The sequence below is a fragment of the Halomonas sp. Cn5-12 genome (assembly GCF_021532545.1).
In the GTDB taxonomy this organism is placed as follows: domain Bacteria; phylum Pseudomonadota; class Gammaproteobacteria; order Pseudomonadales; family Halomonadaceae; genus Vreelandella; species Vreelandella aquamarina.
Genome location: NZ_JAKGAY010000007.1, coordinates 1 through 57671 on the forward strand (window position 1 = coordinate 1; position 57671 = coordinate 57671).

General features: G+C 58.5%; 53 protein-coding genes (1 of these 53 running past the window's edge). 16 read left to right on the forward strand and 37 right to left on the reverse strand.

What is annotated here, in order from left to right; translation table 11 throughout:
- Positions 1-297: 297 nt before the first annotated feature.
- From L1249_RS05800 to L1249_RS05810, 3 genes are read right to left on the reverse strand one after another with little or no spacing between them, the layout of a single operon-like run.
- Positions 298-516, reverse strand: coding sequence for a DUF1653 domain-containing protein (locus tag L1249_RS05800; protein WP_044630520.1), 219 nt, complete (start codon positions 514-516; stop codon positions 298-300).
- The gene (gene tcdA / locus L1249_RS05805) at positions 513-1361 is read right to left on the reverse strand and encodes a tRNA cyclic N6-threonylcarbamoyladenosine(37) synthase TcdA (protein WP_044630521.1); all 849 of its coding nucleotides are present in this window, start codon (positions 1359-1361) and stop codon (positions 513-515) included. The genes L1249_RS05800 and tcdA overlap by 4 nt, the downstream gene beginning before the upstream one ends.
- A gap of 8 nt (positions 1362-1369) precedes the next feature.
- Positions 1370-2143, reverse strand: a complete 774-nt coding sequence (locus L1249_RS05810) for a pseudouridine synthase (protein WP_044630522.1) — start codon at positions 2141-2143, stop codon at positions 1370-1372.
- Between the two features lie 235 nt (positions 2144-2378).
- Between L1249_RS05810 and sodC the strand changes: the two genes are divergently transcribed.
- Both sodC and L1249_RS05820 read left to right on the forward strand, forming a co-directional pair.
- A complete protein-coding gene (sodC, locus tag L1249_RS05815; RefSeq protein ID WP_044630523.1) occupies positions 2379-2912 on the forward strand; it encodes a superoxide dismutase family protein in 534 nt (177 codons plus the stop codon).
- A gap of 200 nt (positions 2913-3112) precedes the next feature.
- Entirely contained in the window at positions 3113-4582 is a 1470-nt protein-coding gene (locus tag L1249_RS05820) for a carbon starvation CstA family protein (RefSeq protein WP_044630524.1), read from the forward strand.
- 112 nt (positions 4583-4694) lie between these two features.
- On the opposite strand, the gene bfr is transcribed toward L1249_RS05820, so the two are convergent.
- From bfr to lptF, 5 genes are all read right to left on the reverse strand, one after another.
- A complete protein-coding gene (gene bfr, locus L1249_RS05825; RefSeq protein ID WP_044630649.1) occupies positions 4695-5180 on the reverse strand; it encodes a bacterioferritin in 486 nt (161 codons plus the stop codon).
- A gap of 200 nt (positions 5181-5380) precedes the next feature.
- A complete protein-coding gene (locus L1249_RS05830; RefSeq protein ID WP_044630650.1) occupies positions 5381-5587 on the reverse strand; it encodes a bacterioferritin-associated ferredoxin in 207 nt (68 codons plus the stop codon).
- A gap of 157 nt (positions 5588-5744) precedes the next feature.
- The gene (locus L1249_RS05835; protein WP_228168624.1) at positions 5745-6218 is read right to left on the reverse strand and encodes an RDD family protein; all 474 of its coding nucleotides are present in this window, start codon (positions 6216-6218) and stop codon (positions 5745-5747) included.
- A 34-nt stretch (positions 6219-6252) separates the two neighbouring features.
- A complete protein-coding gene (gene lptG / locus L1249_RS05840; protein WP_044630652.1) occupies positions 6253-7323 on the reverse strand; it encodes an LPS export ABC transporter permease LptG in 1071 nt (356 codons plus the stop codon).
- Positions 7323-8402, reverse strand: coding sequence for an LPS export ABC transporter permease LptF (gene lptF, locus L1249_RS05845; RefSeq protein ID WP_082051496.1), 1080 nt, complete (start codon positions 8400-8402; stop codon positions 7323-7325). The genes lptG and lptF overlap by 1 nt, the downstream gene beginning before the upstream one ends.
- Before the next feature lie 134 nt (positions 8403-8536).
- Here lptF and L1249_RS05850 point away from each other — a divergent pair, with 134 nt between their 5' ends.
- From L1249_RS05850 to L1249_RS05870, 5 genes are all read left to right on the forward strand, one after another.
- Positions 8537-10057 carry a leucyl aminopeptidase gene (locus L1249_RS05850; RefSeq protein WP_044630653.1) on the forward strand — a complete coding sequence of 507 codons (1521 nt, stop codon included), beginning with the start codon at positions 8537-8539 and terminating at the stop codon, positions 10055-10057.
- 154 nt (positions 10058-10211) lie between these two features.
- Entirely contained in the window at positions 10212-11333 is a 1122-nt protein-coding gene (locus L1249_RS05855; protein WP_044630654.1) for a branched-chain amino acid aminotransferase, read from the forward strand.
- A gap of 82 nt (positions 11334-11415) precedes the next feature.
- On the forward strand, positions 11416-11847 hold the full coding sequence (locus L1249_RS05860; protein WP_044630655.1) for a DNA polymerase III subunit chi: 432 nt from the start codon (positions 11416-11418) through the stop codon (positions 11845-11847).
- 31 nt (positions 11848-11878) lie between these two features.
- Positions 11879-13081 (forward strand): MFS transporter, encoded by a 1203-nt coding sequence (locus L1249_RS05865; RefSeq protein ID WP_137092976.1) that lies wholly within the window; start codon positions 11879-11881, stop codon positions 13079-13081.
- 62 nt (positions 13082-13143) lie between these two features.
- Complete coding sequence (locus L1249_RS05870) at positions 13144-15990, forward strand: valine--tRNA ligase (protein ID WP_137092974.1); 2847 nt, start codon at positions 13144-13146, stop codon at positions 15988-15990.
- A 94-nt stretch (positions 15991-16084) separates the two neighbouring features.
- On the opposite strand, the gene L1249_RS05875 is transcribed toward L1249_RS05870, so the two are convergent.
- Both L1249_RS05875 and gloA read right to left on the reverse strand, forming a co-directional pair.
- Complete coding sequence (locus tag L1249_RS05875) at positions 16085-16504, reverse strand: META domain-containing protein (RefSeq protein ID WP_137093030.1); 420 nt, start codon at positions 16502-16504, stop codon at positions 16085-16087.
- A 67-nt stretch (positions 16505-16571) separates the two neighbouring features.
- Complete coding sequence (gloA, locus tag L1249_RS05880; protein ID WP_058579673.1) at positions 16572-17012, reverse strand: lactoylglutathione lyase; 441 nt, start codon at positions 17010-17012, stop codon at positions 16572-16574.
- Positions 17013-17226: 214 nt separating this feature from the next.
- On the opposite strand from gloA, the gene L1249_RS05885 reads away from it, so the two are divergent.
- Positions 17227-18297, forward strand: a complete 1071-nt coding sequence (locus L1249_RS05885; protein WP_044630660.1) for a metal-dependent hydrolase — start codon at positions 17227-17229, stop codon at positions 18295-18297.
- A gap of 25 nt (positions 18298-18322) precedes the next feature.
- On the opposite strand, the gene L1249_RS05890 is transcribed toward L1249_RS05885, so the two are convergent.
- The 9 genes from L1249_RS05890 to rho all read right to left on the reverse strand — a co-directional run bounded on the left by L1249_RS05890 (position 18323) and on the right by rho (position 26887).
- Positions 18323-19051: an MliC family protein gene (locus tag L1249_RS05890; RefSeq protein ID WP_044630661.1), complete on the reverse strand. Its 729-nt coding sequence runs from the start codon at positions 19049-19051 to the stop codon at positions 18323-18325.
- Positions 19052-19122: 71 nt separating this feature from the next.
- Positions 19123-20493 (reverse strand): RNA-guided endonuclease IscB, encoded by a 1371-nt coding sequence (gene iscB / locus L1249_RS05895; protein WP_228168622.1) that lies wholly within the window; start codon positions 20491-20493, stop codon positions 19123-19125.
- A 337-nt stretch (positions 20494-20830) separates the two neighbouring features.
- A complete protein-coding gene (locus L1249_RS05900) occupies positions 20831-21343 on the reverse strand; it encodes a DUF3087 family protein (RefSeq protein WP_058579676.1) in 513 nt (170 codons plus the stop codon).
- Between the two features lie 61 nt (positions 21344-21404).
- Positions 21405-22481: a 3-deoxy-7-phosphoheptulonate synthase gene (locus L1249_RS05905; RefSeq protein ID WP_058579677.1), complete on the reverse strand. Its 1077-nt coding sequence runs from the start codon at positions 22479-22481 to the stop codon at positions 21405-21407.
- A gap of 316 nt (positions 22482-22797) precedes the next feature.
- Positions 22798-22938 carry a hypothetical protein gene (locus L1249_RS05910; RefSeq protein ID WP_164834378.1) on the reverse strand — a complete coding sequence of 47 codons (141 nt, stop codon included), beginning with the start codon at positions 22936-22938 and terminating at the stop codon, positions 22798-22800.
- 128 nt (positions 22939-23066) lie between these two features.
- Positions 23067-23195, reverse strand: coding sequence for a hypothetical protein (locus L1249_RS17445; RefSeq protein WP_266100271.1), 129 nt, complete (start codon positions 23193-23195; stop codon positions 23067-23069).
- 64 nt (positions 23196-23259) lie between these two features.
- A complete protein-coding gene (locus L1249_RS05915) occupies positions 23260-24027 on the reverse strand; it encodes an NAD(P)H-flavin reductase (protein WP_054644935.1) in 768 nt (255 codons plus the stop codon).
- Positions 24028-24068: 41 nt separating this feature from the next.
- Entirely contained in the window at positions 24069-25562 is a 1494-nt protein-coding gene (ubiD, locus tag L1249_RS05920; RefSeq protein WP_228168621.1) for a 4-hydroxy-3-polyprenylbenzoate decarboxylase, read from the reverse strand.
- A 65-nt stretch (positions 25563-25627) separates the two neighbouring features.
- Positions 25628-26887 carry a transcription termination factor Rho gene (gene rho, locus L1249_RS05925; protein WP_062359984.1) on the reverse strand — a complete coding sequence of 420 codons (1260 nt, stop codon included), beginning with the start codon at positions 26885-26887 and terminating at the stop codon, positions 25628-25630.
- A 464-nt stretch (positions 26888-27351) separates the two neighbouring features.
- Between rho and ppx the strand changes: the two genes are divergently transcribed.
- Complete coding sequence (gene ppx, locus L1249_RS05930) at positions 27352-28914, forward strand: exopolyphosphatase (RefSeq protein ID WP_172415876.1); 1563 nt, start codon at positions 27352-27354, stop codon at positions 28912-28914.
- Here ppx and tilS read toward each other — a convergent pair.
- From tilS to rpsB, 18 genes are all read right to left on the reverse strand, one after another.
- Positions 28899-30188 carry a tRNA lysidine(34) synthetase TilS gene (tilS, locus tag L1249_RS05935; RefSeq protein ID WP_172415875.1) on the reverse strand — a complete coding sequence of 430 codons (1290 nt, stop codon included), beginning with the start codon at positions 30186-30188 and terminating at the stop codon, positions 28899-28901. The genes ppx and tilS overlap by 16 nt on opposite strands.
- Entirely contained in the window at positions 30169-31125 is a 957-nt protein-coding gene (gene accA / locus L1249_RS05940; RefSeq protein ID WP_074211052.1) for an acetyl-CoA carboxylase carboxyl transferase subunit alpha, read from the reverse strand. Before accA ends, tilS begins: the two co-directional genes overlap by 20 nt.
- A 146-nt stretch (positions 31126-31271) precedes the next feature.
- The gene (gene dnaE, locus L1249_RS05945) at positions 31272-34775 is read right to left on the reverse strand and encodes a DNA polymerase III subunit alpha (protein ID WP_172415874.1); all 3504 of its coding nucleotides are present in this window, start codon (positions 34773-34775) and stop codon (positions 31272-31274) included.
- A gap of 42 nt (positions 34776-34817) precedes the next feature.
- Positions 34818-35435, reverse strand: a complete 618-nt coding sequence (gene rnhB / locus L1249_RS05950; protein ID WP_044629709.1) for a ribonuclease HII — start codon at positions 35433-35435, stop codon at positions 34818-34820.
- Positions 35425-36600 carry a lipid-A-disaccharide synthase gene (gene lpxB / locus L1249_RS05955; RefSeq protein ID WP_172415873.1) on the reverse strand — a complete coding sequence of 392 codons (1176 nt, stop codon included), beginning with the start codon at positions 36598-36600 and terminating at the stop codon, positions 35425-35427. The genes rnhB and lpxB overlap by 11 nt, the downstream gene beginning before the upstream one ends.
- A gap of 28 nt (positions 36601-36628) precedes the next feature.
- A complete protein-coding gene (gene lpxA / locus L1249_RS05960) occupies positions 36629-37396 on the reverse strand; it encodes an acyl-ACP--UDP-N-acetylglucosamine O-acyltransferase (RefSeq protein WP_044629711.1) in 768 nt (255 codons plus the stop codon).
- Positions 37393-37836, reverse strand: coding sequence for a 3-hydroxyacyl-ACP dehydratase FabZ (gene fabZ / locus L1249_RS05965; RefSeq protein ID WP_044629712.1), 444 nt, complete (start codon positions 37834-37836; stop codon positions 37393-37395). The genes lpxA and fabZ overlap by 4 nt, the downstream gene beginning before the upstream one ends.
- 134 nt (positions 37837-37970) lie before the next feature.
- Positions 37971-39008 carry a UDP-3-O-(3-hydroxymyristoyl)glucosamine N-acyltransferase gene (gene lpxD, locus L1249_RS05970; RefSeq protein WP_054640801.1) on the reverse strand — a complete coding sequence of 346 codons (1038 nt, stop codon included), beginning with the start codon at positions 39006-39008 and terminating at the stop codon, positions 37971-37973.
- Positions 39009-39063: 55 nt separating this feature from the next.
- Complete coding sequence (locus tag L1249_RS05975; protein ID WP_039175240.1) at positions 39064-39564, reverse strand: OmpH family outer membrane protein; 501 nt, start codon at positions 39562-39564, stop codon at positions 39064-39066.
- Between the two features lie 19 nt (positions 39565-39583).
- Complete coding sequence (gene bamA / locus L1249_RS05980) at positions 39584-41935, reverse strand: outer membrane protein assembly factor BamA (protein ID WP_390816194.1); 2352 nt, start codon at positions 41933-41935, stop codon at positions 39584-39586.
- A gap of 100 nt (positions 41936-42035) precedes the next feature.
- Positions 42036-43394 carry an RIP metalloprotease RseP gene (gene rseP / locus L1249_RS05985; protein ID WP_172415872.1) on the reverse strand — a complete coding sequence of 453 codons (1359 nt, stop codon included), beginning with the start codon at positions 43392-43394 and terminating at the stop codon, positions 42036-42038.
- Between the two features lie 43 nt (positions 43395-43437).
- Complete coding sequence (gene ispC / locus L1249_RS05990) at positions 43438-44634, reverse strand: 1-deoxy-D-xylulose-5-phosphate reductoisomerase (protein WP_137092962.1); 1197 nt, start codon at positions 44632-44634, stop codon at positions 43438-43440.
- Positions 44631-45452, reverse strand: a complete 822-nt coding sequence (locus L1249_RS05995) for a phosphatidate cytidylyltransferase (RefSeq protein WP_137092960.1) — start codon at positions 45450-45452, stop codon at positions 44631-44633. Before L1249_RS05995 ends, ispC begins: the two co-directional genes overlap by 4 nt.
- The gene (gene uppS / locus L1249_RS06000) at positions 45445-46230 is read right to left on the reverse strand and encodes a polyprenyl diphosphate synthase (RefSeq protein ID WP_062359996.1); all 786 of its coding nucleotides are present in this window, start codon (positions 46228-46230) and stop codon (positions 45445-45447) included. Before uppS ends, L1249_RS05995 begins: the two co-directional genes overlap by 8 nt.
- A gap of 106 nt (positions 46231-46336) precedes the next feature.
- Positions 46337-46894: a ribosome recycling factor gene (gene frr / locus L1249_RS06005; protein WP_062359997.1), complete on the reverse strand. Its 558-nt coding sequence runs from the start codon at positions 46892-46894 to the stop codon at positions 46337-46339.
- A 4-nt stretch (positions 46895-46898) separates the two neighbouring features.
- A complete protein-coding gene (gene pyrH / locus L1249_RS06010) occupies positions 46899-47669 on the reverse strand; it encodes a UMP kinase (protein WP_044629721.1) in 771 nt (256 codons plus the stop codon).
- A gap of 122 nt (positions 47670-47791) precedes the next feature.
- Positions 47792-48661: a translation elongation factor Ts gene (tsf, locus tag L1249_RS06015; RefSeq protein ID WP_137092958.1), complete on the reverse strand. Its 870-nt coding sequence runs from the start codon at positions 48659-48661 to the stop codon at positions 47792-47794.
- 214 nt (positions 48662-48875) lie between these two features.
- Complete coding sequence (rpsB, locus tag L1249_RS06020; RefSeq protein WP_044629723.1) at positions 48876-49625, reverse strand: 30S ribosomal protein S2; 750 nt, start codon at positions 49623-49625, stop codon at positions 48876-48878.
- Between the two features lie 362 nt (positions 49626-49987).
- Here rpsB and map point away from each other — a divergent pair, with 362 nt between their 5' ends.
- From map to L1249_RS06055, 7 genes are all read left to right on the forward strand, one after another.
- Positions 49988-50779 (forward strand): type I methionyl aminopeptidase, encoded by a 792-nt coding sequence (gene map / locus L1249_RS06025; protein ID WP_044629725.1) that lies wholly within the window; start codon positions 49988-49990, stop codon positions 50777-50779.
- Positions 50779-53454 carry a [protein-PII] uridylyltransferase gene (locus tag L1249_RS06030; protein ID WP_137092956.1) on the forward strand — a complete coding sequence of 892 codons (2676 nt, stop codon included), beginning with the start codon at positions 50779-50781 and terminating at the stop codon, positions 53452-53454. Before map ends, L1249_RS06030 begins: the two co-directional genes overlap by 1 nt.
- A gap of 299 nt (positions 53455-53753) precedes the next feature.
- Positions 53754-54950, forward strand: coding sequence for a succinyldiaminopimelate transaminase (gene dapC, locus L1249_RS06035; RefSeq protein ID WP_137092954.1), 1197 nt, complete (start codon positions 53754-53756; stop codon positions 54948-54950).
- 36 nt (positions 54951-54986) lie between these two features.
- Positions 54987-55331, forward strand: a complete 345-nt coding sequence (locus L1249_RS06040; protein WP_213262811.1) for a Spx/MgsR family RNA polymerase-binding regulatory protein — start codon at positions 54987-54989, stop codon at positions 55329-55331.
- Between the two features lie 57 nt (positions 55332-55388).
- The gene (dapD, locus tag L1249_RS06045) at positions 55389-56414 is read left to right on the forward strand and encodes a 2,3,4,5-tetrahydropyridine-2,6-dicarboxylate N-succinyltransferase (protein WP_228168620.1); all 1026 of its coding nucleotides are present in this window, start codon (positions 55389-55391) and stop codon (positions 56412-56414) included.
- The gene (gene dapE, locus L1249_RS06050) at positions 56401-57573 is read left to right on the forward strand and encodes a succinyl-diaminopimelate desuccinylase (protein WP_228168619.1); all 1173 of its coding nucleotides are present in this window, start codon (positions 56401-56403) and stop codon (positions 57571-57573) included. Before dapD ends, dapE begins: the two co-directional genes overlap by 14 nt.
- Positions 57570-57671: the beginning of a hypothetical protein gene (locus tag L1249_RS06055; protein WP_228168618.1), read on the forward strand. The gene runs 288 nt beyond the window's last position; only the first 102 of its 390 coding nucleotides appear in the window; it begins with the start codon at positions 57570-57572; its stop codon lies beyond the right edge, outside the window. Before dapE ends, L1249_RS06055 begins: the two co-directional genes overlap by 4 nt.

Genomic DNA, 57671 nt, shown 5'->3' on the forward strand with positions numbered 1-57671 from the left:
GCAACCACTCGTCTACCGAAGGCGGCAGCAGGTAATCGGTCTGGCGATCCACAGGGATGAAGCGGCTCATGGCGATCTTCTCAGCTCGGCGATGACGGTGGTCAGTATCTCACGGTGCAACGGAAAGACCGACAGGCTGCTAGATACGTGAGTATGTATGCTTGACGCCTACGCGCCAATTATCGTTATAAAGATAGCTGATTATGGAATATAAGCAATCACCACCACAAAAATTCCGCCTCCCTGACAACAGGGGGCGGCAATCCATAAGAGTACTAGTGGCGCAATCGATACGGGCTAAAACGCCTTCTCCAACGCAAAGCGCGGCTGGGTGCTCCCCTCTTTCGTCACGCTCTCCATGAACATCGCTAGCGGGCGCACCCAGAGGCCGTAGCCGCCGTAGAGCGCGCGATAGACCACTAGCGGCTCTTCGCTTTCGCTGTGCTGGGCGGTGCCCATTACTTCGTACAGGCTGCCTTTGTAGTGGCGGTAAATACCGGGAACGGGAGTGGTCATTCGTTTTCCTCTTGGATGGCTTGAGTGGCGGCGGGCTGATTCGCTTTTTTGGCGAGGCGCTCCAGCACTTTGGAAGCGGCCACGAAGCCAAAGGTGCCGGTTAGAAACGTCGCCGCGCCAAAGCCGGAAGCGCAGTCCAGCCGTGTAGCCTCGTTGCTGCCGGGCTTTTGCAGGCACACTTCGCCGTCGGCACTGGGGTAGACCAGCTGCTCGTCGGAGTAGACGCACTCCACCGAGAAGCGCCGCTTAGGATTGCGGGAGAAGCCGTAATCCCGGCGTAATCTTGAGCGCACTTTGGAGAGCAGTGGGTCGTGCTCGGTGCGGGTCAAGTCCGCCACTTGAATGCGCGTGGGGTCGGTCTGCCCGCCCGCTGCGCCGGTGACGGTAATCGGGATTTTGCGTCGCTTGCACCAGGCGATTAGCGCCGCTTTGGCAATCACGCTATCAATGGCATCCACTACATGGTCGGCATCCTCAGGAATGCGCTCGGCCAGGTTGGTGGGCGTGACGAAGCCGGTATCCGCGATGATCTCGATCTCTGGGGCAATCAGGCGGCAGCGCTCGGCCAGCACACCTACTTTGGGCTGGCCAATCGTGCCATCCAACGCGTGGAGCTGGCGGTTAACGTTGGAGACACACACGTCGTCCAGATCGATCAGCGTAAGCTTGCCGATGCCCGAGCGGGCGAGCGCCTCGACCGTCCAGCTACCCACGCCGCCAACGCCGACTACCACCACATGGGCACGGCGAAATGCCTGCGCCGCACGCTGGCCGTAGAGGCGTCGAATACCGCCAAAGCGGAAGTCATAATCGCTAGAAGACGCCGTGGATTCATTCAATGACATGGGCTGGCTCACAGTGCTTGCAGGGCAGAAGGCGTGGCAATGGGCGGCGTTCGCACGCTATCTAGCGGTAAATGCCCCTGCCAGCCAAACTGCTCGAACAGATTTTTCATCGTCTCATCCACGGCGCAGCTAAGCTGAATGCGCTTATCCAGCAGCGGGTGATCAAACGCTAAATAGGTCGCGGCGAGCAGCAGCCGCGGGGCGGCCAGCTGCTCGGCAAAAAAGCGGTTGTGGACACTTTTGCCGTGCTTGGCGTCGCCAATGATCGGGTAGCCGCGGCGGGATAAGTGGCGGCGAATTTGGTGCCGTCGCCCGGTCAGCGGCCGTGCTTCTACCAGGGAATAGCGCGCCACCGGGTAGCGGTCTACCTGCACGGGTAGCTCGACGCTGTCCAGGCGGCGAATGTCGGTCATCGCGGGCATGGCGGGCATTTCCGCCTTGGGGCGCGTGCCGTCCTCCTCCCGTAACGGGTAATCCAACCGCTCCTGCTCCGGCGCTTTGCCGCGCACTACCGCGAGGTAGCGCTTCTCCACTTGACGTTCGCTAAAGCCCTCGCTGAGCAGGGCGGCCACCTCAGAGGAGAGACCAAACACCATCACGCCGGAGGTAGGCCGGTCCAGCCGGTGCACCGGGTAGACCCGCTTGCCGAGCTGGTCGCGCAGGCGCTGAAGCAGGAACTCAGTTTCCCCACGCGCCAGCGCTGAGCGGTGCACTAACAGGCCTGACGGCTTATGCACCGCTACAAGATGCTCATCCTGATAAAGGATGTTAAGTGGCTGCATGGAACTCCTTGATACATAGGCAGAGCATTTGGACATGAAACAGAAACATGAAACAGGGACATAAAACAGAGATGTGGAATCGCGGGCTATTGTCGCGGCTTGGCGCGCTCATGTCATCCGTTGCCAGCACGCTAGGCGGAGATTTCGTCGCCATTGGCAGAGTAGCGGTAGGCCAACTACTGTTAAAGAGCGCCCTTTGTGAGGGCTTCCACGGAAAAGGAAAGGAGCAATTATTATGCGCTATTCACTACCCCTTACCGGTATCGCGGCGGGTGTGCTGCTGGCCACCACGGTACAGGCCAATGAACCGCTTAATGTTGAAATACATAAGGTCAGCGCCGACGGTGTGGAGGAGTCCATCGGCACAGTGGCCGTTGAGCATACCGAGCATGGCGTGCTGCTCACCCCTTCGCTCACCGGTTTAGAGCCGGGGGTTTACGGCTTTCACGTCCATCAAAATGCCAGCTGTGAGCCCGCCGAGAACGACAGCGGCGAAATGACCGCCGCGCTGTCAGCTGGCGGCCACTACGACCCAGAAGAGGCGGGCACCCACCAAGGCCCCTACGGTGACGGCCACTTGGGCGACCTACCTGTACTCACCGTCAATGACGATGGCGAAGCCAATCTGCCGGTACTGGCGCCACGCCTCAGTATGGAAGATATGCCGGGCCGCAGCCTGATGATTCACGCCGGTGGCGACACCTACGCTGATGAACCCCACCTGGGCGGTGGCGGCGCCCGCATGGCTTGCGGCGTTGTCTCCTCTTAACCCTCAATTTGATGGCATTTTCACTTCGGGCAGCCAAACGGTTGCCCGTTTTTCTTTGTTAATCAGCCACTAAAGTCGCAGACCACTAAAGTCGTAAAGCACTAACCGGTACGTCTCTGTACATTCACCCCGGCTAAATAAGCGTGGCTTGCTGCCTAGCCGTTCGCTTGACACCCTCCCTGACCAGTTGAGTGCTTTCTATGATTACGTTCATTTTCTCGATAGTGCTATTAGTCGTGGGTTACTTTACCTACGGCAAGTTCGTCGAGCGCGTGTTTGTCGCCGATCGTAAGCGTCAAACACCGGCGTTCAGTATGCGCGACGACATCGACTATGTGCCGATGAATACCACGCGCAACTCGCTTATCCAGTTGCTTAACATTGCCGGTGTAGGCCCAATTTTCGGCCCTATCCTGGGTGCTCTCTATGGTCCGGTGGCGTTTGTGTGGATCGTGATTGGCTGTATTTTTGCAGGCGCGGTTCACGACTACCTAACCGGCATGATCTCCATCCGTAACCACGGCGCTCACCTGCCCCAGTTGGCGGGCAAATTCCTGGGCAAAACGATGAAGCACGTGGTGAATGGCTTTGCGATTTTGCTGCTGCTATTGGTCGGCACCGTGTTCGTTACCTCTCCGGCGGCCCTGCTCGCTAACATGACATCGCTGTCGCTGACGCTTATCATCCTGGCGATTTTTGCCTACTACCTGATTGCCACGCTGCTGCCGATTGATAAAGTGATTGGGCGTATTTACCCCTACTTCGGCGCGCTTTTGCTGTTCAGCGCCGCTGGCATCGGCATTGGCTTGGTGGTAACCGGCGCGCCTATCCCGGAGCTCTCGTTCCAGAACATGCACCCGGATAACGCACCGATCTTCCCGCTGCTGTTCCTGACCATCTCCTGCGGTGCGCTGTCCGGCTTCCACGCCACACAGACGCCAATCATTTCGCGCACTACTGAAAACGAAACCAACGGCCGCAAGATTTTCTACGGCATGATGATCGCCGAAGGCGTGATTGCCATGATTTGGGCAGCGGCGGCCATGAGCCTGTTCCAAGGTGAACAGTCGCTTTCCGATGTATTGGCAGCAGGCGGCCCTGCCGCTGTTGTGAGCGAAGTCTCTACCACCATGCTGGGCGCCGTTGGTGGCACCCTGGCCGTGCTGGGTGTCATTGTGCTGCCCATCACGTCCGGCGACACCGCCTTCCGCAGTGCGCGCATGATCATTGCCGACTATTTAAAAGTAGAGCAGAAGCCTATCGTTAAGCGCATTCTGATTGCGCTGCCGCTGTTTGTGGCGTCTTACGCGCTCACCCACATGGACTTCACGCTGCTGTGGCGCTACTTCTCCTGGGCCAACCAGACCACCGCCGTCATCGCCCTGTGGACCGCGACGATGTACCTGGTACTCTCACGCAAGCCCTACCTGATCACCTCCATTCCGGCGGTCTTCATGACCATGGCAACGTTCACCTACCTCGCCTACGCCCCCATTGGCTTCAACCTGCCGCTGCAGGTCAGCTACGTGGTTGCCGCGTGCGGTACGCTGGTGTGCATCGCGCTGTTTATGAAGCGGGTACGTCGCCTGAGCCGCGCCACCTTTAGCGTGGATGAGCCGGTGCCTGGTGCGCTGGATCAAGACGCTACGCTGGCCACTAGCAGTCGGTAAATATCAGGTCAACACTTTGCATTGAAATGCAAAACGGGCAGCCCCAAGGGGCTGCCCGTTTTGTATTAGCTAGCGCTCGGCGCTTAATCGCCTACTGCCAGCGGACGAAGTCTTATTCTTCGTCAGTGGCCAGTGCCATATGTTTTTGCAGATAGTTCTGGATACCCACTTGCTCGATCAGTTTTAGCTGCGTTTCGATGTGGTCGATATGACCCTCTTCATCGGCCAGCAGGTCACGCAGCAGATCGCGCGTCACGTAATCTTTCACGCTTTCGCAGTAGGTAATGGCTTCGATGTAGTCGTTGCGGCCGTCATGCTCGATCTTCAAATCACACTCGAGCATCTCTTTGACGTTTTCACCGATGTGCAGCTTGCCGAGGTCTTGCAGGTTGGGGATGCCTTCCAGGAACAGGATGCGCTCGATCAGCTTGTCAGCGTGCTGCATCTCTTCAATGGACTCATCGTACTCCCACTTAGCCAGCACTTTCAGGCCCCAGTCTTTGTACATCTTGGCATGCAGGAAGTACTGGTTGATAGCGACTAGCTCGTTGCCCAGTGCGATATTGAGATGCTGAATAACCTTCGGATCACCTTTCATGCCATCACCTTTTTTTAGCGTACAAGTCTTATCGGACAGTACTGAAGCGTACTGTTTTTCAAAGGTACCATTACATTAACTAAGGAGTATAGGCCATTAAAAGGCTTACTCCCAACGATGTTGGGAGCATAGACAGGAAAGAAAAAATTTCAAATAAATCAATTATTTGCTAACGATAAGCCTAACAAGAGTGATTCGCGTCATACGGCGTAAGCAAGACTCATATCAGACTCTAAGCGAGCAGCTTGAACGGCCTCACGGGTGAGCGACTTGGCAAAGCAAGCGCACTTGCCGCACTGAGTGCCGCAGCCAGTGGCTTCGCGTACTTCTCGCCAGCTGCGCGCTCCGTCGCTAACCTGTTGGCGAATCTGGTGGTCGGTTACTCCCTTGCACACACATACGTACATGGCAACACCTCATAAAAATCATGAGGTGAATGTAAATGATTCGCATACATCTTTTCAAGTAAAAAACGTTGTTCTTTAGTATCGATTCGCCTTAAGGCAACTAAAGTTTTCGCTAACCTACTGGCTGAACAAATATTTTCTCTCCAGCTGCTGAAAATTATTTTTTCGGCAGCACCACGGTTTCAGTCTTGGAGGCGATGTCTGGCCAGCTTCTACGCTGCCCATCGAACAGCACCCACCAATAGCCGATACCGAAGGCCGCCAAGGACAGCCAGGCCGTCGCGCAGCGAATCAGGCTCTGCTTTAAGGTAATCGCGTGACCATCCAGGGTTTGTACGCGCAGCCGCCAGGCTTGCATGCCGAGCGTCATCCCTCCCCGGCGCCAGGAGTAGACGAAGAACAGCGTCACGAAAAACAGCAGCATGAGCCGCAGGCTCCAGATATCGAAGGCCGTGGTACCGATCTCTTCTGCCGTTTGGCCCAGCACGAAGCGGAAAAAGGCCAAGTGAGCCACGGTGACGGCGATCCAGATGGCCATCACCAAAAAACCGTCGTACAGCATGGCGCCCAATCGGCGACCTATGCCGGCGGGCCAAACGTCATCCAACTGGGTAAAACGTCGCGTCGTCACTGCTCTATTCTCCTGATGTGCGTCTGCGCGGCCTTTAGCCATTTCGGCGCAAGAAATAGATCCCCACCGCGGCACAGGCAAGAGTCGGCACTAGCACCGCCCAGACTGGGGAAAAGCCAAAGATGGTCGACGCCGGGGCGAGCAAATCCTGCACGTACTTGAACACCAGACCGGTCACTACGCCATAAAAGACCCGCGTGCCCGCCGCCACCGAACGCAGCGGACCAAACACAAACGAGGCGGCAATCAGTACCAGTGACCCCATGGTGAGGGGCATGAGCACTTTCTGCCAGAAGTAGAGCAGCGGCTGGTCTGCCTGCAGGTTTTGGCTTTGGAGGAAGTTGGCGTACGCCCACAGCTCGCTAGGCGCTTGGCTTTCAATATCCCGCAGCAAACGCTCCAGTTGGGTCGGTGTGAGCGCCGTTTCCCAAGCCGCACTGGGCTGGTACTCCGACTCAGTGCGATTATCAAAAATGCGCGTGGTGGTCACACCTTCAAGCAGCCAGGCGCCCTCGTCCCAGTAGGCGCGATTAGCATGAGTAGCTTCGATCAAGCGGCGCTCATCAAAGCGGTAGCGGGTTAAATCCAGTACCACGTTATCCGCCCGAATGGCACCAAAGCGGTAAACGCTATCGCCTTCAAACTGCCAGCCGCTGCGGGTGGTGAGCATGGCTCCCTCACCTTGGCGCTGCTCTAAGCGCCAGGCTTCGGCGTACTGCTCGGTTCGTGGGCTGACGAACTCTGCCACCAGCAGCACGACCACAACAACCAGCAGCACGGGCTTCATCACGCCCCACACAATCCGCGCCAGCGAACGCCCGGCAGCACGCATCACCGTAAGTTCATTGCTGGAAGCCATACTGCCCAGGCCAATGAGTGCCCCAATCAGCACCGCCACTGGAGCATACTGATAAAAGCGCCAGGGCAACCGCATGCCTAAATAGAGCAGCACGTCTAGTGCGCTATAGTCGCCTTGGGTGTCGCCTAAATCACCAATGTAGGCAATGGTGATATCCAACCCCAGCAGTACAAACTGCACCACCACAATAGCTGCCAGCACGTTGCGGGCGATATAGCGATCCATTTGATCCATAGCGATCAGCATTAGCGCACTCCTTTACGTTGCGAGTGCCACAGCAGCAGCAATCCAAGCCCTAAGAACAGGCCATGCACGGGCCACACACCCACGGCAACCGCTAGAGATCCGCCGCCAATAGCATCCACCGCTGCCAGCAACAGGCTTAAATAGGCGACGTAAAGAAATACCGCAGGAAGTAGCTTGCCAAAGCGTCCTTGACGCGGATTCACCCGAGAGAGCGGCTGGGCCAATAGCGCCAAAATAAATACCATTACCGGCAAGCCTGCCCGCCACTGAAACTGCGCCTGCGCTCGTGGGTCTGGGTCGTTCCACAGCTCAGTGGTGGTCGCATACTCAAGCGAGTTTAACTCTTGCCGGTCACGGCTTAGCCCCAGCCGCAGCGTATAGCGCTCGAAGGTCAAACGCTCGGCATCCTGGCGTCCGGGCGTTACGCCGTAGCGTTCGCCGTCTTCCAAAATGAGAAAACGGCTGCCGGTATCGACGTTCGTTTCCTGATAGCCCGACCCCGCGCGCGTGATGTAACTATGCGTTTTTTCTGCCCCCGCCATGGGCTGCTCGTGCACCAGCACTTCCTGCATTTCCGTGCCGTCGCTATTGAAGTCAGTGATATAGGCTGTGCGCCCGCCGCCAAAATCTTGGAAACGCCCTGGCGCTAGCACTGAGACATCTAAACGGCTGCGCTGCTCTTCTAATGTGGCCTCAGTTTGCAACGCCCCGACAGGGGTTAGCCACAGGCTACACAGCCCTACCAATACCGCGACCACTGTTGCGGGCAGCAGGGTTACCCGTAAAAGCCGAGTGGGGCTCATACCGCAGGCCACCATGACGGTGATTTCGCTGTTCATATAGAGCTGCCCATAGGCCAACAAAATGCCTAAAAAAAACGACAGCGGCAGGATCAGCTCCATAAACCCAGGCAAATGAAAAACCATCAGGCTGCCTAGAATCGTGACGGGAAAATCGCCCTCGGCGGCATCTGAAAAGTAGCGGATAAAGCGGCTGCCCATAATCACCAGCAGCAGGATGCCCGCCACAGCGGACATCGTCAGTAACACTTCGCGAGTTAAGTACCGAAATAAAATCAACGCACTCTCCGACTAGTGGTGCAGGTTGCCATGCAATGCGCCCATGGCTTGGGTACACTAATCAAACTGGTAGCAAACACTAAATAACGGGACATTATCCCGAATCACTCGTTGCTTGTCTTGTTGGAGACGTCATGGAATTTTCCGTTCAGACCGCGAACCCAGCCAAAGCCGAAACGGCTTGCCTCGTTCTCCCTGTTTATAAAGGTAGTGATTTACTGCCCGCTGTCGCCAAATTAGACGACGCCAGCGAGCGATTAATCGGCCAGCTATTGGAACGTGGCGATTTTGATGCGGTACTGGGCAACACTCAATTGGTGCCCTTCGCGCCGGGTCTGGGGGCCGACCGCATTCTGCTGGTAGGCTTGGGTGAGCGTGACAAATGCCAAGAGGCTGCGTTTATTAAAGCCTTGGACGCTGCGATGACGGCCCTAACCAAGCTTCCCATCGATGAAGCCTGCGCTACCTTTACTGATGTGCCACTGGCAGATCGCGACGCTGCTTGGAAGGCCCGCAAAACCCTGGAAGCCGTCGAGCGCGCTATCTACCGGTTTGATCAATTCAAGTCATCCCCCGCTAAAGCGCCCAGCTTGGCGAAGCTCACGCTGATTGTTAGCGATGCAAACGACGCTCCCCTCGCCATGCAAGGGGCTGCTTTAGGCACCGCCATTGGCCAGGGCATTAATTTCACCCGCACGCTCGGCAACCTACCGGGCAATGTGTGCACGCCGCGCTACTTAGCCGAGCAGGCAGAAGCATTAGGTCGCGATTCTCAAGGCGCGCTCGACGTTGAGATTCTAGACGAAGAGGCGCTAGAGGCCCTGGGCGCTCACTCACTGCTGTCAGTAGGCCGTGGCAGCGTCGAGCCAACACGGCTCATCGTGATGAAATATCAGGGGGCAGAAACCCCAGAGGAAGCGCCCCATGTACTGGTAGGTAAAGGCATCACCTTCGATACCGGCGGTATTTCGCTGAAGCCCGGCGAAGGTATGGATGAGATGAAGTTTGATATGGGCGGCGCCGCCAGCGTCTTTGGCACCGTCAAAGCCGTGCTGGCCATCAAACCCAAGCTCAACGCCGTGTTTATCGTCGCCGCTGCCGAGAACATGCCTGATGGCGCCGCCACCAAGCCGGGCGATATTATCAAAACGCTCAAAGGGCTGACGGTGGAAGTGCTCAACACCGATGCCGAAGGCCGCCTGGTGCTGTGCGACGCGCTCACCTATGCCGAGCGCTTTACCCCGGCCAGCGTGGTCGATATCGCCACCTTAACGGGTGCGGCCATTATTGCCCTTGGCCACCACGCCACCGGCCTGCTCTCCAACGATGATGACCTAGCGCTTGATCTGTTGGATGCCGGTGAAACCGCCTGGGACCGCGCGTGGCACCTGCCGCTATGGGATGAGTACCAGGAGCAGCTGGACTCCAACTTTGCCGATTTGGCCAACATTGGCGGTCGTCCGGCGGGCACGATTACCGCCGCGTGCTTCCTGTCGCGCTTTGCCGACCACTTCCCCTGGGCGCACCTGGATATTGCCGGCACCGCTTGGCATTCGGGCAAACAAAAAGGCGCCACCGGCCGCCCGGTGGGTCTGCTGACCCAATACCTGATCGACCGTGAAGCCGACGCCCAAGTCGAAAATGGCGACGCCTAACCACACAAACAGGCCACCAATGGTTGCCTTTCGTTAACGCAACCGTTAAACCTGAAAGTATGAGCGTGTGCCGCTGCCAAGCAGGCACATGCTATCCAAACGATACGCTTAATAGATGCCCTTCGGGGCTTGGCTCTAGCGGAGAGAACACGCCGTGCCCACAGCTTCAGATGCTCAACTTGAATCACGTTTTGAAATTTTGCCGTCCAACCAGCCGGCGGCCGATGACATTCGTGACAACATCCTGCAAAACCCAGGATTTGGTAAATACTTCACCGACCACATGGCCCACGTGCGCTGGACCGTCGATGCCGATTGGCACGGTCACCAAGTACGCCCCTACGGCCCGCTGACCCTGGACCCCGCCGCCTCGGTGCTGCACTACGGCCAGGAAATTTTTGAGGGAATCAAGGCGTACCGCCATGCCGATGGCTCTATCTGGACCTTCCGCCCAGAGAAAAACGCCGAGCGTTTTCGCCGTAGCGCTCGCCGTTTAGCGCTGCCCGAGCTTTCCGATGACGACTTCATCGGCTCGCTGAAAGCACTGCTGGCCCAAGACCACGCCTGGGTACCCACCCCGGCTAGTGAAGCCGACGAGTGCAGCCTCTACCTGCGTCCGTTCATGATCGCTTCGGAAGCGTTTCTGGGCGTGCGTCCGGCTCACGAAGTCGACTACTACGTGATTGCATCCCCGGCGGCGGCCTACTTCAAAGGCGGAATCGAGCCGGTCTCTATTTGGCTCTCCTCACACTACAAGCGCGCGGCCCCTGGCGGTACCGGTTTTGCCAAGTGCGGTGGCAACTACGCCGCCTCGCTGGCCGCCCAAAAAGAAGCCGCTGCCAACGGTTGCAGCCAGGTCGCCTTCCTGGACGCTGCTGAAAACAAGTGGATCGAAGAGCTGGGTGGCATGAACCTGTTCTTCGTTTACAAGGATGGCCGCATCGTCACACCGCGCCTGACCGACACCATCTTGGAAGGCGTGACCCGCAACTCTGTCCTGACCCTGGCTAAAGACGCGGGCCTCATCCCCGAAGAGCGCGCGATCAGCATCGACGAGTGGCGCGAAGGTGCCGCCTCCGGCGAGATTACCGAGGTCTTCGCCTGCGGTACGGCCGCCGTAATTACCCCGGTTGGCGAGCTGGTCACGGAAAACGAGCGTATTCGCCTGCAGGGCGATGGCAATAACGAAGTGGCCAAGCGCATTCGCAAGACACTGCTCGACCTTCAGTATGGCCGCAGCGACGATAAATACGGCTGGCTGACCCGCTTGGTATGACCCTCTAGCGTTACTCAACACCTGGCCGCCACTCACCGTGGCGGCCAGGCTGCCAAGCGCGTTGACCCCGCTGGAGCCACCGATGGCACGCATCGATTTTTATATTCTGCCCGATACCACCCTTGAAGCGCGTTTACAGTTTGCCTGCAAGCTCGCCGAAACGATCCACCGCAAAGGGTACCGACTGCACCTGCACTGCGAAGACAAAGCGCTGGCCGAACAGGCCGACGAAGCGCTGTGGCAGTTCCGCGATGATGCTTACCTGCCCCATGCATTGGAAGATAGCGAGCTAGCCGACAGTGTGCCCATCACACTAGGCTGGCAGCAGCTACCGGTGCCCACTGAAGAGACGGCGCTGCTGAACCTACACCCCGATATTCCCGAAGGTATTGAGCACTTCGCCCGGATTGCCGAGATCATCAACCAACACCAACATGTGCTGGTCGCTAAACGCGCCTGCTGGCAGCGCTACAAGGCGCTTGGGCATGAGGTCGTGCCGCATAAATTAGGGTAGTAAAACAACCACTCAATGGATGAGACACCCCATGCTTTCTCATGCCCTGTTAGCCCGCACACCGCTGGCGGTCATCGTTATCGCCCAACTGTTTGGCACATCACTCTGGTTTAGCGTTAATGGCGTTGGCTTGGCGCTGCAAGAAGCCGTGGGGCTAAGTGAAAGCGACCTGGGGCTGCTTACCATTGCCGTGCAGGCGGGGTTTATTACCGGTACGCTGCTGATTGCCACTACCGGCCTCGCCGACCGCATACGTGCCAGCCACCTGTTTGCGATGTCCGCTGTACTCGGCGCGCTGATTAACGCAGCGTTTATTGGCGTGGCAGAAAGCGTCACGCTGGCGGCAGTGGCACGCTTTTTAGTCGGGCTTTGTCTGGCGGGCATTTATCCGCTGGGCATGAAGCTGGTGGTGAGCTGGACACCCACTCATGCAGGCTCGGCGCTTGGCTGGTTGGTCGGCATGCTCACCCTTGGCATTGCTTCGCCGCACCTGCTGCGCGGGCTTACCCTGCATCTTCCCTGGCAGTGGCCACTGCTGTTGGCCTCTGCCCTTGCTCTTCTGGCAGCGCTGATGATTTTTAAGCTAGGCGTGGGGCCACACCTGCCTGCTAAGGCCAACGGCGGGCGACCCTGGGCGGGGCTTGCCGCATTTAAAGAGAAGAACTTCCGCGCCGCCGCGCTGGGCTACTTCGGCCACTGCTGGGAGCTTTACGCCCTCTGGGCGCTGGTGCCTTTTTTGGTCGCCAGAGAGCTGGAACGCTTAGGCGCAGCCCCGGGCCTGCAGCCGTGGCTAAGCTTTGCGGTCATCGCCTTGGGGCTTCCCGGCTGCGTATGGGCCGGCTGGTGGAGCCGACGCATCGGTAGCGCGCGGGTCGCGTTTATCGCGCTGGCGGTATCTGGCACCCTGTGCCTTATCTATCCGCTGCTAGGTGGCCTCTCCCCCTGGCTGCTACTGGCGCTACTCGCGCTTTGGGGCGTGAGCGTGATTGCCGACTCGGCCCAGTTCTCTGCCCTGGCCTCCGCCAGCGCGCCGCCCGAGCGGCTGGGCGCGGCGCTGGCCATGATGAATGCGATTGGCTTTGGCCTCACGATTCCCTCCATCGCGTTAGTGACAGCCCTATGGGCAAGCCAAGGGCCTTGGGTGATTTGGTGGTTGCTGCCTGGGCCAGTGCTTGGACTGATAGCCATGCGTGGATTGCATCTGCGAACACACCTACGCACAACACAACCCTGACGAGCGCGGGGCGTTCGCGCTATACTTGCCACCATTTTTTGCAAGCCGTGAGCCGACTCCCCATGGAAAAGACCTACCAACCCGAACAGATCGAAACCCGCTGGTACGAACGCTGGGAAGCCGATAACCGCTTCGCGCCGTCTGGCCGCGGCAAGCCCTTCTCGATCATGATTCCGCCGCCCAACGTCACCGGCAGCCTGCACATGGGCCACGCGTTCCAGGACACCATCATGGATACCCTGACGCGCTGGAAGCGGATGCAGGGCAACAACACCCTGTGGCAGGTAGGCACCGACCACGCCGGTATCGCCACGCAGATGCTGGTGGAGCGCAAGATTGCAGCCGAAGAGGGCAAGACCCGCCATGACCTCGGCCGCGAGGCGTTCATCGAAAAAGTGTGGGAGTGGAAGGAAGAGTCCGGCGGCCACATTACCCGACAGCTGCGCCGCATGGGCGCCAGCGTCGACTGGAGCCGTGAGCGCTTCACCATGGACGATGGCTTCTATAAAGCGGTTCAAGAAGTTTTCGTGCGCCTGCACGAAGAGGGCCTGATCTATCGCGGCAAGCGGCTGGTGAACTGGGACCCCACCCTGCACACCGCCATTTCCGACCTGGAAGTCGAAAACAAGGAGCAGCAGGGTAGCTTCTGGCACTTCCGCTACCCGCTGGCCGACGGCGTCAAGACCGACGACGGCAAGGATTACGTAGTGGTCGCCACCACCCGCCCGGAAACCCTGTTGGGTGACACCGGCGTGGCGGTCAACCCAGAAGACCCGCGCTACGCCTCCTTGGTAGGCAAGTTCATCGAACTGCCGCTGGTAGGCCGCCGTATTCCCATCGTGGCGGACGAGCACGCCGATATGGAGAAAGGTTCGGGCTGTGTGAAGATTACCCCGGCCCACGACTTCAACGACTACGAAGTCGGCAAGCGCCAGAACCACCTGCTGATCAACGTCTTCACCAAAGATGCGACGATTCTTGAGCAGGCAGAAATTTTCGACCTGAAAGGTCAGCCGCAGCCCGATGAAGACGCTACCCTGCCGGCCAAATACGCGGGCTTGGATCGTTTCGAAGCGCGCAAGCAGATCGTCGCCGATATGGAGGCCCTCGGCCTGCTGGAGCAAGTGGAAAGCGTCAACAACACCCTGCCCTACGGCGACCGCTCCGGCGATGTCATCGAGCCGCTGCTGACTGATCAGTGGTTCGTGGCCGTGGAGAGCCTCGCCAAGCCCGCCATCGAAGCGGTAGAGAACGGCGACATTCAGTTCGTGCCGAAGAACTACGAGAACATGTACTTCGCCTGGATGCACGACCTACAGGACTGGTGTATTTCTCGCCAGCTGTGGTGGGGCCACCGCATTCCGGCTTGGTACGACGCCGACGGCAATGTTTACGTGGCTCGCAGTGAAGAGGAAGCCCGCGAGAAGCATGGTCTTGATGCTGACGTCGCCCTGACCCAGGACGAAGACGTCCTGGACACCTGGTTCAGCTCGGGCCTATGGACGTTTGGCACCCTCGGCTGGCCGGAGAAAACGCCGGAGTTGGAAACCTTCCACCCCTCCAGCGTGCTGGTGACGGGTTTCGACATCATCTTCTTCTGGGTCGCCCGGATGATCATGATGACGCTGAAATTTACCGGTGAAGTCCCCTTCAAGACCGTTTACGTCCATGGCCTGGTGCGCGATGGCCAGGGCCAGAAGATGTCCAAGTCCAAGGGCAACGTGCTGGACCCCATCGACCTGATCGACGGCATCAGCCTGGACGCGCTGCTGGAAAAGCGCACCGGTAACATGATGCAGCCCCAGAAGGCCAAGGCGATTGCCAAGGCGACCAAAGAAGAGTTCAAAGACGGCATCGAGCCCCACGGTACCGATGCACTGCGCTTTACCTTCCTTTCCCAAGCCACCACCGGGCGCGATATCAAGTTCGATATGAACCGCCTGGATGGCTACCGCAACTTCTGTAACAAGCTGTGGAACGCCTCGCGCTATGTGCTGATGAATGCCGAAGGCGAAGATTGCGGCACCAGCGGCGAAGAAGTGGAGCTGTCGCTAGCCGATCGCTGGATTATCTCCCAGCTACAGAAAACCGAAGCGCAGGTCACCAAGGCGATGGACGAGTACCGCTTCGACCACGCCTCCCAAGCGCTGTACGAGTTCGTCTGGAACGAGTACTGCGACTGGTACCTGGAGCTTTCCAAGCCTGTTTTATGGGACGAAGCGGCCAGCGCCGAAGCCAAACGCGGCACGCGCCGCACCCTGGTGCGGGTGCTGGAAACCATCCTGCGCCTGGCCCATCCGATGATGCCCTATATCTCGGAAGAGATCTGGCAGCGGGTCGCCCCTCTGGCGGGCACCTATGTGGGCGACGATGCCTCCATCATGCATCAAGCGTGGCCGGAAGCCGACGAGAGCAAGATCGACGAGCAGGCCACCCGCGACATCGAGTGGCTGAAAGGCGTGATCATCGCCGTGCGCAACATCCGCGCCGAGATGAACATTGCCCCCGGCAAGCCGCTGGACGTGCTGCTGACCAAAGGTCAGCCCGAAGACGCCGAGCGCCTGGAGCAGAACCGCCGCTTCCTGGCCAAGCTAGCGAAACTGGAAAGTGTGACGTGGCTAGCCAACCCAGAAGACGCCCCGCTTTCGGCCACGCAGCTGGTCGGCGATATGGAAGTGTTGGTGCCGATGGCAGACCTGATCGATAAAGACGCGGAGCTTGCCCGCCTCGCCAAAGAGATCGAGAAACAGGATAAGCTCATCGGCGGTATCGAGAAGAAGCTGGGCAACGAAGGCTTTATCGCCAAAGCCCCCGACGCCGTGATCGAGAAAGAGCGCGGCAAACTGGCAGAGTACCAGTCCGCCAAAAAGCTGTTGGAAGAGCAGCAGGCGAAGATTGCCGCAATGTAATCCCCCGCTCATGACAGTCTCACAACGGCACCTACTGGGTGCCGTTGTCGTATCTACAGCGCCTTTTTCACGCGACGACTAAGCCGATAGCGGCTTAGTTAGCTTCCCGCCAACCGCCGAGCACACGGCTATCCGGTCCGAAGAACACCAAACGGTCGTGGTCGATCAAGTAACGATACGCGGTATCCAGCATATCGGTGACCCGCTTGGCGTCTTCCATATTGGGGCAGGCCATTCGGGTGGAGGCCAGTTCGCTGAACTCAATGCGCTGGCTTTCGCCCAGGCTCACCTTGCCGGTGAACTGGTTGCAACCATCCGAGCCGCTAACCTTGCCGTCGCGGCCGATGCGGAAAAATGGCGTCTCGGGCATTGATAGCCGCTCATCGGTCCCTACCAACAGCAAGTTCCAACGCTGCTCGACCACTGGCCCAGAGAGCGTGCCGCCTTGCGGCACGTCGATTCGCTCTTGCTGCGGTGTGCTGCCACAAGCGCTCAGCAGCAGCGCAAGCCCCATCCCCAGGATGATATGGCGAGTTTGTCCTTTCACCTTGTTCGTACTCCTTAAGCGTTTTACCAGCGACTTACCAGCTACCCGTGTTTTCCATGGAGGCCCAAGGCTCCTGGGGTGACAACGCATCGCCTTTTTGCAGCAGCTCGACAGAGATGCCGTCGGGCGACTTCACGAACGCCATGTTGCCGTCGCGGGGCGGACGGTTGATGGTGACGCCGTTATCCTGAAGTTTCTGGCAAAGGGCGTAAATGTCGTCGACTCGGTAGGCTAGGTGTCCAAAATTACGGCCCCTCGTGTACTCTTCCGGGTCCCAGTTGTAGGTAAGCTCAAGCTCGGGGGCAGTAAGGCGCTCGGAGCGCGCTTCATCTTCAGGAGCCGCCAGGAACACCAGCGTAAAACGGCCCTTTTCGTTCTCTTTGCGGCGCACTTCTTTGAGGCCGAGCAGGTCACAATAAAAGTGAAGCGAGGCGTCTAAGTCGCTGACACGTACCATGCTGTGTAAAAACTGCATGTCATTTCCTCTTCATTGAAGAATGGTAATTATATCCCGTGCTACCGCCGAGTGCGGTGCCGAGCCGGTCATGTAGCACCATTAAAACATAGACAATAGTGCGACAGTAAAATAGAAAGTAGACACGCTGTATAATGGTGTCACGGCTGTTCATCTAGTGTGTCACTCTTCAGTGACAATCACGATTCGCTATCGGCTCGTCGAGGAGAGGTCTGTGGATTCGATTACGCAAGCGGCGCTTGGCGCAGCGGTAGGTGGTGCCGTGTTAGGTAAGCGACTGGGCCGTAAAGCCATCGTCATAGGTGCGCTACTGGGTACTCTACCCGACCTGGACGTGGTGCTGGACTACGGCGATGCGGTGGCCAATGTGACCGAGCACCGTGGCTTCAGCCATTCGCTGTTCGTATTGACGGGCCTTGCCACGTTGCTGGCCGTGCTGTGTGCCCGTTTTGCTCCAGCGCGGGATATCTCGTTGGGTCGCTGGTGGTGCTTTTTTACGTTGATATTAGTGACTCACCCGCTGCTCGACTCGCTGACCACCTACGGCACGCAGTTGCTCTGGCCGCTAGACGCACCGCCCGCCGCGTGGCCTATCGTCTTCATCATCGATCCGTTCTACACGCTACCGCTGCTTATGGCGCTGATTATCGGCAGCGTGTCGGGCAAGGTACGCAGTGCCTGCCGCACGGGGCTGGTGATCTCCTGCGCTTACCTCATGATGGCCGCAGGTGCCAAATGGAGCGTCGAGCAGCGCCTAACGCCAGCCCTAGCCGAGGCGGACTTACAAGCAGCCCCCGTACTCATCCAACCCACGCCGTTCAATATCGCACTATGGCGGGCAACGGTCATCGATGAAGACCGCTATTACGAGAGTTTGATCAGTGTATTTGATCGTGACCGAGTTCCCGCACTGGAACCACTGCGTCGTAACGTCGAACTGGAGCCAAGTGCTCTGGAGGGGCCGCTAGGGCAGCGGCTGACGTGGTTCACCGGACCGTTTTTGCGCTTTGAGACGCGCTATATTAATGGCCAAGAGACGTTGGTCGCCACCGATATTCGGCTGGGTTTTCCTGGCTTTCACCCGTTTAACTTCACCCTGGCAACCCGAGAGGAAGAGCGCTGGGTACCGGTAGCCGTTAGCGAAGAAGTAGACAGCCCAAGAGGATTACACATGGCCACGCTGGCGCGGCTTGCCGCGCGAGCGGGTGGCGATGTATTAGCTCTGTGCGCCAGCGATTACGTGGAACCGCAGTGGCGCGCAGAGCCGTTTCTGTACCGCTGCTAATGGCTGAGATGCTAGATCATGATGGCTAGGGCGCGATGCCCTGGCCACACCCTTTGTACTGTTCGCCATCAATGGTGAACGTCACGCGAGCAGGATAGGGTTCGCCACTCATATCGTCGAAACAGGCACCTGACTCAATACGTACGCGGAAAAACTGCTCGGCGTTGGCATTCTCGATCACCACCCGGCCCGCGTCGTTATCCATCACGCTGACCATATAAGGCATGGTGGTGGTGTCGCTGCCGTAGTTGGTAGTCCAGGTCATTACTGGCGCATCGTTCGCCAGTTCAATCGTCCAACCCGGCTCGTTGCCACGGGCTAACAACATCACGCCTGGGTGGCGTGATCGGGTCGCAACCTCCCGGTCAACCCCTTGCTGGCACTGCAATTGCCCACGGGGCGTTTCAATTTGCGCCTGATCGCCGCGGTTCCAGAAGCTAATATCGCCATTTTGATAGCGGGCACCGCTGGCCACCACGGCTTGAGGCAGTCGCCACGCGCCATGTAGCGACCACAGCCGTAACTCTTCACCATTGACGGCCGTGACTAAGTCTTGATTGGCTGGTTGGCAGTTCCAAGCTTGAAAGCGCTCAGCGCTACCGGGAAACAGCACCGAAGGCAACAGTGGTGCGCTGCTCTGCACGGTGGTTTTTACCGGCTGCTCAGGGGCGGGCGCACTGGTCGCGCAGCCCGCTAGCAGTAAACCGGTAGCCACCGCCGTGGCGAATCGTAGTGACGTAACATTAGCACTCATCTGATTTTGCGCGGGATACCCGGTACTTCTAGTGCCGGGAGGGATAGCGCGTCGCCCGCAGGGCGACTGTGTTACGCCACCGCCCGTCCCGCTTCTCCTGTTAGGTTGCTGAAGAGTGTGACGTAATAGCCGTAGCCATCGCTCCGTTGGATGAGGGTGCAGTATTTATGGGAAATGCCTTGCACTGCACCGTGTTCGGCTTGGATGTTGAAACTGCCGGTTTTGCGTATCGCGACACGCCCCGTATGGGTACCGGCCTTCTTACCGGTGGGTACTATCGCACGCACCATGTCGCCGGTTTGAAAGCCGTGCACCTGCTTCTGCCGCATCAGATAGCCACGCGGAAACCCGTGTTTCGTTAAGCGCGTGCGCTGGTAGCTGCCGCGCCCCATCGCCTTGATCGTCAGTGTCGGCTCTGTCCAGTCATACAGCTTACCAAAAGCTCCGACACACGCGGCGTCCAGGGCATGCGTCTTGGGGATGTTGAGGCGCTGCCGGTTGTATTTGGTGCGGCCACCGCTGCTCACGGCGACCGGTAAATCCGTGGTTTTGAGCGCGGAGAACAGCGCCCAGCGGGTCGCATTGACCGCACTGGCATCGCGCATCGGTTGCTTGAGCTGGCGCTGTACACGTTCCAGCTGTGCGTCAGCTGATAAGCCGTTAGCCTTGAGGCGCTTTTTCAGGCCTTTGTTGGTGGCGAAAAAATCGGTCAGTGTCTGGCTATCTTTCTCGGCATTACAGGGATGGCAGCTTAGGGTCAAATTGCTGACGCGATTCGAGCCGCCGCGTGAACGCGGCACCATATGCTCGATCTCCAGCGGCGTATCGGCGGTGCCACAGTAGGCACACTCACGCCCCCATTTTTCCAGTAGGTATTCGCGCACCTCGTAGCCCAGCAGGGTGCCTTGCTGGTACTCCACGCCGCTGATCTCGGGGCTTTCCAACTTCTGCGTGTCAAAGCGCACTAACTCCTGGCTGATGCCGGTGATGGGTGCCGACTTGGATAGCCGATTGACCCACGCCATCACCGTATCCACCCGATGCTGCAGCGACGGTGCCAGCCAGCCCTTAGGTTTGATGCGATTATTGAAGCGCGGGGCGCGGTAGCGCAGGTTGGCACTGCGGCGGCGACGCCGAAAGGCGGCGCGTTGCTGTAATGCCTTTTTGATCTGAAAGCCGCGATGGATCAGTTCAAACAGGCACAGCACATGCCGCTGCTGACTGTCCGGTTCGTGCATCAGCGCCAGCCCGGTCGTTTTGCTGCCAGGGTCGATGCCCAGGCGAAGCGGTTGCGCCTCGCCACCGACGCGATTCTTGAGCCGAATCGTGAACGGGTAGCGCTTATGCACCACGGCACGACCACGCGCCAGCAGCAACCGAGCGCGCTTTTCACTGCACGGCATCAGCGGTTGCTTCTTTTTGTCCAGTACGAAAACCGCCATGCGATCTTCTCCTTAAATAGCGCCCTTACGGGCCTTGTGTCGCAGGGCTTACGCCCCGTCTCCCCTCGGGAATGTCGATAACCGGCTCCTGCCTTGTGGCAGCGGTCAAGACCTTCGGCGTTTTACCCTGCGCCAGCATGATCTTGACCTTTCAGAGCCACGGACTGAGGAAGCATCCGTGGGTGAGTCTTGGCGACCTGTTATCAACGTAGCGGCTGTACCGCCCGCTTACCCTGGTCAACTAGGCTTGCTTTCACAAGCTCCCGCCTTCAGGCGGGGGTAGTTGACTGAATACGCTCCCTGTTAATCCCTCATCGGTAATACCCTTGCGCGCGACTTACTTTTGTTTGAAAGCGCTCAAGTCATGCGGGTCAAACGTGGTGACTTCTTTGGGTAGGCCCAACGCTTCACGCTTCACTTTAACCTGCATTTTTTCCGCTAAACGTTCGGCATCGTCGTCGGTGGTGCGTCCATTTAGCTCGGCAAGCTGGGCCATGCCCTGGTGGTAAAAGGTCAGGATATCCAGCGCTAGGCGATTATCCTCTTCCACCGCGCGGCGCAGCGGCTGTAGGTAGCTGCTAATACGCGACAGGTGATGCTTGAGCTGCCAAACATAGCGCACCTCAGTCATCCATGGGCGCTCTCTTAACGCAGCGAACATAGCGCTGGTGGCGAGCAGGCCCAACAATACGCCCAGAGCGTTCAGCCAGACGCTGCTGCCAAAGGTAGTGGTGAGGAGCATTGAAAACAGCAGGCCAAAAATAATCAGTTGCCCGGCCATCGCCACGCTGATAATGCGGGCTTTGCGCTGGTAAGACGCGGGGTCGTGCTGTTCAAGGGAAAAGGCCATGGCCAACCTCGTGATCAAAAGGAACTCTTATGATACGGGGCTGGCCGGGGCAGTCAACGCGCTAGGTCAGTCGTTCCGCGGCGGTTTTCAGCAAGCGCTCAGTGGTCTCCCAGCTGACGCAGGCATCAGTGACCGAGACGCCGTAGCGTAGCGCACTGGGCGTCAACGCTTGTTTGCCTTCGTACAAATGGCTCTCTAGCATCAGTGCCACCAAATTTGCGTCACCCGCTTGACGCTGGGCTAATACATCCAGCATCACTTCGCTTTGGCGGCGGTGATCTTTGCGGGCATTGGCGTGGCTGCAGTCCACCATCAAACGCGGATTCTGGCCTGCTTCGCGCAGTGTATTAACTGCGCTGCGTACATGGTGGGCTTGGTAGTTGGGCTCGCCGTGGCCGCCGCGTAGCACCACGTGGGTGTGCGGGTTGCCTGCGGTCTCCTGCATGATAGGGCGGCCCTGGAGATCCATGGCAAAACGCTGATGGGAGTGGGCGGCAGCCTGCATAGCATCAATGGCCACCTGCACATCGCCGCTGGTGGCATTTTTGAAGCCTACGGCGGCGCTGAGGTCGCTGGCCAGCTCACGGTGCAGCTGGGATTCCGTTGTGCGCGCCCCAATCGCTACCCAGCTCAGCAGGTCATCCAGGTACGGGGCTAACATGGGCTGTAACAGCTCGGTGGCCACCGGCAGGCCGCGGGAGGCGACGGCGTGCATAAGCTCACGGGAAAGGGCGATACCGCGCGGCATGTCGCCGCTGCCATCAAGATCAGGGTCGTAGGCCAGCCCCTTCCAACCGACCGTGGTGCGCGGCTTTTCAACGTACACTCGCATCACTGGCAAAATCTGTTCGCTGACCTCATCGCTAAGCGCTGCTAGCCGATCCGCATACTCCAAGGCAGCATCCGGGTCGTGGATGGAGCACGGACCCACTACGACCAGCAGACGGTTATCTTGACCACTGAGAATGCGCTGTACCGCTTGGCGCTGCTGGTCGATTTGTGCACTCAGCGTGCTATTCACCACCACACGCTGGCGTAGCTCAGCGGGTAGCGGCAGCGCCGTCGCAGACATAAGCGTGGAGGCCTGGGCAGTAGAGGAACAAGCGGTGTTGATTGGGGTGTTGATTGGGGCATTCATAGGGTTAACTCTCCGAATTCGTATGACATAACGCGTGACATCGCATCATCAACTTGCCACCCAGGTGGGCACGATCGGAGGTGGCAGCTTGCACCGAACGCGCGTCGCTAAATCGCCAGCCATAGCCATAGCCGAGATAACGGATGGCGTTGGGGCTAGCGATTGAGTGGGCGCGATAAGACATGGTACAGCTCCTTAATAATCTACCTATGAAAAAATGAGGGTTAATAAAACGAAAGAAGCCTCGGTGGGGTTACCCACCGAGGCTTCTTTGCATGCGGCAGGCAACCGGGGCGGTGTGCCTGTTGGCGCGACGCTAGGCGTCGGCCAGGGGCACACCGTGGCTAAACCAATACGCTGCATAGTTAAAGCTATAGGAAGTACCCACCTTCGCCCAGGCCTCAACCACCGTTTCCGGTTTGGTGTGAGTGCGCTGTAAAGGCTTGCCATGTGGCATGGTTACTTCCTCAATATGACGTGTGTACTACATGACGTGTGTACTACGTAATGACCTAATCCTGCCTGCCTGCGCGCTAAATGGCAACAAGCAATTACCGCGAGCGTTCAATTTCCTGGCGATGAGGATCAGCTGCCGTACGCCTGGATCCAGCCAATGGTAGCAGGCAATGCGCTCATACCTACCAATACCACGATGCCCAGAATAATCGACAGAATGCCGGAATCGTCTTTAAAATTATCGTCGTGATGGCCCATGAAAGCCTCCTAGTGATCAGTAGTCTTACGGTGTGTGCCGTACGCCAGAAAGTGACCCGCTATTTTAGTGAGGACGGGGTGCGTAGGCAAATACATCCGAGAACATACGTTCATTGCCCACGCCCAAACGCTCCAGCACGTCCACACAGGCATATACCATGCCCGGTGAGCCTGAGAGGTAAATATCGCAGTCGCTAGGCGTGACCGGTGCATTCGACAGCTCGCTTTCTAACACCAAATCAACGCGCCCCTGATGGTGGGCAATGCGCTCGCCCGACGCCAGCGGCTCGGTCAGCGGGAATTCAGTGACCGCATGAAACGCAACGTTTTCATACTGCTGCGCCCATTCGCAGGCAAGGTCTTCCGCATATAAATCGCGGTGCTCACGGTTCGCCCACCATAATGAAATGGGTCGTGTGGGCTGGTCACGAAGCGCAGCTTCGACGATGGCCTTCATTTGGGCAAAACCGGTCCCTGCGGCAATCAATAGCAGCGGGCGCTCACTTTGCGTATCCAGCACGCAATCGCCGCTGGGCAGACGCACCGTTAGCTGGTTGGCGACCTGCAACAGTTGGCGCAGCCGCTGAGAGTTATTACGCTCGGGCCAGTGCTGAATTTGCAGCTCCAGCGTGCCATCGCCACGGTCGGCGCTGGCAATCGAGAAAGGCACCCAAGTGGCCTCGTCTAGCATTAGTTCAAGGTACTGACCAGGGGCGTGCTGCATTGCTTCAGCGCGACCGGCAAGCGTGACTTTAAATACGTCAGGATTAAGATCCTCGACGGCGGTGACTTGGCAGGTTAGCGTTTTACACGTTAACGTCCTAGCGCTCATGAAAGCCTCTTTATGGAAAATCGTTCGACCCATACGGCCGATTAACCGTGGCGCGGTGTGGGTAGCGGAATATCAATGCCCAGCTCATCCCAACGCTCGTCAACGCGGGCTTTCACCGTCTCATCCATCACGATGGGAGTGCCCCACTCCCGGTCGGTTTCGCCGGGCCACTTGTTCGTTGCATCCAGCCCCATCTTGGAGCCAAGTCCGGATACCGGTGAGGCGAAGTCGAGGTAGTCGATAGGCGTGTTTTCCACCATCACCGTGTCGCGGGCAGGATCCATGCGCGTGGTAATCGCCCACATCACGTCTTCCCAGTTACGTGCATCCACGTCATCATCCAGCACGATGACGAACTTGGTGTACATAAACTGGCGCAGGAAGCTCCAAACCCCCATCATCACGCGCTTCGCGTGGCCGGGGTACTGCTTCTTCATCGTCACAACCGCCATACGATAGGAGCAGCCTTCCGGCGGTAAATAGAAGTCGACAATCTCGGGGAACTGCTTGCATAGAATGGGCACGAACACTTCGTTAAGCGCTACGCCTAAAATGGCGGGCTCATCGGGTGGACGACCGGTATAGGTAGAGTGATAAATGGCATCGCGGCGCATGGTCATCCGCGTCACGGTAAACACAGGGAAATGATCCACTTCGTTATAGTAACCGGTATGGTCACCAAACGGCCCTTCCGGTGCCATATCGTCCGGATAAATAAAGCCTTCCAGAATAATTTCGCTGGAGGCGGGGACTTCCAGGTCTGCGTGACCGGACTTCACCAGCTCGGTACGCGAACCGCGCAGCAGGCCAGCAAAGGCGTATTCTGAGAGCGAATCGGGCACCGGAGTGACCGCGCCTAATATAGTCGCCGGGTCAGCGCCTAGCGCCACGGCGACAGGAAAGGGCTCACCGGGATGGGCTTTTTGAAACTCAAGGAAGTCCAGTGCCCCGCCACGGTGGGAGAGCCAGCGCATAATCAGGCGATTCTTGGCGATTTTCTGCTGGCGATAAATCCCCAGGTTCTGGCGCTTTTTATGCGGGCCTTTGGTGATAACCAGCGGCCAAGTGACAAGCGGCGCCGCATCGCCGGGCCAGCAGTGCTGAATCGGCAGGCGGCCGAGGTCCACTTCATCGCCTTCGTAAACGACTTCCTGCACAGGAGCTCGCTTAACGCTTTTAGGCCCCATGCTGAGCACCTGCTTAAAGATCGGCAGCTTATCCCAGGCATCTTTCAGGCCTTTGGGCGGATCTGGCTCTTTCAGAAATGCCAGCAGCTTCCCTACTTCACGCAACGCTTCTACTGAATCCTGGCCCATACCCAGCGCTACCCGCTTCGGGGTGCCGAACAGGTTGCCCAGTAGCGGCATATCGTGGCCCTTTACATTTTCAAACAGCAGTGCAGGGCCACCGGCGCGCAGCGTACGGTCGCAGATTTCAGTAATTTCTAGGTAAGGATCAACTTCCGCTTTAACTCGCTTTAGCTCACCCTGGGCTTCAAGCGCCGCAATAAAATCGCGCAAGTCGTTATACTTCAAAACACTCTCCTCAACCCGGCTGTCAGACGCTGCTCTTGCAAACGCATGGCAGTAGATGCAGCGCCTTAACGACGCTTCATCGCTTCAAAGAATTCCAGATTGGTCTTGGTATCTTTCAGACGATCAATCAGGAACTCGGTCGCTGCGGTATCTTCCATCGGGTTAAGCAGCTTGCGTAGAATCCACATGCGCTGCATTTCTTCTTCAGAGGCCAGCAGGTCTTCACGACGAGTGCCGCTGCGACGAATGTTGATCGCAGGGAAGACGCGTTTTTCAGCCAGCTTGCGGTCAAGGTGCGCTTCCATGTTACCGGTGCCCTTGAACTCTTCGAAGATGACTTCGTCCATTTTCGAACCAGTATCGACCAGCGCGGTGGCAATAATCGTCAGGCTTCCGCCCTCTTCGATGTTACGCGCGGCACCAAAGAAGCGTTTCGGCTTCTCAAGCGCGTGGGCATCCACACCACCAGTAAGCACCTTGCCAGAGCTAGGCACCACGGTGTTGTAAGCACGCGCCAGACGGGTAATGGAGTCGAGCAGAATCACCACGTCTTTTTTGTGCTCAACCAAGCGCTTGGCTTTCTCGATGACCATTTCGGCCACCTGAACGTGGCGGGCGGGCGGCTCGTCGAAGGTAGAGGCGACCACTTCACCGCGTACGGTGCGGGACATCTCGGTGACTTCCTCCGGGCGCTCATCAATCAGTAGCACGATTAGATGGCACTCGGGGTTGTTCCGCGTGATCGACGTCGCGATGTTCTGCAGCATCAGCGTCTTACCCGCTTTCGGCGGAGACACCAGCAGTCCACGCTGGCCTTTACCGATCGGTGCAGTCAGATCAATGATCCGAGCCGTGAGGTCTTCAGTAGACCCGTTACCGATCTCCATGCGCAGACGCTCGGTGGGAAACAGCGGCGTCAGGTTCTCGAAGAGAATCTTGTGCTTGGCGTTTTCCGGGCGGTCAAAGTTGATCTGACTCACCTTCAACAGGGCAAAGTAACGCTCACCCTCTTTCGGCGGGCGGATTTTGCCGGAAATGGAGTCGCCTTTGCGCAGATTGAAACGACGAATCTGTGAGGGCGATACGTAGATATCGTCCGGCCCAGCGAGGTACGAGCTGTCGGCGCTACGCAGGAAGCCGAAGCCATCCTGAAGAATTTCCAGCACACCGTCGCCATAGATATCCTCGCCGCTTTTGGCGTGTTTCTTGAGGATGGCGAAAATGATGTCCTGCTTGCGCGAACGGGCTAAGTTGTCGATACCCATTTCGCGGGCGATATCGAGCAGCTCGGGAACGGTTTTTTGCTTGAGTTCAGTGAGATTCATCGGTGTGTTAGAAAATTGCTCATGAAAGCTAGGCGCTAGGCGCCGGGAATAAGACAGGAGGCTTGGCCTAAATATAGGGCTAAGCGCCGAGTGATGCGTTCAGAACCCCATCTAGGCACACGCTCGAGTGGTGAAAGCTGGGCAGTCGCTGTAACAATGCCTAAAGCATAACAATGACATCAATGACTGCTTGGCGTGAGGGTGCAAACAAACTAGTTAATCTGATTGGCACAGAAAAATGCTGTTTCAGCGGGTTATCTGACGACTTGGACATCTGGCTGATGCCATCTGGATACGTACTGCTCGGGGTGCCCGAGTCAGTGCGCTTGTTAGACGAACAAGCCAACTCGGATCAAGCCAGTAGCTCGATGGTAGTCAAGGCCCGCGACAAACGCAAGCCTTTGGCAATTGACAATAGTTAGAGGTCACCGCAACCTTGGCATAGCCAATTTGAAGGATAGCTCATGCCCAAGGACATTTCGCTCCCCATCGCCGCACCCACTGCCGAATTTGAGAGCGGTGAACCGCAGCGCCTAGCCGCCATTGACCTTGGCTCCAATAGCTTTCACCTACTGGTTGCTAACTACCAAAATGAACGTTTACAAGTAGTGGCACGACTAGGTGAAAAGGTCCAACTGGCGGCAGGACTTGACGAGAACGGTTACCTCAGTGAAGCCGCTATGCAGCGCGCCCTGGATTGCTTAGGCCGTTTTGCGCCGTTTTTAACCGATATCGAAGGCCCTAACCTTCGTATTGTGGGCACCAATGCTCTGCGTGACGCCCACAACAGCCAAACCTTTATCGAGCGCGCGGAAGCCCAGCTTGGCCACGCCATCGAGATTATTGCCGGGCGCGAAGAAGCCCGCCTAATTTATTTGGGTGCCGCCCACGCCCTGGCCGAAAGCGGCCGCCGCTTGATTGTCGATATTGGCGGCGGCTCTACCGAGTTTATTATCGGTGAAGCCTTTGAGCCCAAAGCGCTGGAAAGCCTGCGCATGGGTTGTGTCACGTTTACCAGACGCTTTTTTGCCGATGGCGAACTTACCGAAAAGCGCATGCGCCGCGCCGAGCTGGCAGCGCTTTCAGAGCTGGCCAACATCCAGCGCCCTTACCAGCGCTTAGGATGGGATGATCCGGTAGGCTCCAGCGGCACGATTAAGGCTGCTGCCAGCGTGCTGCACGCTTACGGCGACACGCCTCAAGAGGGGGTGATTACCCGCAGCGGCTTGAAAAAACTGCGCGAGCGCCTGTTGAAATGCAAACATCTGGAAAAGGTCGAGCTGGACGGCCTCAAACCCGATAGGGCTCGGGTATTTCCGGCGGGCATTGCCATTTTGAGCGCCATTTTTGAAGCCTTCGACCTTCACCAAATGCGCTTTGCCGACGGCGCACTGCGTGAAGGCGTGCTCTATGACATGGCGGGGCGCAACAGCGCCGAAGATACCCGCTCCAAAACCCTCGACATGCTCAAGCGAGTGTATGACGTAGATACCCGGCAAGCAGAAAATGTGGCGGAAACCGCCAAGCACTTGTTTGCCGTAGCGAAGCAGCCGTGGGGCTTAACCGCCGAACAGGGCCACTATTTGAGCTGGGCAAGCCATGTGCATGAAATTGGGCTAGCCATCTCCCATAGCCAGTTCCACCGCCACGGCGCGTATCTATTAGAGCATTCGGACCTAGCCGGGTTTTCTCGCCCCGAGCAGCGCTTGTTGGCGTTTTTAGTGCGTGCTCACCGGCGTAAATTCCCGCTTAAGGAGTGGCAAGCGCTGCCTGCCTCACAGCAGCCAAGCGCGGCTAAGCTTGCCCGCTTGCTACGCCTCGCCGTGCTGATTAATCATTCGCGGCCTGAAGGCGCACCCATACCGCCCCAAATTGCTGCTGACAGCAATGGCGACGCGCTCACCATTACGCTGCCCCCCAGCGATGAACCCACGCTGCTCAGCACCGATTTAGAGCAGGAACAGACGTTCATGGCCAACGCCGGGTTTTCGTTCAACCTGAATACGCCCTCCTACCCCTCGCGATGAAACGTCGCCCCTTCCGCCTGCCACAGAACGTAGGCAGGCGGTTGGAGCACGCCCAGACAGCGCTCTCCGGCCATCACAACAATCAGCCGCTCCCGCTCCCAGGGCGGAAGCGCCCGTTCTTGCAGCAAGCGTTTGAGGTCGCGTCGGCCACGCCCAGGCAATACGAGCACTTCCCCGCCCTGCCGCCAGCGCAGCATGAACGATTCTGCTAAGTAGGCGTCGCATTCCAGACGAAGCTGTAGCGGCCCAAGAGGAGTACTCACCCCTGGCTCTCCGTTCCAAGGCGCTTGCCAATCCGGCAACGCAGCCAACGGCGTCATAAGATAAAGCCTGCGCCGCCACACCCGGGCCTGGGCTCCGGGCCACTCTACTAGCACCTGGGCATCCTGGGCGGCGGTAAGCTGGCCGAGCAGGCTGGCCAGACGCGCCTGTGGAGGCGTGGGCAGCCTTAGCTGCTGACACAGCGTACGAACGAGCAGCCGCTGACGGGGTAACGGCAATGCGGCCAATGCTGACGCATCGAGACAGCCCGTTCCCAACGTAAGCACGGCCAACTCCTCGGCGGCGTAGCTGGCAAGGAGCGTGTCGGCCTCACCGGCCAAGCCAGCGCTCTTGGCCAACGAACGTACCGCACCAGGCCAGCGCTGAGTCAGCATTGGCAGCACTTCGTGGCGCAAACGGTTGCGATCAAATTCAATATCGCGATTGGTGGGGTCTTCACACCAAGTCAGTGCCATAGCGTGGGCCGTATCAGCCAGAGTTTGGCGGCTGATGCTGAGCCAAGGGCGCACAAGCGTAATGCCTTGCCACTCCCGTTGATATGGCATACCCGCCAACCCACGAATACCGCTCCCCCGCAGCGCTGCCAGTAAGAGGGTTTCCGCTTGATCATCCTGATGCTGACCAAGCCATAGCGCGTCACCCGGCTTCACATGCTGCGCAAAGGCCGCGTAGCGAGCGCGCCTAGCAGCGCCCTCTACCCCTTCGCCTCGCGATTCAATCGCCACACGCTCAACCGTTAGCGGCACGCCAAGGCGCTGACACAGCTGTCGGCAGTGGGTTTCAAAGTCGGCCGCCGCCGCCTGTAGGCCGTGATTAACATGTAGGGCGCGTAGCACTTGGCCGCTGTCTTGGCAGGCCTCCGCGGCTAGCATCAGCATCAGCGACGAATCCAAGCCACCGGAGAGCGCGACCCAAACGCAACGCCCCGGCGGGGTTTCCGCCAGGGCGTCGTGAAGCAAGCGCAAAAGCCGTTTAGGCGGCTGGGGCGCCATAGCTCATCAGGCGCTCATAGCGGCGCTCAAGCAGGGCATCAATATCCAGCGCTTGCAGGCGCTCAAGGCTGGCAGAGAGCGCGTCTTTAACCCGCGCTGCGGTGTTTATCGGGTGACGATGGGCGCCGCCCAACGGCTCTTTGATCAGCGAATCTACAAATCCCAGCTCTTTTAAGCGCTCGGCGGTGATTCCCATGGCCTGGGCCGCATCGGGGGCTTTTTCGGCACTCTTCCACAGAATGGAGGCGCAGCCTTCTGGGGAGATGACCGAGTAGGTAGAGTACTGCAGCATGTGCAGCTCATCGCACACGCCAATCGCCAGGGCTCCGCCGGAGCCGCCTTCGCCCACCACGGTGGAAATAATCGGCGTCTTCAGGCGCGACATGACGGCCAGGTTATAGGCAATCGCTTCCGACTGACCACGCTCTTCCGCGTCGATACCGGGATACGCGCCGGGAGTATCGATAAACGTCAGAATGGGCATTTTAAAGCGCTCAGCCATTTCCATTAAGCGGCACGCTTTGCGGTAGCCTTCCGGGCGCGGCATACCAAAGTTACGGCGCACCTTCTCTTTAACATCACGGCCTTTTTGATGGCCAATGACCATCACCGGCGCATCGTTTAAGCGGGCAATGCCGCCGACGAGGGCAGCGTCATCCGCAAATTTTCGGTCACCGTGCAGCTCATCGAAATCGGTAAAAATATGTTCTAAATAATCCAGCGTATAGGGGCGCTGGGGGTGCCGCGATAGCTGGGAAACCTGCCAAGGGGTCAAATCTTTGAAGATTGATTCCGTTAACTTGCGGCTCTTCTCCTCCAGCCGTGAAATCTCATCTGAGAGGTTCACCTGGCTGTCGGAGCTCACCAAACGCAGCTCCTCAATTTTTGCCTGGAGTTCGGCAACGGGCTGTTCAAAATCGAGATAGTTAGGATTCATCGGCTCTGCCTGTAAGCTGCCTATAAAAAAATAAGCCTTGTCGAAACGAGCATATTGGGCGCCATTATCGCACCCTGACCCTGCCACGCAAGGCAATGCCCGCTCAATTCCGTACGAGCGCCCTGGGGCGCTCGTACGCTAGGTGATTAACGGTAGCGTAACTGGACGCCCACCTGCCCTTGCACATCGCGCAGGGCGAGCAGCAGATCATCACTAGGCGCGACTTTCCACTCCTCGGCCAGCTCCAGCCAAGCGACAGCATCGGGGTGGCGATATTGAAGTCGCACGGGTAGGCCGGTGTTATCCCGGTAGGGTGTCAAGCTATCCCGCAAGCTTTCGACCAGCCGGCCGTTAATCTGCCCGGCGTCCAATGCCAGCTCAACGGCTTGGCCGTAGCGCACGCGGGCCGTGACCATCGGCGTCACATCTTTGCCGCGCAGCCGTAGGCCACCGGAAAAGTCGTCGCTGGAGACTTCGCCCTCCACGATGATCACTTGATCCGACTCAATTTGGCCGCGTAGCTGCTCGAAAAGTTCGCCAAACAGCGACGCTTCGATACGTCCGGTGCGGTCGTCCAAGGTGATGAATGCCATGGTATCGCCACGTTTGGACTTCATGGTGCGCATGGCGACCACCAAACCCGCTACCCGCTGCGGTTCCCGAGAGGGTTTCAAATCGCTGATACGCGTCGACACGAAGCGCTTGAGTTCGCGTTCGTACTCGTCGATGGGGTGCCCGGTCAGATAGAGCCCCAGGGTGTCCTTTTCACCAGAGAGCCGCTCACGGTCCGTCCATTCGCGCACATGACGATACTCGGCGTAAACATCGCTGGCCTCTTCTTCGGCGACGAAGGCATCACCAAACATGTCCATCATGCCCAGGTTCTGGTTGGCGTGATTTTGTGCAGCGGCCTTCAGCGCATCTTCCATCGCCGCGAACAGCACCGCCCGATTGGGCCCCAGGTTATCCAACGCGCCAGAGCGTATCAGCGCTTCCAGGGTACGTTTGTTCATCCGTTTCGGATCGATGCGGCGGCAGAAGTCGAACAGATCGTTGAACGGCCCGTCCGCGTTTCGCGCTTCCACAATCGCGCCAATCGGGCCTTCCCCGACGCCACGTATCGCGCCCAAGCCGTACACCACCCGCCCTTCGGTATCCACGGTGAACTTGTAGCCACCGACGTTGACATCCGGTGGCGTCACCGTCAGCTTCAAGTGACGACACTCTTCGATCAGCGGCACCACCTTGTCCAGGTTGTCCATCTCGGTGGACATCACCGCCGCCATGAACGGGCCTGGGTAGTGGGCCTTCAGCCATGCGGTTTGGTAAGACACCAGCGCGTAGGCCGCCGAGTGCGACTTGTTGAAACCGTAACCGGCAAACTTCTCCACCAGGTCGAAGATGTTGCCCGCTAAGTCTTTGTCGATGCCGTTGGCGGCACACCCTTCCATGAAACCGGAGCGCTGCTTGGCCATCTCTTCGGGCTTTTTCTTGCCCATGGCACGGCGCAGCATGTCGGCCTGCCCTAGGGTGTACCCCGCCATCACCTGGGCGATCTGCATGACCTGCTCTTGGTAGAGAATAATCCCGTAGGTGGGCGTCAGCACCGGTTTTAACAGGTCGTGCTGATAATCCGGGTGTGGATAAGAGACTTCCGCCCGGCCATGTTTGCGGTTGATGAAGTCATCCACCATGCCCGACTGCAGCGGGCCAGGACGGAACAGGGCCACCAGGGCGATCATGTCGTCCAGAGAGTCGGGCAGCAGCCGCTTGATCAGCTCCTTCATGCCGCGGGATTCGAGCTGGAACACCGCCGTGGTTTCTGCCCGCTTGAGCATCTCGAAGGTTTTGCCGTCGTCCAGGGGAATGGCGTCGATATTGAGCGGTCCCTGGCCTGCTGCGTCACGCACCTTGTCCACCATCTCAAGCGCCCAATCGATGATGGTGAGGGTACGCAAGCCCAGGAAGTCGAATTTGACCAGGCCGGCGTCTTCGATATCGTTCTTATCGAACTGCACCACCAAGCCCGCGCCGTCTTCATCGCATAGCAGGGGTGAAAAGTCGGTGAGTTTGGTGGGAGCGATCACCACCCCCCCTGCGTGTTTACCGGTACCCCGCGTGGTGCCCTCGAGTTTCAGGGCCATTTCCCAGATCTCTTCCGCCTCTTCGTCGTTCTCGATGAACTCTTTGAGCGCGGGCTCCTGCTCGATGGCCTTGGCCAGCGTCATGCCCACTTCGAACGGGATCAGCTTGGAGAGCTTGTCACCCAGCGAGTAGGGCTTGCCCTGGGCACGGGCCACGTCGCGCACCACCGCCTTGGCGGCCATGGTGCCGAAGGTGACGATCTGGGACACCGCGTTACGACCGTAGCGGTCGGCTACGTACTCGATGACCTTGTCACGCTTCTCCATGCAGAAATCGACGTCAAAGTCGGGCATCGAGACACGCTCAGGGTTAAGAAAGCGCTCGAACAGCAGATCGTAGCCGATGGGGTCGAGGTCGGTGATCTTCTGCGCGTAGGCCACTAGTGAACCGGCACCGGAGCCACGCCCCGGCCCCACCGGTACGTTGTTGTCCTTGGCCCACTGGATAAAGTCCATCACGATCAGGAAGTAGCCGGGGAAGCCCATCTGAATGATGACGTTGAGCTCAAACTCCAGCCGGTCGCGGTAGCGCTGATCAATCTCGCGGAACGCCTCGCTATCGCGCGGATACTGCTCGGCGGGAAACAGAAAATCGAGCCTCTCCGTTAGGCCATCGTGGGAGACCTTGCGGAAGAATTCATCCTGGGTCATGCCCTCGGGGATGCCGAACTCTGGCAGGAATATCTCTCCCAGGCGCACATCGACGCTGCAGCGCTCGGCGATCATCACGCTGTTTTCCAGCGCCTCGGGGATATCGGCAAACAGCGCCGCCATCTCGTCGGGGCTTTTGAGGTACTGCTCTTCGGTATAGCGGCGTTCGCGGCGCGGGTCGTCCAGGGCTTTACCCTCACCAATGGCGACGCGGGTTTCGTGGGCCCAGAAGTCTTCCCGTTCCAGAAAGCGCACATCGTTGGTGGCGACAACCGGCGTGCCGGTCTCGATCGCCAACTGAACGCTAGCGTGTACGCAGGCCTCTTCCAGAGGGCGGCCGGTGCGGATGAGCTCCAGGTAGAAGCGGTCGGGAAACGCCTGCTGCCACTCTTCCAGCAGCTGGCGCGCTTCCCGCTCGTGCTCGGAGAGCAAGTGGCGGCCAATCTCGCCTTCGCGCCCGCCCGACAGGGCAATCAGACCTTCGCTCTGCGCCAATACCCACTGTTTATCGAGGATCGCCCGTCCCTGGCGTTGACCGTCGGTCCAGCCTTTGGAGATCAGCTCGGTCAGGTTACGGTAGCCCACGTCGTTCATCGCCAACAGCGTGATGCGATAGGGGTGCGCTTCATCGTGGGGATTCGAGAGCCAGAGATCGCTACCGATGATCGGCTTCAGCCCGGCGCCCTGGGCGGCTTTGTAGAATTTGACCAAGCCAAACAAGTTGGCTTCATCGGTGAGCGCCAGCGCCGGCATCCTGCGCTCAGCGGTCGTGCTGACCAGCGACTTGAGTTTGACCAAGCCATCGACCAGAGAGTATTCACTGTGCAAACGAAGATGAACGAACGGAACCGTCATGAGACTCTCAGCATAAAACGCTACATAAAATAAATAGAACGGCTACAGCAGCGCTAACTGGCGCTGTACCGGCGCGAAGCTTTTGCGGTGCTCTGCCAGCGGCCCGTGGGCTTCCAGCGCTGCCAAGTGCTCTTTGGTGGGGTAGCCCTTGTGCCGCGCAAACCCGTATTCAGGATAGCGCAGATCCAGCTCGGCCATTTGCGCATCCCGCGCTACTTTGGCCAAAATAGACGCAGCGGCAATGGCCGGATGGCGGGCATCGCCCTTCACTACGGCCTGACCCGGCAACGCGTGCCCCGGCAGCCGGTTGCCATCCACCAGCAGATACTCCGCCTGGGGAGCTAACGCATCCACTGCACGACGCATGGCCAGATGCGTCGCGTGATAGATATTGAGCGAGTCGACCTCTTCAGCACTCGCCTCTGCCACTGCAAACGACAGCGCACGCTCGCGAATGAGCACATCCAATGACTCACGCCTGCGGGCAGTGAGCTTCTTGGAGTCGGTTAAGCCGTCGATAGGTGCCTTGGGGTCCAGAATCACGGCGGCGGCTACTACGCTCCCCACCAGCGGCCCGCGGCCGACCTCATCGACCCCCGCCAGAAAATCCCCCGTATACTCCACCACCAGCGGCGGAAAGTCGGCTGGTTTAGTCGCCATCCGGTTTAGCCTCCAGCGGCTCGCCTGCAACCAAGGCGGTAATCGCCTGCGCGGCGCGCTCGCTGGCCGTGCGCTGCAGCGTGGCATGCATCGAGGCAAAGCGTGCCTCTAGTGCGTGACGCGTCTCGGCATCGCTAAGTAGCTGGCTTATCTGCTCGGCAATCGCCTCCGGCGTGGCCGCGTGCTGAATCAGCTCAGGCACCACGCTCTCCTGGGCAATCAAATTGGGTAGTGAGATCCACTGGGTTTTCACCAGCCGTTTGGCGAGCCAATGGGTCGCGGGCGCCATTTTGTACGCCACGAGCATGGCGCGATGGCAGAGCATGGCCTCTAGCGCTGCCGTACCGGAGGTCAGCAGTACCGCATCGCTGGCGACCATCGCCTCGCGGGCTTGGCCCTCCAGCAGCGTGACCCGCTGGGCCAACGTGGGGTAGCCTGCCAGCAGCTCGCCAAGCTCGGTATAGCGCTGTGCGGTGGCCGCTGGGATCACCACCTGCAACTCCGTATGGCGCTGGCATAGCAGCGTCACCGCCTCCAAGAAGGTGGCCCCCATGAAACGAACCTCGTTCCGCCGAGAGCCGGGCAGCAGCGCTAATACCGGTGCGCCCGGGTCCAAGCCCAGCGCACGGCGGGCCGCCTCGCGATCATTTTCCAGCGGCAGTTCGTCGGCCAACGGATGACCAACGAAAGCTACGGGAACGTGGTGGCGATGATAGAAGTCCGCCTCGAAGGGCAGCAGCGTGAGCATGGCATCCACGGCGTTGGCGATCTTCTTCACCCGCCCCTGCCGCCACGCCCATACCGAGGGGCTCACGTAGTGGACCGTCGTGACGCCAGCGGCACGCAGCTGCTTCTCCAGCCCAATGTTGAAGTCCGGGGCATCGATACCGATCATGACGTCCGGCTGCCAAGCCAGCGCCTCTTCACGCAGGGTACGGCGCACACGGATGAGTTCGGGCAGGTGCTTGAGTACCTCGACCAAGCCCATCACCGAGAGGGTTTCCAGAGGGAAGCGGCTAACCAGCCCCTGGGCTTCCATGCGGGGGCCACCCATACCGCGAAACTCCACCTGGGGATGCCGGGCGCGCAGCGCCTGCATCAGCCCAGCACCAAGGATATCGCCGGAGAGTTCGCCTGCCACAAGGTATACGCGCTGCAGTGTCATAGTGACGGGAGAGCCGGTTAGATGAGTATTAGCGAACGATACCGCGTGTTGAACGCTCGATGGAGTCAGCGAACAGGGCCACTTCAGGCAAATCAAAGCGATTACGCATTTCGCTCACTGCCTGCTCGACGGTTAAGCCTTGACGATAAACCAGCTTGTAGGCTGTGCTGAGTGCAGCAATCGCTTCGCGGCTAAACCCTCGGCGCTTCAACCCCACGAGGTTCAGTCCGCGCGCTTCTGCCGGGTTGCCGTTAATCATCACATAGGCAGGAGTGTCTTTAGTGATAATCGAACCGCCGCCCGCCATGGCGTGATCGCCAAAGTGACAGAACTGATGCACTGCCGCCAGGCCGCCCAAAATAGCGTGATCACCGAGGGTGACATGGCCTGCCAGCGTGACTTGGTTCGCTAAAATGCAGTCATTGCCAATCACACAGTCATGCCCTACATGCACGTAGGCCATAAACAGATTACGTGAACCGATGGTGGTTTCGCTGCGATCCTGAACAGTGCCGCGATGGAGGGTCACCCCTTCACGAATGACGTTATCGTCACCCATCACCAGCCGCGTTGGCTCGCCCGCGTACTTTTTGTCCTGGCAGTCTTCGCCCACCGAGGCAAACTGAAAGATACGCGTGCGCTCGCCTAGCACCGTGGGGCCTTTCACCACCACATGGGGGCCAATGACCGAGCCTGCGCCAATCGTGACGTCAGGCCCAATCACGCTGAACGGGCCAACCTCAACGTCATCAGCAAGCCGTGCCGCTGGGTCGACCAATGCAGTAGGATGTATCAAGCCACCTTCCTCTCGGCACAAATGATTTCCGCTTCGCAGGCCAGCTCGCCGTCTACCGTGGCACGGCAGGCAAACTTCCAAATACCGCGTTTACCGCGAATCACATTCGCTTCAAGCGTTAATTGATCGCCAGGCATGACCGGGCGCTTAAAACGCACGTTGTCGCTGCCAACGAGATAATACACATAGCCATCAGCGGGCAACTTATTGACCGTTTTAAAGCCTAGAATACCGCATACCTGAGCCAGCGCTTCAACAACCAGTACCCCGGGCATAATCGGGTGATGAGGAAAGTGGCCATTGAAAAACGGCTCGTTGATGCTAACGTTTTTATACGCAACGATGGTTTCACCCACGGTTAACTGCGTGACTCGATCCACCAGCAAGAACGGATAGCGGTGGGGCAAGTATTCGCGAATTTCGTTGATATCCATAACCATCGTAACGACCTCTAAAATGACAAAAGGCCTGAGCAGTATCAGGCGCGCACCAGTAATCCTACTGGTAAAAGGCAGTGGATTATAACCTGCTGCTATTAAGCCTCAAGCTACTCCCTCAGGAAACCCTTCTTTCTTCACGATTCTCGCTGGCTTTTTTCCACCCGCGCCAAGCGCTTGGCAATATCGTCGAGCTGCTTGAAGCGCACCGCATTTTTACGCCATTGGGTGTTGCTCATGGCCCCGGTCCCCGAAGAATAAACCCCCGGCTCATGAATTGAGTTGGTCACTAGGCTCATGCCGGTGACCTGAACGCCATCACAAATGGTGAGATGACCAGATAGGCCCACACCACCGCCCAACATGCAGTGCTTGCCCACTTTGGTGGAGCCTGCAATCCCTACACAGCCTGCTAACGCACTGTGGTCCCCAATGGTAACGTTGTGGGCAATCTGCACTTGGCTGTCGATTTTGACATCGTTGCCAATGACGGTGTCACCTAACGCGCCTCGGTCAATACTGGAGCAGCTGCCCACTTCAACATCATCACCTAGCACCACGCCGCCAAGCTGAGCAATTTTGTGCCAACCCGCACCATCATGGGCAAACCCAAAGCCATCACCACCAATCACACAGCCACTGTGCAAAATCACTCGCTTGCCCACGACCACACCGTGGCAAACGGTGACATTGGCATGCAGCCGCGTGTCGTCACCGATGACACAGTCAGCGCCAATCACGCTACCCGCGCCAACCACTACACGGTCGCCCAGGACAACGCCTGACTCAATCACCGCATTGGCTTGGACGCAAACCTCGGCCCCAAGCGTCACGCCCTCTGCGACTACTGCAGAGGGATGAATACCCGACACATCCCGCGCTGGCAGCGGATCAAATAGCTGGGAGAGCTTGGCGTAGCCCAAGTAGGGGTTATCCATCTCTAGGCGCGGCACAGGGCAGTTCTTGCCGTGCTCCGGGTGCAGCAGTACCGCTGCCGCTTTGGTGGTAGCGAGATCTTTTAAGTACGCACGGTTGGCTAAAAATGCGACTTGGTCTGGCGCTGCTTCCTTGAGCGTTGCCAAACCACGAATTGACTGGTCGGCGTCGCCCTCGAAATCAACGTCCAAGTGACGTGCGATATCGGCTAGGGTGAGGTGTTGAGAAGCGTGCGTCATGGGAGCCCAGGAAAGCAGCGGTGCGGCCAACGAGCGCCGCACCCACGGTCATGAATTAGTTCAGCGAATCAAAAATCTGCGTGACCTCGTTGGTCACGTTGGGAAGGTCCGTCGAAGAGTGCAGCACTCCCTGCGGCTCTACCAGCACGTCGATGTTGTGGCGCTCCAGCACCTGCTCGACGGCACGCTCGAGCTTCGACTCGGCGCTTTCGAGGAACTGCTGCTCGGAGGTTTGCTGCGCCTGCATCACTTCACGACGAAGCTGCTCGAAACGGCTGCCCTTCTGCTGCAGCTCGGCAATCAGCGCATCGCGCTCGGATTGCGACATGGTCTCGCCCTGCTGCTGCAAGCGAGTTTGCAGCTGCTGCAGCTCGTTACCCAGCGACTGAGCTTCACGCTGCTGGCCACCAATCTGGCTTTCCAACTGGCTCAGCGAGGATTGTGCCGACTGAGTGTTCATCAGCGCTGCGCGCCAATCCAGTACAGCGACTTCAGCCGCGTAGGCGGGTAGCGTCATGGCCCCGAACAGGCACACAGCGGCGGTCAGTTTACGCATTATCATGACACTCCTTGAATTAGAACGTTTGGCCAAGCGAGAACTGGAAGAACTGCGTATCATCGCCACTTTCATCGTTTAACGGCTCTGCAATGCTGAAGGTCAAGGGACCCACGGGCGTCAGCCAGGAGAGACCAATACCCACACTGTAGCGTAAATCGCCCAGATCAACGCCAGAACTGCACTGCTGGCGGCCAGCATCCTCTTCCAGCACGTCATAGCAGGAGCTCAGGAAGGTATTACCCGCATCCAGGAACAGCGAAGGCTGTACCGAGCGCTGGTTCTCGACGAACGGCATCGGGAAGAGGACTTCGGCACTGCCTTGAACCAGCACGTTCCCCCCAAGGGTACGATCCCGGCCGCCCTCACGGGCGGGGGTAGTGCGCTGCCCCAGAGTATTGGACGTGAAACCACGCACCGAACCCAGGCCCCCTGCATAGAAGTTCTCATAGAAGGGGTAAGGATCGTTGCTGGCCAGGGTATCGGCATAGCCCAGGTTACCGCTGAACTTCAACGCCCAGGTCTGATCGTCGTTGATCGGGAAGAGCTGTTGGGCACGGGCCTGAACCTTGTAGTACTCCGCATCGCTGCCCGGCACACCGGTTTCCAGCGAGAGACGCTGATAGTTACCCGCCGTCGGCATGATACCGCGGTTCAGGTTATTGCGGGTCCAGCTGGCGGTCAGCTTCAGGCTCTGGGCATTGTCACCTTCGTCTTCTACGTAACGGCGAATTTCAGAGGCCGTATCGAAGTAGGTCTTGACGGTGGTGTCTTCGATGCTCGCCCCGAAGTTGAGCCGCGACAGCTCACTGATGGGGTAACCGAAGTTGATGCCCGCGCCGTAGGCGTCGGTGGAGAACGTAGAGATATCGGAGTCGGCGTAGTCCGTCTCGCGATAGAAAACGTTATAACCTCGGGAGATGCCGTCCAGGGTCCAGTAGGGGTCGGTAAAGGCAAAGTTCACGCTGGTGAAGGTGTCGCTGCGCTGCGCGCCGACGTTGACTCGGTTACCGGTGCCCAGGAAGTTGTTCTGGGCCAGGCCAACGCCGTAGATCACCCCGGCACTTTCCGAGAAACCGACACTGGCCGAGATGGAGCCGGAAGGCTGCTCTTCCACGTTGTAGGTGACATCCAGCAGGTCGGGCTGCCCCGGTACGGGCTGAGTGTCGACTTCCACCTGGCTGAAGAAGCCAAGCCGCTCCAGGCGCTGACGCGACTGGGTAATAGACTCGGTGGAGGCGGGCGCGCCCTCTAGCTGAATCATTTCCCGACGCAGTACTTCATCCTGTGTCGTGGTATTGCCGTAGAACTCGATGCGGCGAACATAGGCCCGCTGGCCGGGATTAACGGCAATGACCAAATCGACGGTTTCACCGTCATCGGCCATTTCAGGGACACCCTGTACATCGGCAAAGGCAAAGCCCTCGGCGCCTAAACGCTGGCGCAATGCTTCTGTGGAGGCGTTCACCTCTCCGCGAGAGAAAATATCACCACTGCTGATTTCCAGCAGATTACGAGCTTCGTTCTCGCTGATTTGAAGGTCGCCAGCGAAACGAATATCGCCCACGCGATACTGGTTGCCTTCATCAATATTCAGGGTGATAAAGATTTCTGACTTTTCAGGGCCGATAGAGACTTGCGTAGAAGTAACATCAAAGTTGACGTAGCCACGGTCAAGATAGAACGAGCGTAGGCGTTCGATATCACCAGAGAGCGCTTCTCGGGAGTACTCATCTTTCGAGAACCAGCCGAAGATACGGCCAGGGCGGTCGTTTAGCTCGAACACTTCACGCAGGGTTTCATCGTCGAAATCCTGGTTACCGACGATATTGATCTGGCGGATCTTGGCGACTTCACCTTCATTGATATCGATGTTGACCTGGACCCGGCCCTCATCAATCTCTTCCACCTCAACATTAATGCCAGCGCTGTAGCGACCCTGAGCCTGATACACGCCCTCAAGCTCGCGCTCAATCTCGTCAAGGGTAGAGAGTTGCAGTACCTGACCTTCCGACAGGCCCGACTCACGCAGGCCGTTGCGCAGGTCTTCGTCCGAAATCTGGTCGTTGCCTTCGATGTTCAAGCGCGCGATGGTTGGCCGCTCGACCACTTGGATCACCAGCACGTCGCCCTCCCGGGCCAGCGAGACATCTTCAAACAGTCCAGTAGCGAACAGATCGCGGGCGGCAGCGGCTAGCTGCTGCTCGTCCACGCGGTCATTAGCGCTGACGGGGAACGCATTAAAGACCGAGGCGACGGAAACCCGCTGCAGTCCTTCCACACGAATGTCTGAAACGTCAAAGGATTGTGCTTGGGCGCCGCTGGCGCCTACCAGCAAGAGTGCCGCCATTCCAAGGGTCTTGATTTTCATGCAGTCAGTTCGCTCGCGTTGGTCTGCCCGTCGGTTAAGACAGGCACCATATACATTTGTGCAGGCAGATGACAAGGCATCCTGCGCGCTACACGCGTTATTACCACAGGCGCATCAAATCAAAATAGAGCGCCATCAGCATCAGGGTGCCAACCATGGCAAGTCCGATGCGCAGCCCCATCGCTTGTGTCTGCTCAGATACCGGCCGCCCACGTACGACCTCGACAAAATAGTAAAGCAAATGACCGCCGTCGAGCACGGGAATGGGCAGCAAATTCAGCACACCTAAACTAATCGAAAGATACGCTAAAAAACCAACGAAGGCTTCTACCCCAGCACGCGCAGAGTCTCCGGAAATTTGCGCAATCGTGATCGGCCCCGATAGGTTAGAGGGCGAAATTAACCCCACTAACATTTTGCGAATGGCGTCGACCGTCAGCAGCACCATTTCACCAGTACGCGATAGCGCTTGGCCTACGGCCTCCATCGGCCCGTAACGAATTTCACGCTGCAGCGACTCAGGCCAGCTAAACGGCGCTGCACCGGCACCAATGTACCCAACCTCGGCACCACTCTCCAGCGTATTACGTCTTGGCGTGAGCGAAAGCGTTCCTGCTTCGCCATTACGCTGATAACCAACGCTCAGTGTCTCGCCTGCGCTATCGCGGATCACCGCGACAAACTGCATCCAGTCATTAATGGGCTCACCGTTAAGGGCGACGATGCGATCCCCTGCTTGAAGCCCGGCTTCAGCGGCGGCTTGCCCATCCACTACTTGGCCAAGCACGGCGGGCACATCGGGTCGCCAGGGCGAGAAGCCAAGGCTCTGCAGCGGCTGTGGCGGATCCTGGCGAACCATGTAGTTGTTAAGCGGCAGTTGATAGCTGCGGGTGGCACTAGCGCCTTCCGGCACTGCCTCAATAGTTAAATCACCGCTGAAGCCAATCATGGAGACCAGCTTTAAATTAATCTCTTCCCAGGAGCGCATTGCATCGCCCTGAATCGCAGTAATTTCACTCCCCTGCTCCAACCCCGCCTCTGCGGCTGGGGAGTTAGGCGTAATATCGCCAACTATTGGCGCTACGGTGGTTGTACCCGCCACAAACAGCGCCCAGTAGGCCACAATAGCCAGCAGGAAATTGGCGATGGGGCCCGCGGCCACAATAGCAATACGTTGCCAAACGGTTTTACGATTAAACGCTTGGTCTAGCTGCTCTTCCGGTACCGGCGCTTCACGCTCGTCGAGCATTTTGACGTAGCCGCCCAATGGAATGGCCGCCACCGCAAACTCGGTGCCATGGCGATCAATTATTGACCACAGCGGCTTGCCAAACCCTACGGAGAAGCGCAACACCTTGACGCCGCAGCGGCGTGCAACCCAAAAGTGACCAAACTCGTGAAAGGTCACCAGCAGCCCCAGCACCACGATGACGGCTAAGATATTCTGTATCAGGCCCACTTTTTGCTCCTTTGCACGACACGCTGCTCAACAATAGCTGAGGCTAAGCGGTTAACTGGCGTATGGTGTGCGCGGCTTGCTCTCGAGCCCAGCAGTCCGCAGCAAGCACGCGTTCAAGTGAATCCGCCTGACCGGGATACGGCAGGGCCATCACCTTCGCGACAACATCCGGAATCGCACCAAACGCGATGTTCCCCGCTAAAAATGCCTCAACAGCAACTTCATTAGCAGCGTTAAGCACCGCCGGAGCGGCTCCACCTGCCTGCATCGCCTCTCGGGCTAGTCGTAGGCAGGGAAAGCGTGTTTCATCCGGGGCTTCAAAATCGAGCCGCGCAACTTGGAACAGATCTAGCGTTTCCACGCCGGCATCAATGCGCTCTGGCCAAGCAAGCCCATAGGCAATCGGTGTGCGCATATCGGGATTACCCAACTGAGCAATCACGGAGCCGTCGTTATAGGCTGCCATAGAGTGGATAACGCTTTGCGGGTGAACAACGACCTGAATCTGCTCGGGTGTGGCATCAAACAGCCAGCACGCTTCGATTAATTCGAGTCCTTTATTCATCAGCGTGGCGCTATCTACGGAGATTTTACGCCCCATGGACCAGTTAGGATGAGCGCAGGCCTGCTCTGGTGTTACGTTAGCAATATCGGCAGCCGACCAGCCGCGAAACGGCCCGCCCGATGCGGTTAGAAGCAGCTGACGCACGCCGTGTTTGGCTAATCCGCCGCGATGCTCGCTGGGTAGACACTGGTAGATGGCATTATGTTCAGAATCGATCGGCAACAGGATGGCACCAGAGCGCTCGACCGCCTCCATGAACAGCGCGCCACTCATGACCAGCGCCTCTTTATTGGCCAGCAGCACGCGTTTGCCTGCCTCTGCCGCCGCCAGCGCTGGCAGAAGGCCTGCGGCCCCCACGATGGCGGCCATGACGGTATCGACCTCTGGCACACTGGCGACATCGCATAGCGCCTCGGGGCCAGAGAGCACCTTGGTATCGATGCCCGTTGGTGCGAGTGCCTGCTGAAGCCACTCGGCATCGTTCGCATCATCCAGCACCGCAAACCGGGGCCGATGTTCCCGACACTGCGCCAGCAGGGCTTCTTTTGAGGTATGGGCCGTCAGCGCATAAACGCGATAACGGTCAGGGTGTCGGGCGATCACATCCAGAGTACTGGTGCCTATCGAGCCCGTGGCCCCGAGCACCGTCACTTGCTGAACAGGCACGGTACTCATAGCGCACTCACCTGGGCCTGTAGTACCAGCAGGTAGAACAAGGCAAAGATCGGTATGGCGGCGGTCAGGCTATCGATACGGTCCAGCACGCCCCCATGGCCGGGCAGCAGCTGGCTGGAATCCTTGATGTCACGGTAACGCTTGAGCATGCTTTCCAGCAGGTCACCCAGCACCGAGATCAGCGTGACAACAGCCGTGATCAACAGCAGTGCGATGCCTCCAGCAACCCCCAGGGGCTGCCAAAGGGCAAACAGTAGGGCTAGCAGCATCGTGGCAGCAAGCCCCCCATACACGCCCTCCCAGGACTTGCCTGGACTAACCCGCGGGGCTAATTTGCGCTTACCCCAGCGGCGACCAGCAAAGTAGGCGCCAATGTCTGCCGTCCATACCAGCAGCATCACAAACAGAAGCCACACCGCCCCGCTATCACGCAGCACGTTAAAACCTACCCAGCACGGCAGCAGTACCCAAACGCCCATGAGTAGACGGCGTGAAGTGGCTTGCCACTGCTGACTGCTTTCCGGGTAGTGCGTCACCCAGTAGAGGTTCAGCAACCAGCCAGCTGCGGCCAGCCACAACGGCCAAACTGCAAAGGCAGCGCCGCTCAGCCACAGCAGGGCCATGAGCACCGCCATACCGGCCACCAGCGCCAGGCGCGTGCGCGAGACGATAACCCCCGCCAAGTTGGTCCACTCCCAGGTACCTAACAGCACGATCAGCGCTGTAAACAGCGCAAAGGCACCTCCCTGTAATCCAAACAGACCAATTAGCGTGACAGGAGCTAACCAGGCTGCGGTGATCATCCGCTGTTTAAGCACCTTGCGCCTCTATTTGTTCGTCGGTCATGCCAAAACGGCGACGTCGTAAGCAGAAATCATCGAGCGCTTTGTCGAAGGCCGCCCCATCAAAATCTGGCCATAACAAGGGCGAAAAGTGCAGCTCGGCATAGGCCAGCTGCCATAACATAAAGTTCGAGAGCCGCTGCTCGCCGCTGGTACGGATGCACAGATCCACCGGCGGTACTTGATCGGTGTTCATGGCCGCATCCAAGCGCGCTTCGTCGATGGCCTCGGGCGCCAGCTCTCCGGTAGCCACCTGCTCGGCGAGCTGGCGCGCGGCGCGGGCGATGTCCCACTGGCCGCCGTAGTTCGCGGCAATCACCAGATGCATGCCCGTGTTCTCGGCGGTCAGCGCTTCGGCGCGCTGAATATGCTTTTGAATCGCGGGGGAAAAGCCACGCTGTTCGCCAATAATCGACAGACGGATATTGCGCTCATTAAGTTTTTTGACTTCGCGTTTAAGCGCCATCAAAAACAGCTCCATCAGTGCATTCACCTCAGCGGCAGGACGTTTCCAGTTCTCACTGGAGAAGGCGAACAGGCTTAGCGTTTGAACGCCTCGCTCAGTTGCACGCTCAATCACCGCTCTTACGGCTTCGACACCGGCGCGGTGGCCGCGCACTCCCGACAGCCCCCGTGCCCGCGCCCAGCGGTTGTTACCATCCATAATGATAGCAACATGAGACGGCAGCGCTTCCTCGGATAGAGAAAGCGTCGTGCCACCCGGCTGCTCTTGGGGAAGCTGCGGAGACATCATGGGTTCTCGCACCAAAGATCAGTCATAAGTAAGCCAAGCGATGGCCCACGGACGGCCAAGCCGCCCGTGGCAAAGTGAACGCAGGCAGTGATGTTCACAACAATCACTAAACCTGCATGAGATCCTGTTCTTTTGCGGCAAGTGCCTTATCGATCTCAGCGATATATTTATCGGTCAGCTTCTGGATTTCGTCTTCGCCCTGGCGCTGATCGTCCTCGGTAATCTCTTTATCCTTAAGCAAGGATTTGAAATCACCGTTAGCATCACGACGAACGTTACGCACAGCCACGCGCGCGCTTTCTGCCTCGCTACGTGCCTGCTTAATGTAACCCTTGCGTGTCTCTTCAGTCAGCATCGGCATCGGTACACGAATCACGTTGCCTGCGCTTGAGGGGTTGAGGCCCAAGTCAGAGGTCATGATCGCTTTTTCGATTTTAGCCACCATGGACTGCTCCCAAGGAGCCACCGCCAGGGTACGGGCGTCTTCAACGTTGACCGAAGCCACTTGGTTCAGCGGCACTTGGCCACCGTAATACTCAACGGTCACGGCATCCAGGATGCTGGGGTGAGCGCGACCCGTGCGGATCTTGTTGAAGTTGCTGTGCAGCGCCTCAACGCTCTTCTTCATGCGAGACTCTGCATCTTTCTTGATGTCGTTGATCACGTTGTTACCCTCTGTCTATCAGCGTGCCTTCCTTGCCCCCAACCACGAGGTTGAGCAGGGCACCAGGCTTGTTCATATCAAATACCCGCACCGGCATATCATGGTCACGTACCAGGCAGATTGCGGTCAAATCCATTACGCCCAGTTTCTGATCCAGAGCGTCGTCATAGGAGAGCTGGTCGTATTTTACGGCGTCGGGGTGCTTCACCGGGTCCTTATTGTACACGCCGTCCACCTTGGTGGCCTTGATGACAACGTCTACATCCACTTCAATGCCGCGCAAACAAGCAGCAGAGTCGGTGGTAAAGAAAGGGTTACCGGTGCCAGCAGAGAACAGCACCACGTCGCCAGACGTTAAATAACGGATGGCAGTGCGGCGGTCATAGTGCTCCACCACACCGCTCATGGGAATCGCTGACATCACCCGCGAGCGAATATTAGAGCGCTCCAGAGCATCACGCATGGCGAGGGCATTCATCACCGTTGCCAGCATTCCCATGTGGTCACCCGTGACCCGATCCATGCCGGCTTCGTTCAACGCCGCACCACGGAACAGGTTACCACCACCAATCACAATACCGACCTGTACGCCAATACCGACCAGCTGGCCGATCTCAAGCGCCATACGATCCAGCACTTTTGGATCAATACCAAAATCGTGCTCACCCATCAGCGCTTCGCCCGATAGCTTCAGCAAAATACGCTTGTATTTTGACTTTGACTTATCGATTTTGGGGGCAGCAGTGGGGGTAGACTCTTGAACATCACGTGACATGACATCTCTCCTGAGGCAGACCTGGGCACAGGTGGGCGAGGCGGCACCTGTATTTCACAGGGGCCGGATACACGAAGGCGTGCGCTCGCGCGCACGCCATCTTCTTACTGGAACCTCTGACCTTAGCGACGGCCAGCCTGTTCCATGACTTCTTTAGCGAAGTCGACTTCTTCTTTCTCGATGCCTTCGCCCACTTCAAAGCGAGTGAAGCTAACCACTTCACCACCAGCTGCTTTGACGAATTCAGCAACGGACTGGTTCGGGTCTTTAACAAACGGCTGCTCGGTCAGGCTGTTCTCGGCCAGGTACTTCTTCAGGCGGCCTTGAACCATCTTCTCAGCGATTTGCTCGGGCTTACCGGCCATGTCCGGCTGGGCCAGGATGATCGCTTTCTCTTTGTCCAGCTGCTCTTGCGGCATCTCTTCAGGATGCGCAACCGCCGGGTTGATCGCCGCTACGTGCATCGCAACATCTTTGGCTGCTTCGCTGGTGCCGCCTTTCAGAACGGTCAGAACGCCAATACGGCCACCGTGAACGTATTCGCCCACCAGACCACCTTCAACGGCATTCACGACAACGGCACGACGCACGCCGATGTTTTCGCCGATTTTCTGAACCAGCTGCTCACGAGCGGACTCAAGGTCACCCGCCATCACCGCTGCAACGTCTTCGTTTTTCGCCGCAAAGAACGCATCAGCAATCTTGTTGGCGAAGTCGATGAAGTTGTCGTCACGGGCAACGAAATCGGTTTCAGAGTTGATTTCGACCATTACGCCGTAGCTGCCATCTTCTGCTACACGAGTAACAACCGTACCTTCTGCAGCGGTACGACCCGCTTTTTTCGCGGCTTTAAGACCAGAGCTTTTACGCAGGTTTTCGATCGCGACTTCGATGTCACCGTCGGCTTCGGTGAGTGCTTTTTTACACTCCATCATGCCAAGACCGGTACGTTCGCGCAGTTCCTTAACCTGAGAGGCGCTGATAGCTGCCATGAGATTTCACCTCGGAAATGGTTCTAACTGAGAGTTAAACGCGCTACAGAGTATAAGCACGGTAGATGACCATTGCGTATCACTGTGCAGAGCGCTTGCCGGCATTCATCCGGCATAATCGGCCCGCCTGAGCGAACTCAAAGCGGGAAAAAGGGGGCATAAGGCCCCCTCTTAACACGATGCGGCTCAACCTGCCCGCCGCACCACTGCAGCCTTACTCGGCAGCAGCGCTTGTGTCGGCGGAAGCGGCTTCTTCAGTCACTTCGACGAACTCGTCCGGACGACCTTCTTTCGCGCGACCACACGCGTCGGCAATCGCCTTCACGTAGATCTGGATAGCGCGGATGGAGTCATCGTTACCCGGGATCACGTAATCAACGCCATCTGGGTTAGAGTTGGTATCTACCACGCCAATAACCGGGATACCCAGCTTGTTGGCTTCGTTAATCGCGATGCGCTCGTGGTCAACGTCGATCACGAACAGTGCGTCCGGCAGGCCGCCCATGTTCTTGATACCACCGATAGAACGCTCAAGCTTCTCTTGCTCACGCGTGGCCATCAAGACTTCTTTCTTGGTCAGCTTCTCGAAGGTGCCGTCTTCGCGCATCACTTCCAGATCACGCAGTCGTTTGATGGACTGACGAATGGTCTTGAAGTTGGTCAGCATGCCGCCCAACCAGCGATGGTTGACGAACGGCTGGCCAACGCGATTCGCTTCTTCTTTGATGATCTTGCTAGCGCTGCGCTTGGTGCCAACAAACAGAATTTTGTTGTTGGATGCCGCCATCTTCTCGACCACGTCGATCGCTTCGTTCAGCGCCGGCAGGGTGTGCTCGAGGTTGATGATGTGAATCTTGTTGCGCGCGCCGAAGATGTATTTGCCCATCTTCGGATTCCAGTACTTGGTTTGGTGACCGAAGTGAGCACCTGCTTTCAGCAGGTCACGCATATTAACGTGAGACATGGTAAAACTCCTGAAACTCGGGTTAGGCCTCCACGCACCCCATGGATCCGACCAGTAGCGTCGTTAAACGTCGCTAAAGGCACCCGGGACCATGTGCCGGTGCATGTGTGTTTTCAAGGCTTGCTGTTGTGCAACCCAGCGGTGCTGCGTTGCGATCTCGTTGCCCTTTCGCGTAGCGCCAGCCAGTATAGAAGCATTGGATGGCGATTGCAGGAAAGCGCGCGGCTTTATACCATAGATCCTTACCAAGATGAAGTCACCGCCCATAAAACGGCGTTACTTCGCCGCTTCCATTTGCCGTTTATCACTTGCATTCCAATACTTACTGTCACCCACTTACTTAAATCCCACATCGAGAATTCATGAACGTTCCTATTAAGACGCCTTCTGAAATCGAGAAAATGCGCGAAGCCGGTCGCCAGGCGGCCAGCGTTATCGAAATGATCACTCCCCACGTTAAAGCGGGCATTAGCACTGGCGAGATCGACCGTCTGTGCCACGAGTACATTGTTAACGAGCTGGGCTCGACACCGGCACCGCTGAACTACCACGGCTTTCCCAAAGCAACCTGTACCTCCATCAACCACGTGGTGTGCCACGGCATCCCCGATGACGCCAAAAAGCTCAAAAACGGCGACATCATGAACCTGGACATCACCGTGCGCACACCGGATGGCTACCACGGCGACTCCAGCGTGATGTTCGTGGTGGGCAATACCATTCAGGGCGAACGGCTGTGCCGCATCACCCAAGAGTGCCTGTATAAAAGCATTGCGCTGGTGAAACCCGGCGTGCGTCTTTCTGAGCTTGCCCGTGTGATTCAGCAGCACGCCGAAGCCCATGGTTACTCGGTGGTACGTGATTTCTGCGGCCACGGCATTGGCGCGGACTTCCACGAAGACCCGCAGTTCCTGCACTACGACGGCTATGCACCGGATGCCGACATCCGCCTAGAAGCGGGCATGTGCTTCACCATCGAGCCGATGATTAACGTGGGCGGCTACAAAACCAAAGTGCTGCGCGACGGCTGGACCGCCGTCACCAAAGACCGCAGCCTGTCGGCCCAGTGGGAACATACTCTACTGGTCACCGACACCGGCGTTGACGTGCTCACTGCGCGCAGCGACGAAGACTTTAGCTTTCTGAACGCCTGATGCTTCTTCACCACTACCGGTTTGAGCCGGACACGTCGCTTTTCGATCTAGACCTGTTTCGCACCGAGCTTGCCGGGTCGCGCTCTCCTATCGCCCCGTTTAAAGCCGCGCTGCGGGAAATCCAAGCACGCCTGGATGAACGCTTTCGCGCCGGTAGCGATATTCGCGACTTGGTACGCGGCAGGGCTTGGTATCTTGACCAGCTCCTCGCCATTGCCTGGGCGCAGCATGCTTGGCCCGACGACGGCGTTGCGCTGGTGGCCGTGGGCGGCTACGGGCGTGGTGAACTGCATCCCCATTCGGATATTGACCTGCTCTTGCTGCTTGAGCACGACGACGACACCCCCTACCGGGAGCCGCTGAGCGCTTTTATCACCTTCCTCTGGGATATCGGCCTGGAGATTGGCCACAGCGTTCGCTCGCTCAACGACTGCGAGCGGGAAGCCGAAGCAGACGTCACAGTGATTACCAACCTGCTGGAGTCGCGCCTCATTGCCGGGCCGGAAAGTCTGCGTGAGAAGATGCGCGAGCGCCTGAGCACCCCGAACCTGTGGCCCGCCGACCGCTTTTTTGAAGCCAAGTGGCAAGAGCAAATTGCTCGCCACTACCGCTACAACAACTCCGAGTACCACCTGGAGCCCAACTTAAAAAGCTCCCCCGGTGGCCTGCGGGACATCCAGATGATTGGCTGGGTGGCTAAGCGCCATTTCGGCACCGAGCAGTACGCCGACATCGTCGCCAACGGCTTTATGAATGACGCGGAGCTGCGCATACTCAGCCAGGGTCAGGCGTTTCTTTGGCAGGTGCGCTACGCCCTGCATATGCTCACAGGCCGAGCCGAAGACCGCCTGCTGTTTGATCACCAGCGCACCATTGCCGAGATGTTTGGCTTTAGGGATACCCCCGAGCGGCTCGCGGTCGAGCAGTTCATGAAACGCTACTACCGCCACGTGACGGCTCTCGCCGGACTCAACGATATGCTGCTACAGCACTTCGACGAAGTGATTTTACGCGGCAAGGAGTCGTTGGAAACCGTTAAGCTGAACGAACGCTTTGAAACCAAGGGCGGCTACATCCAGGTGCGCACCCGCAACCTGTTCCGCGAGCGCCCGGCGGCCATGCTAGAACTCTTCCTGCTGATGGCCAAGCATCCGGAAATCGAAGGGGTACGCGCCGATACTATTCGGCTGATTCGTGACCACCGCCACCAAATTGACGACCACTACCGGGAAGACCCACGCCACCAGCGGCTGTTTATGGCCATTATGCGCGCGCCGGGCAACGTGCCTCGCCAGCTCCGGCGCATGAACCGTTACGGCATTCTGGGCAAGTACCTGCCGGAGTTTGGCCGCGCGGTGGGGCTGATGCAGCACGATCTGTTCCATATCTATACGGTGGACGCCCACACCCTGCGCCTGCTGAAATTTCTGCACGGCTTCCGCAAGCCCGAGGCAAAAGACGACTTCCCGGTGGCCGCCAACCTGATCCATCAGCTGCCCAAGCTGGACCTGCTGTGGATCGCTGGCCTGTTCCACGACATCGGCAAAGGGCGCGGCGGAGACCACTCTGAAATCGGCGCCCGTGACGTCGAACAATTCTGCCATCGCCACCATATTTCCCAGCACGACACCAACCTGGTCAGCTGGTTGGTGGAGCATCACCTGCTGATGTCGATGACCGCCCAAAAGCGCGACATCAGCGACCCGGATGTAATCCGCGACTTCGCACTGATCGTGCGCGACGAGACCCGCCTGGACTACCTCTATGTGCTCACCGTTGCCGATATCAACGCCACCAACCCCACGCTGTGGAACGGCTGGCGGGCATCGCTTTTGCGCCAGCTCCACGCGGAAACTAAACGTGCTCTGCGCCGTGGGCTGAAAAATCCACCGGATCGAGACGACTGGGTGCGCGAAACCCGTACTGAGGCGCGCTCGCTGCTGCAAACAGTCGGCGTCGATAGTGGCCAAATAGACCAGCTCTGGGAGTCGCTGGGGGAAGACTACTTCCTGCAGTACGCCCCCAGCGAGATCGTTTGGCAGACCCAGGGCATTCTGGCCCATCAGCCCTCCCCCCTGCCGCTGGTGCTGATCAGTGCCCCCACCGCCGACATGGCCGAAGGCGGCACCAAGGTATTCATCCACACCCGCTCCGTGGATGATCTGTTTGCCGCCACGGCCGCCGCCATGGAGCAGTTGGGGCTGTCCATCCACGATGCGCGGATCGCCACGTCTCATAACGACTGGACGCTGAATACCTTCATCGTGCTGGATAGCCATAGCCAGCCGATTCGCGACGCGGAGCGCATCGAAGAGATGCGCAGCCACCTGGTAGAAGAGCTGGATGACCCGGATGACTATCCAGAAATCGTCACTCGACACACGCCGCGCCAGCTCAAGCACTTCAAAGTGCCTACCGAAGTGGTGATCGAGCAGGACCCGGCCAATGAACGCACCCTACTGGAACTGACCGCCCCCGACCGCCCCGGTCTGCTGGCTCGGGTAGGGCGCATTTTCATGGAGCAAGATATCTCGCTCTCAGCCGCTAAAATTGCCACGCTAGGCGAACGGGTTGAAGACGTTTTCTTCATCACCACCAAAGCAGGCGAGCCGCTCACCGACCCCGAACGTCAGCAGCAGCTCCGCGAACGACTGATTGAGGTATTGGGGGTTTAAAGCTCGCGCTGTCTATGAATGCCGGGGGCTGGTTGAAGCGAGGGTCTTTCGCCATGGCCGGAATATGTTCCATACCATTCCGGCATTTCCGCCATCCATGGCGGTCAGATGGCGAAAGTAGCGCCCATGGATGGGTTCACAGCGCCCTCGCAGCAACCTGCTCTCGGCACCACTAAGCGCAATTGGCTGTTTTGCTAGTTCGGTTAGGTTTGAGCCTGCCCCAGGGCTTGCCTATAATCGGCGGTTCGATAAATGGTTTTGCCCACAGTTCCCGCCCTTACGCTCTCAACGGACGCGCCATGAACCCTGATCTCAACGCCCTACACCCCTATCCGTTTGAAAAGCTGGCCGCCCTCAAAGCGAGCCTAACGCCCCCGGCGGGACTGGCGCATATTCCGCTGACGATTGGCGAACCCCAGCACGCCCCCTACCAAGGCGCGCTGGAGGCACTCATCGCCCACCAGTTAGAGATGGCCCGCTACCCGGCCACCAACGGCCTTCCCGCCCTACGCGACGCGATTGCGACCTGGGCCACCCAGCGCTTCCAGCTGGCGGGGTTGGATGCCGAGCGCCAAGTACTGCCGGTGAACGGCACTCGCGAAGCCATCTTCGCCTTCGTGCAGGCGGCGCTGGACCGCACCCGCCCCGCAAAAGTGGCCGTACCCAACCCCTTCTACCAGATTTACGAAGGCGCCACGCTGCTGGCAGGCGGCGAGCCGCTCTACCTGGACTGCACCGCCGAGAACGGCTTCCGCCCCGATTTTGCAGCGGTCAGCGCCGACACTTGGCGCGACGTGCAGATCGTGTTTATCTGCTCGCCGGGCAACCCGACCGGCGCCGTCACGCCGCTGGCCGAGTTCAAACAGCTGATTGCTCTGGCCGATGAGCACGACTTCATCATCGCCTCCGACGAGTGTTACTCCGAACTCTACCTGGATGAAAACACACCGCCGCCTGGGCTTTTGCAGGCCTGCGCCGAGCTTGGCCGCGATGACTACCGCCGCTGCGTGGTCTTCCACTCGCTCTCCAAGCGCTCCAACCTACCAGGGCTGCGCTCGGGTTTCGTGGCAGGTGATGCCGACCTACTCGCCCCGTTCAAGCGCTACCGCACCTATCACGGCTGCGCCATGTCGCTGCCACTACAGCACGCCTCCATTGCCGCTTGGCAAGACGAAGTCCACGTGCGCGCCAACCGAGACGCCTACCGCGAAAAATTCAGCGCGGTGACGGATGTGCTTGCCCCGGTGATGGATTTTCCCACTCCGGAAGCGAGCTTCTACCTCTGGCCTGCGGTGCCGGGTGGCGACGATATCGCCTTTACCCAGCGGCTATTCAGCGAACAGCACGTGAGCGTACTGCCCGGCAGCTTGATGGGTCGCCCAGGGCAAAACGGCCTTAACCCCGGCGCGGGTCGGCTACGCTTAGCGTTAGTGGCGGAGCTTGAGCCGACCTTAGAAGCGGCCAAGCGCCTTCGCCAACTGGTCGAGCGCGACTAACGCGCCGCGCCGCTTAAGACGACGAAAGGAGGCTCTATGCTAACGCTCTACATGATTCATAACTGCGACACCTGCCGCAAAGCGCGCAAAGCGCTGGACGACAAAGCGCTGATGTATAAAACCCACGACCTGCGTAAAGATGGCTTGTCGGCGGCGCTGCTCGAACACATCCTGAACCGTGTTCCGCTGGTCGAGGTAATCAACAAGCGCAGCAAAACCTGGCGAGATCTTTCTGACGAAGAGAAGGATTACGATGCCAACTCGGCACGTCAGCTGCTGCTCCAGCACCCGACGCTGCTCAAGCGGCCGCTGCTGGAACTCGACGACGGCACCATCCTGATCGGCTACCGTGACGGCGACTATGACACGCTAAGCGGCTAACCCGGACTCGACTTCTCTCACTCACTTTCTCTCACTAACCTCTAAGGAATACGCGTTATGCTGAGCTTCGCGCTTGGAATCGGCACCCAAAACACCCAGGGCGACTGGCTGGAAATCTACTACCCGGCCCCGCTGCTCAATCCGGACGCGAGCCTGGTCGCCGCCGCCAAGGAAGCGCTGGATGCACCAGCAGGCAATGCTCCAGTGAGCTTCCTGCCGGAAGATTGCACCCGCCTGGCCAAAGCACTGGAAGCGGCAGGCCACTCCGAGCAGGCCGCTCTGGCCGAGTCGCTGGCCACTAGCCAGCGCCCGCTGGTGGCGATGTTCCTGGAGAGCGACCAGCCGCCGCAAACCGCACCTGAGGTGTACCTGAAGCTGCACCTGCTGTCGCATCGCTTAGTGAAGCCTCACGGCCTGGACCTGACCGGTATGTTCGGCCTGCTGCGCAACATCGCCTGGACCAACGAAGGCGCAATCGATATCGAAGAGCTGCCCGCGCGCCGTCTGAAGGCGCGCTTAGCGGGCCGTACGCTGTCCGTCGACTGCGTGGACAAATTCCCCAAAATGACCGATTACGTGGTGCCCACCGGCATCCGCATCGGCGACACCGCTCGTGTGCGCTTGGGCGCTTACCTGGGTGAAGGCACCACGGTCATGCATGAAGGGTTTGTTAACTTCAACGCAGGCACCGAAGGCCCCGGCATGATCGAAGGGCGCATTTCCGCAGGCGTTATGGTCGGCAAAGGCTCTGATCTGGGCGGCGGCTGCTCCACCATGGGCACGCTCTCCGGTGGTGGCAACATCATCATCAAGGTGGGTGAAGGCTGCCTGATCGGCGCCAACGCCGGTATCGGCATTCCGCTGGGCGACCGCTGCACCGTGGAAGCAGGCCTCTACATCACCGCAGGCGCCAAAGTGACGCTGCTGGATGACCAGGGCCAGGAAGTGAACACCGTGGCTGCCCGTGAGCTGGCAGGCCAAGACGACCTGCTGCTGCGCCGCAACTCACAAAATGGCCGCATCGAGTGCCTGACCAATAAAAGCGCCATTGCGCTGAACGAGGCGCTGCATGCCCATAACTGAGCCTGCCTCACTGTCGCCTACGCTCACGCTCGCCTTTGAGCTGCTTCACCGGGCGTCGGTGACCCCCGACGATGAAGGCTGCCAGGACCTGATGATCGAGCGCTTAACGGCGCTCGGTTTCCATATCGAGCAGCTACCGTTTGGCGATGTGAAGAATTTTTGGGCGGTTCGTGGTCACCACGGCCCGGTGCTGGCGTTTGCGGGGCACACCGACGTGGTGCCCAGCGGGCCACACACTAACTGGGAATTTCCGCCTTTCGAGCCCTGCATCGACGACCAAGGCATGCTCTGCGGGCGCGGCGCGGCTGATATGAAGGGCAGCCTTGCCGCCATGCTCACCGCGGTGGAACGCTTTGTAGCGCGCTACCCTGATCATGATGGCCGCATTGCGTTTTTGATTACCTCCGATGAGGAAGGCCCGGCCATCGACGGCACCCGTGCGGTGGTAGAACATCTTCGCGAGCGCAATGACCGCCTGGATTACTGCATCGTTGGCGAGCCCTCCTCTACTGCTCGCCTAGGCGATGTGATCAAAAACGGTCGTCGTGGCTCTTTGGGCGGTGTGCTGCATATTAAGGGCATTCAAGGCCATGTGGCCTACCCTCACTTAGCGCGCAACCCGATCCACCAAGCGATGCCCGCCCTGGATGCGCTCGTCAACGAGCACTGGGATGCTGGCAACGACTTCTTCCCTGCAACCAGCTTTCAGATATCTAATCTGCGTGCCGGTACAGGGGCCACCAATGTGATTCCTGGCGAGGTAGAGGTGGTGTTCAACTTCCGCTACTCCACGGAAGTCACCCATGACGAGCTGCGCTCACGCACCGAGGCAATTCTGGATCAGCACGGTCTTGAGTATCACATCGACTGGACGCTGAATGGCGAACCGTTCCTGACGTCCGAAGGTGAGCTAGTGGAGGCGGCGATTCGTGGCGTGGAAGCCGTGACTGGCGAACGCCCAGCGCTTTCTACCAGCGGCGGCACCTCGGATGGCCGTTTTATTGCCACTCTGGGCGCGCAGGTGGTAGAGCTTGGCCCGCTGAACGACACCATTCACAAGGTGAACGAGCGCGTGCGCGCTAGCGATTTGGATGCGCTGAGCCGCATCTACGAAGCAACCCTTCAAGCGCTGCTGACCACCGATGAGGTATGCGTATGATGGAAAGGTTCCCTGATATCGAAGTGTATCTAGCTCAGCTCACGCTGGATGACATTAACGCCTGGCTACATACGACGCTTAACGCGGCACCGCTCAGT

Excerpts from the sequence above, each read along its gene's own strand:
- L1249_RS05800 (WP_044630520.1), bottom strand. The coding sequence starts at position 516 with ATGACCACTCCCGTTCCCGGTATTTACCGCCACTACAAAGGCAGCCTG.
- tcdA (WP_044630521.1), bottom strand. The coding sequence starts at position 1,361 with ATGTCATTGAATGAATCCACGGCGTCTTCTAGCGATTATGACTTCCGC.
- L1249_RS05810 (WP_044630522.1), bottom strand. The coding sequence starts at position 2,143 with ATGCAGCCACTTAACATCCTTTATCAGGATGAGCATCTTGTAGCGGTG.
- sodC (WP_044630523.1), top strand. The coding sequence starts at position 2,379 with ATGCGCTATTCACTACCCCTTACCGGTATCGCGGCGGGTGTGCTGCTG.
- L1249_RS05820 (WP_044630524.1), top strand. The coding sequence starts at position 3,113 with ATGATTACGTTCATTTTCTCGATAGTGCTATTAGTCGTGGGTTACTTT.
- bfr (WP_044630649.1), bottom strand. The coding sequence starts at position 5,180 with ATGAAAGGTGATCCGAAGGTTATTCAGCATCTCAATATCGCACTGGGC.
- L1249_RS05830 (WP_044630650.1), bottom strand. The coding sequence starts at position 5,587 with ATGTACGTATGTGTGTGCAAGGGAGTAACCGACCACCAGATTCGCCAA.
- lptG (WP_044630652.1), bottom strand. The coding sequence starts at position 7,323 with ATGCTGATCGCTATGGATCAAATGGATCGCTATATCGCCCGCAACGTG.
- L1249_RS05850 (WP_044630653.1), top strand. The coding sequence starts at position 8,537 with ATGGAATTTTCCGTTCAGACCGCGAACCCAGCCAAAGCCGAAACGGCT.
- L1249_RS05860 (WP_044630655.1), top strand. The coding sequence starts at position 11,416 with ATGGCACGCATCGATTTTTATATTCTGCCCGATACCACCCTTGAAGCG.
- L1249_RS05865 (WP_137092976.1), top strand. The coding sequence starts at position 11,879 with ATGCTTTCTCATGCCCTGTTAGCCCGCACACCGCTGGCGGTCATCGTT.
- L1249_RS05870 (WP_137092974.1), top strand. The coding sequence starts at position 13,144 with ATGGAAAAGACCTACCAACCCGAACAGATCGAAACCCGCTGGTACGAA.
- L1249_RS05875 (WP_137093030.1), bottom strand. The coding sequence starts at position 16,504 with ATGGGGCTTGCGCTGCTGCTGAGCGCTTGTGGCAGCACACCGCAGCAA.
- gloA (WP_058579673.1), bottom strand. The coding sequence starts at position 17,012 with ATGCAGTTTTTACACAGCATGGTACGTGTCAGCGACTTAGACGCCTCG.
- L1249_RS05890 (WP_044630661.1), bottom strand. The coding sequence starts at position 19,051 with ATGAGTGCTAATGTTACGTCACTACGATTCGCCACGGCGGTGGCTACC.
- iscB (WP_228168622.1), bottom strand. The coding sequence starts at position 20,493 with ATGGCGGTTTTCGTACTGGACAAAAAGAAGCAACCGCTGATGCCGTGC.
- L1249_RS05900 (WP_058579676.1), bottom strand. The coding sequence starts at position 21,343 with ATGGCCTTTTCCCTTGAACAGCACGACCCCGCGTCTTACCAGCGCAAA.
- L1249_RS05905 (WP_058579677.1), bottom strand. The coding sequence starts at position 22,481 with ATGAATGCCCCAATCAACACCCCAATCAACACCGCTTGTTCCTCTACT.
- L1249_RS05910 (WP_164834378.1), bottom strand. The coding sequence starts at position 22,938 with ATGCCACATGGCAAGCCTTTACAGCGCACTCACACCAAACCGGAAACG.
- L1249_RS17445 (WP_266100271.1), bottom strand. The coding sequence starts at position 23,195 with ATGGGCCATCACGACGATAATTTTAAAGACGATTCCGGCATTCTGTCG.
- L1249_RS05915 (WP_054644935.1), bottom strand. The coding sequence starts at position 24,027 with ATGAGCGCTAGGACGTTAACGTGTAAAACGCTAACCTGCCAAGTCACC.
- rho (WP_062359984.1), bottom strand. The coding sequence starts at position 26,887 with ATGAATCTCACTGAACTCAAGCAAAAAACCGTTCCCGAGCTGCTCGAT.
- ppx (WP_172415876.1), top strand. The coding sequence starts at position 27,352 with ATGCCCAAGGACATTTCGCTCCCCATCGCCGCACCCACTGCCGAATTT.
- tilS (WP_172415875.1), bottom strand. The coding sequence starts at position 30,188 with ATGGCGCCCCAGCCGCCTAAACGGCTTTTGCGCTTGCTTCACGACGCC.
- accA (WP_074211052.1), bottom strand. The coding sequence starts at position 31,125 with ATGAATCCTAACTATCTCGATTTTGAACAGCCCGTTGCCGAACTCCAG.
- dnaE (WP_172415874.1), bottom strand. The coding sequence starts at position 34,775 with ATGACGGTTCCGTTCGTTCATCTTCGTTTGCACAGTGAATACTCTCTG.
- rnhB (WP_044629709.1), bottom strand. The coding sequence starts at position 35,435 with ATGGCGACTAAACCAGCCGACTTTCCGCCGCTGGTGGTGGAGTATACG.
- lpxB (WP_172415873.1), bottom strand. The coding sequence starts at position 36,600 with ATGACACTGCAGCGCGTATACCTTGTGGCAGGCGAACTCTCCGGCGAT.
- fabZ (WP_044629712.1), bottom strand. The coding sequence starts at position 37,836 with ATGGTTATGGATATCAACGAAATTCGCGAATACTTGCCCCACCGCTAT.
- lpxD (WP_054640801.1), bottom strand. The coding sequence starts at position 39,008 with ATGACGCACGCTTCTCAACACCTCACCCTAGCCGATATCGCACGTCAC.
- L1249_RS05975 (WP_039175240.1), bottom strand. The coding sequence starts at position 39,564 with ATGCGTAAACTGACCGCCGCTGTGTGCCTGTTCGGGGCCATGACGCTA.
- bamA (WP_390816194.1), bottom strand. The coding sequence starts at position 41,935 with ATGAAAATCAAGACCCTTGGAATGGCGGCACTCTTGCTGGTAGGCGCC.
- ispC (WP_137092962.1), bottom strand. The coding sequence starts at position 44,634 with ATGAGTACCGTGCCTGTTCAGCAAGTGACGGTGCTCGGGGCCACGGGC.
- uppS (WP_062359996.1), bottom strand. The coding sequence starts at position 46,230 with ATGATGTCTCCGCAGCTTCCCCAAGAGCAGCCGGGTGGCACGACGCTT.
- pyrH (WP_044629721.1), bottom strand. The coding sequence starts at position 47,669 with ATGTCACGTGATGTTCAAGAGTCTACCCCCACTGCTGCCCCCAAAATC.
- tsf (WP_137092958.1), bottom strand. The coding sequence starts at position 48,661 with ATGGCAGCTATCAGCGCCTCTCAGGTTAAGGAACTGCGCGAACGTACC.
- rpsB (WP_044629723.1), bottom strand. The coding sequence starts at position 49,625 with ATGTCTCACGTTAATATGCGTGACCTGCTGAAAGCAGGTGCTCACTTC.
- map (WP_044629725.1), top strand. The coding sequence starts at position 49,988 with ATGAACGTTCCTATTAAGACGCCTTCTGAAATCGAGAAAATGCGCGAA.
- L1249_RS06030 (WP_137092956.1), top strand. The coding sequence starts at position 50,779 with ATGCTTCTTCACCACTACCGGTTTGAGCCGGACACGTCGCTTTTCGAT.
- dapC (WP_137092954.1), top strand. The coding sequence starts at position 53,754 with ATGAACCCTGATCTCAACGCCCTACACCCCTATCCGTTTGAAAAGCTG.
- L1249_RS06040 (WP_213262811.1), top strand. The coding sequence starts at position 54,987 with ATGCTAACGCTCTACATGATTCATAACTGCGACACCTGCCGCAAAGCG.
- dapD (WP_228168620.1), top strand. The coding sequence starts at position 55,389 with ATGCTGAGCTTCGCGCTTGGAATCGGCACCCAAAACACCCAGGGCGAC.
- dapE (WP_228168619.1), top strand. The coding sequence starts at position 56,401 with ATGCCCATAACTGAGCCTGCCTCACTGTCGCCTACGCTCACGCTCGCC.